This window comes from Lachnospira sp. CLA-JM-H23, from assembly GCF_040096425.1.
Classification (GTDB): Bacteria; Bacillota; Clostridia; order Lachnospirales; family Lachnospiraceae; genus Lachnospira; species Lachnospira rogosae.
On record NZ_JBBMET010000007.1, the window covers coordinates 115343 to 173013 of the forward strand.

The 57671-nt window shown below is 36.7% G+C and carries 50 protein-coding genes and 2 pseudogenes (2 of these 52 running past the window's edge); 48 read left to right on the forward strand and 4 right to left on the reverse strand.

Annotated elements, in window-relative coordinates:
• The 11 genes and pseudogenes from pth to WMO42_RS10225 form a co-directional block, all read left to right on the forward strand.
• Positions 1-73 carry the 3' portion of an aminoacyl-tRNA hydrolase gene (gene pth, locus WMO42_RS10175; RefSeq protein ID WP_022502512.1) on the forward strand. The gene continues 488 nt to the left of window position 1, outside the view, so the window shows 73 of its 561 coding nt (coding positions 489-561); its start codon lies off the left edge, out of view; it ends in the stop codon at positions 71-73.
• A gap of 12 nt (positions 74-85) precedes the next feature.
• On the forward strand, positions 86-3667 hold the full coding sequence (gene mfd / locus WMO42_RS10180; protein WP_349192206.1) for a transcription-repair coupling factor: 3582 nt from the start codon (positions 86-88) through the stop codon (positions 3665-3667).
• A 181-nt stretch (positions 3668-3848) separates the two neighbouring features.
• A complete protein-coding gene (locus WMO42_RS10185) occupies positions 3849-4826 on the forward strand; it encodes an aldolase catalytic domain-containing protein (protein ID WP_022502510.1) in 978 nt (325 codons plus the stop codon).
• 425 nt (positions 4827-5251) lie between these two features.
• Positions 5252-6283: pseudogene (locus WMO42_RS10190) on the forward strand (branched-chain amino acid aminotransferase); the annotation flags it as partial.
• A gap of 98 nt (positions 6284-6381) precedes the next feature.
• The gene (locus WMO42_RS10195; RefSeq protein WP_349192208.1) at positions 6382-7713 is read left to right on the forward strand and encodes an MATE family efflux transporter; all 1332 of its coding nucleotides are present in this window, start codon (positions 6382-6384) and stop codon (positions 7711-7713) included.
• Positions 7714-8123: 410 nt separating this feature from the next.
• Positions 8124-9113 (forward strand): hypothetical protein, encoded by a 990-nt coding sequence (locus tag WMO42_RS10200; RefSeq protein ID WP_055177443.1) that lies wholly within the window; start codon positions 8124-8126, stop codon positions 9111-9113.
• A gap of 29 nt (positions 9114-9142) precedes the next feature.
• On the forward strand, positions 9143-9496 hold the full coding sequence (locus tag WMO42_RS10205; protein ID WP_055177448.1) for a helix-turn-helix transcriptional regulator: 354 nt from the start codon (positions 9143-9145) through the stop codon (positions 9494-9496).
• 92 nt (positions 9497-9588) lie between these two features.
• Entirely contained in the window at positions 9589-10287 is a 699-nt protein-coding gene (locus tag WMO42_RS10210; RefSeq protein ID WP_055177451.1) for a hypothetical protein, read from the forward strand.
• Positions 10288-10534: 247 nt separating this feature from the next.
• A complete protein-coding gene (locus WMO42_RS10215) occupies positions 10535-15712 on the forward strand; it encodes a hypothetical protein (RefSeq protein ID WP_349192209.1) in 5178 nt (1725 codons plus the stop codon).
• 193 nt (positions 15713-15905) lie between these two features.
• Entirely contained in the window at positions 15906-16190 is a 285-nt protein-coding gene (locus tag WMO42_RS10220; RefSeq protein WP_022502504.1) for a hypothetical protein, read from the forward strand.
• A 131-nt stretch (positions 16191-16321) separates the two neighbouring features.
• A complete protein-coding gene (locus WMO42_RS10225) occupies positions 16322-17473 on the forward strand; it encodes a CapA family protein (protein WP_349192211.1) in 1152 nt (383 codons plus the stop codon).
• A gap of 324 nt (positions 17474-17797) precedes the next feature.
• Here WMO42_RS10225 and WMO42_RS10230 read toward each other — a convergent pair whose 3' ends face one another.
• Together WMO42_RS10230 and WMO42_RS10235 are read right to left on the reverse strand one after the other, a co-directional pair.
• A complete protein-coding gene (locus WMO42_RS10230) occupies positions 17798-19033 on the reverse strand; it encodes an NAD(P)-dependent oxidoreductase (RefSeq protein ID WP_022502502.1) in 1236 nt (411 codons plus the stop codon).
• A 142-nt stretch (positions 19034-19175) separates the two neighbouring features.
• Positions 19176-19682: a DUF2752 domain-containing protein gene (locus WMO42_RS10235; RefSeq protein ID WP_022502501.1), complete on the reverse strand. Its 507-nt coding sequence runs from the start codon at positions 19680-19682 to the stop codon at positions 19176-19178.
• Positions 19683-20300: 618 nt separating this feature from the next.
• Here WMO42_RS10235 and WMO42_RS10240 point away from each other — a divergent pair.
• From WMO42_RS10240 to WMO42_RS10395, 32 genes and pseudogenes are all read left to right on the forward strand, one after another.
• The gene (locus WMO42_RS10240; protein ID WP_022502500.1) at positions 20301-20987 is read left to right on the forward strand and encodes a F0F1 ATP synthase subunit A; all 687 of its coding nucleotides are present in this window, start codon (positions 20301-20303) and stop codon (positions 20985-20987) included.
• 73 nt (positions 20988-21060) lie between these two features.
• Positions 21061-21288 carry an ATP synthase F0 subunit C gene (atpE, locus tag WMO42_RS10245; protein WP_022502499.1) on the forward strand — a complete coding sequence of 76 codons (228 nt, stop codon included), beginning with the start codon at positions 21061-21063 and terminating at the stop codon, positions 21286-21288.
• Positions 21289-21362: 74 nt separating this feature from the next.
• The gene (locus tag WMO42_RS10250; RefSeq protein WP_022502498.1) at positions 21363-21845 is read left to right on the forward strand and encodes an ATP synthase F0 subunit B; all 483 of its coding nucleotides are present in this window, start codon (positions 21363-21365) and stop codon (positions 21843-21845) included.
• Entirely contained in the window at positions 21845-23863 is a 2019-nt protein-coding gene (atpA, locus tag WMO42_RS10255) for a F0F1 ATP synthase subunit alpha (protein WP_022502497.1), read from the forward strand. Before WMO42_RS10250 ends, atpA begins: the two co-directional genes overlap by 1 nt.
• A gap of 35 nt (positions 23864-23898) precedes the next feature.
• Positions 23899-24858 carry an ATP synthase F1 subunit gamma gene (gene atpG / locus WMO42_RS10260; RefSeq protein WP_022502496.1) on the forward strand — a complete coding sequence of 320 codons (960 nt, stop codon included), beginning with the start codon at positions 23899-23901 and terminating at the stop codon, positions 24856-24858.
• A gap of 41 nt (positions 24859-24899) precedes the next feature.
• Complete coding sequence (gene atpD / locus WMO42_RS10265) at positions 24900-26285, forward strand: F0F1 ATP synthase subunit beta (RefSeq protein ID WP_022502495.1); 1386 nt, start codon at positions 24900-24902, stop codon at positions 26283-26285.
• A 95-nt stretch (positions 26286-26380) separates the two neighbouring features.
• Entirely contained in the window at positions 26381-26794 is a 414-nt protein-coding gene (gene atpC, locus WMO42_RS10270) for an ATP synthase F1 subunit epsilon (protein WP_022502494.1), read from the forward strand.
• A 187-nt stretch (positions 26795-26981) separates the two neighbouring features.
• The gene (locus WMO42_RS10275) at positions 26982-27266 is read left to right on the forward strand and encodes a helix-turn-helix transcriptional regulator (RefSeq protein WP_022502493.1); all 285 of its coding nucleotides are present in this window, start codon (positions 26982-26984) and stop codon (positions 27264-27266) included.
• Positions 27253-27603 (forward strand): annotated as a pseudogene (locus WMO42_RS10280) (HipA N-terminal domain-containing protein); the annotation flags it as partial. The gene WMO42_RS10275 and the pseudogene WMO42_RS10280, both read left to right, overlap by 14 nt.
• A gap of 188 nt (positions 27604-27791) precedes the next feature.
• Positions 27792-28223: a DUF2500 family protein gene (locus WMO42_RS10285; RefSeq protein WP_055306963.1), complete on the forward strand. Its 432-nt coding sequence runs from the start codon at positions 27792-27794 to the stop codon at positions 28221-28223.
• Positions 28224-28302: 79 nt separating this feature from the next.
• Positions 28303-28779, forward strand: a complete 477-nt coding sequence (locus tag WMO42_RS10290) for a hypothetical protein (RefSeq protein ID WP_055306962.1) — start codon at positions 28303-28305, stop codon at positions 28777-28779.
• 196 nt (positions 28780-28975) lie between these two features.
• Positions 28976-29704, forward strand: coding sequence for a LytTR family DNA-binding domain-containing protein (locus WMO42_RS10295; RefSeq protein WP_055177477.1), 729 nt, complete (start codon positions 28976-28978; stop codon positions 29702-29704).
• Positions 29705-30011: 307 nt separating this feature from the next.
• Complete coding sequence (locus WMO42_RS10300; RefSeq protein WP_156333771.1) at positions 30012-31139, forward strand: hypothetical protein; 1128 nt, start codon at positions 30012-30014, stop codon at positions 31137-31139.
• Positions 31140-31425: 286 nt separating this feature from the next.
• A complete protein-coding gene (locus tag WMO42_RS10305) occupies positions 31426-31800 on the forward strand; it encodes a hypothetical protein (RefSeq protein ID WP_055177484.1) in 375 nt (124 codons plus the stop codon).
• 80 nt (positions 31801-31880) lie between these two features.
• Positions 31881-32828: a hypothetical protein gene (locus WMO42_RS10310; RefSeq protein WP_055177486.1), complete on the forward strand. Its 948-nt coding sequence runs from the start codon at positions 31881-31883 to the stop codon at positions 32826-32828.
• Positions 32829-32833: 5 nt separating this feature from the next.
• Positions 32834-34066 carry an ABC transporter permease gene (locus tag WMO42_RS10315; protein ID WP_055177489.1) on the forward strand — a complete coding sequence of 411 codons (1233 nt, stop codon included), beginning with the start codon at positions 32834-32836 and terminating at the stop codon, positions 34064-34066.
• Between the two features lie 129 nt (positions 34067-34195).
• On the forward strand, positions 34196-35299 hold the full coding sequence (locus WMO42_RS10320; protein WP_349192214.1) for an ABC transporter permease: 1104 nt from the start codon (positions 34196-34198) through the stop codon (positions 35297-35299).
• Positions 35283-35957 carry an ABC transporter ATP-binding protein gene (locus WMO42_RS10325; RefSeq protein ID WP_055177496.1) on the forward strand — a complete coding sequence of 225 codons (675 nt, stop codon included), beginning with the start codon at positions 35283-35285 and terminating at the stop codon, positions 35955-35957. The genes WMO42_RS10320 and WMO42_RS10325 overlap by 17 nt, the downstream gene beginning before the upstream one ends.
• A 169-nt stretch (positions 35958-36126) precedes the next feature.
• Positions 36127-37761 carry a class I adenylate-forming enzyme family protein gene (locus WMO42_RS10330; protein WP_349192216.1) on the forward strand — a complete coding sequence of 545 codons (1635 nt, stop codon included), beginning with the start codon at positions 36127-36129 and terminating at the stop codon, positions 37759-37761.
• 59 nt (positions 37762-37820) lie between these two features.
• Positions 37821-39542, forward strand: coding sequence for an indolepyruvate ferredoxin oxidoreductase subunit alpha (iorA, locus tag WMO42_RS10335; protein WP_055177499.1), 1722 nt, complete (start codon positions 37821-37823; stop codon positions 39540-39542).
• Between the two features lie 131 nt (positions 39543-39673).
• Positions 39674-40252 (forward strand): indolepyruvate oxidoreductase subunit beta, encoded by a 579-nt coding sequence (locus WMO42_RS10340; RefSeq protein WP_055177500.1) that lies wholly within the window; start codon positions 39674-39676, stop codon positions 40250-40252.
• Positions 40253-40370: 118 nt separating this feature from the next.
• On the forward strand, positions 40371-42209 hold the full coding sequence (gene uvrC, locus WMO42_RS10345; RefSeq protein ID WP_055177502.1) for an excinuclease ABC subunit UvrC: 1839 nt from the start codon (positions 40371-40373) through the stop codon (positions 42207-42209).
• Between the two features lie 134 nt (positions 42210-42343).
• Positions 42344-43297 (forward strand): HPr(Ser) kinase/phosphatase, encoded by a 954-nt coding sequence (gene hprK / locus WMO42_RS10350; RefSeq protein ID WP_022502479.1) that lies wholly within the window; start codon positions 42344-42346, stop codon positions 43295-43297.
• Positions 43284-44231, forward strand: a complete 948-nt coding sequence (locus WMO42_RS10355; protein WP_349192218.1) for an ROK family glucokinase — start codon at positions 43284-43286, stop codon at positions 44229-44231. The genes hprK and WMO42_RS10355 overlap by 14 nt, the downstream gene beginning before the upstream one ends.
• A 27-nt stretch (positions 44232-44258) precedes the next feature.
• A complete protein-coding gene (murB, locus tag WMO42_RS10360; protein WP_055306959.1) occupies positions 44259-45179 on the forward strand; it encodes a UDP-N-acetylmuramate dehydrogenase in 921 nt (306 codons plus the stop codon).
• A gap of 17 nt (positions 45180-45196) precedes the next feature.
• Complete coding sequence (gene rapZ, locus WMO42_RS10365) at positions 45197-46081, forward strand: RNase adapter RapZ (protein ID WP_022502476.1); 885 nt, start codon at positions 45197-45199, stop codon at positions 46079-46081.
• Entirely contained in the window at positions 46081-47025 is a 945-nt protein-coding gene (gene whiA / locus WMO42_RS10370) for a DNA-binding protein WhiA (RefSeq protein WP_022502475.1), read from the forward strand. Before rapZ ends, whiA begins: the two co-directional genes overlap by 1 nt.
• Positions 47026-47095: 70 nt before the next feature.
• Complete coding sequence (locus WMO42_RS10375) at positions 47096-48274, forward strand: CobW family GTP-binding protein (RefSeq protein WP_022502474.1); 1179 nt, start codon at positions 47096-47098, stop codon at positions 48272-48274.
• Positions 48275-48371: 97 nt separating this feature from the next.
• Positions 48372-49319: a GTP-binding protein gene (locus WMO42_RS10380; protein WP_055177505.1), complete on the forward strand. Its 948-nt coding sequence runs from the start codon at positions 48372-48374 to the stop codon at positions 49317-49319.
• A gap of 91 nt (positions 49320-49410) precedes the next feature.
• Positions 49411-50346: an NAD(+) diphosphatase gene (gene nudC / locus WMO42_RS10385; RefSeq protein ID WP_349192220.1), complete on the forward strand. Its 936-nt coding sequence runs from the start codon at positions 49411-49413 to the stop codon at positions 50344-50346.
• A 55-nt stretch (positions 50347-50401) separates the two neighbouring features.
• A complete protein-coding gene (locus WMO42_RS10390) occupies positions 50402-50980 on the forward strand; it encodes a nucleoside recognition domain-containing protein (protein ID WP_349153863.1) in 579 nt (192 codons plus the stop codon).
• The gene (locus WMO42_RS10395; RefSeq protein WP_349153864.1) at positions 50977-51495 is read left to right on the forward strand and encodes a nucleoside recognition domain-containing protein; all 519 of its coding nucleotides are present in this window, start codon (positions 50977-50979) and stop codon (positions 51493-51495) included. Before WMO42_RS10390 ends, WMO42_RS10395 begins: the two co-directional genes overlap by 4 nt.
• 3 nt (positions 51496-51498) lie before the next feature.
• Here WMO42_RS10395 and WMO42_RS10400 read toward each other — a convergent pair whose 3' ends face one another.
• Positions 51499-52575 carry a glycoside hydrolase family 25 protein gene (locus WMO42_RS10400; RefSeq protein ID WP_349192222.1) on the reverse strand — a complete coding sequence of 359 codons (1077 nt, stop codon included), beginning with the start codon at positions 52573-52575 and terminating at the stop codon, positions 51499-51501.
• Positions 52576-52785: 210 nt separating this feature from the next.
• Positions 52786-53037 (reverse strand): YaaL family protein, encoded by a 252-nt coding sequence (locus WMO42_RS10405; RefSeq protein WP_090140389.1) that lies wholly within the window; start codon positions 53035-53037, stop codon positions 52786-52788.
• A 157-nt stretch (positions 53038-53194) separates the two neighbouring features.
• Here WMO42_RS10405 and WMO42_RS10410 point away from each other — a divergent pair, with 157 nt between their 5' ends.
• The 5 genes from WMO42_RS10410 to WMO42_RS10430 all read left to right on the forward strand — a co-directional run.
• Entirely contained in the window at positions 53195-53689 is a 495-nt protein-coding gene (locus tag WMO42_RS10410) for an A24 family peptidase (protein ID WP_055177515.1), read from the forward strand.
• 50 nt (positions 53690-53739) lie between these two features.
• The gene (locus WMO42_RS10415) at positions 53740-54750 is read left to right on the forward strand and encodes a hypothetical protein (protein ID WP_022502466.1); all 1011 of its coding nucleotides are present in this window, start codon (positions 53740-53742) and stop codon (positions 54748-54750) included.
• Between the two features lie 57 nt (positions 54751-54807).
• Positions 54808-56043, forward strand: a complete 1236-nt coding sequence (locus WMO42_RS10420; RefSeq protein ID WP_349192224.1) for a CpaF family protein — start codon at positions 54808-54810, stop codon at positions 56041-56043.
• Between the two features lie 64 nt (positions 56044-56107).
• The gene (locus tag WMO42_RS10425) at positions 56108-56782 is read left to right on the forward strand and encodes a type II secretion system F family protein (protein ID WP_022502464.1); all 675 of its coding nucleotides are present in this window, start codon (positions 56108-56110) and stop codon (positions 56780-56782) included.
• 67 nt (positions 56783-56849) lie between these two features.
• Positions 56850-57671: the 5' portion of a hypothetical protein gene (locus WMO42_RS10430; RefSeq protein ID WP_349192226.1), read on the forward strand. 324 nt of this gene lie beyond the right edge of the window; the window shows 822 of its 1146 coding nt (coding positions 1-822); it begins with the start codon at positions 56850-56852; its stop codon lies beyond the right edge, outside the window.

Here is a 57671-nt window from a genome sequence, read left to right on the forward strand (position 1 = left end):
GAGAGCCTGTGAGGCAGTAGAGTGCATAATGACAGAAGGTATTGAAAGTGGAATGAATAAATTCAATGGATAAGGAGCAGATATTTTGAACACATTTTTTGACCCTGTAAATAATACGGCGGCAGTTGAACAATTAAATAAAGAGCTTGGCAAAGACGGCGGAAGAACTGTGCTTATAAGCGGCTGTATTGATACACAGAAGGTGCACATATCAAGTGCAATAGCATCAGGATATAAGTATATGCTTATTGTTACAAGTGATGAAGCAAAAGCAAGAAAAATGTGTGATGATGCTTCATTTTTTAATAAAGAAGCAATATACTATCCAGCCAAGGATGCCATATTCTATAGTGCGGACGTACACGGCAACCAGATTACAGGCGAGAGATTAAGATGTATAAGCCGTATAATCAACCATAGCAGTACGGGCGAGGGAGTGCTTACAGTTGTTACAACTATGGACGGAATTGCAGACAGGCTCATACCTGTCGAAAGATTTAAGGAGGCAGTTATAACCCTTGATTATTCCAGCGAAATAGAACCAGAGAAGCTGGCAAAGAAGCTGGTGGCTATGGGCTTTGTGCGTACTGGAATGGTGGAGGACAAGGGACAGTTTGCAATACGTGGTGGAATTATAGATATTTTCTCATACACAGATGAAGCACCGGTTAGAATTGAGCTGTGGGATACGGAAGTTGATTCTATAAGAATGTTCGATGTTGAGAGCCAGAGGTCGATTGAAAGGCTCCAAAGCTACAGCATTTTCCCGGCTACTGAATATATATTTACAGAAGATGAGTTAAAAAATGGTCTGTACAATATTAAGAAAGAGTGCGACAGGCAGCTAGAGTGTTTTGATTATGGTAAGAGAAAGCGTACAAAGGAGCAGATTGAGGCCGGTAATAATCTTAACAAGCTTGTTGCAGATGTCGAGCGTACCGGTAATTATGAGAAGTTCACAGATACAATTGTGGCAGATACAGTTGGACTGGCAGAGTATTTTCCAGAGGAGAATACTCTTGTTGTGTTAGACGAGCCTAACAGGCTGAAAGAATGTAATGAGCTGACATTGTATGAATACAACGAGAGTATGAAGAACCGTCTTGCTGCAGGTTATGTGCTTCCAAGCCAGACTAATAAGGTCAAGGCTATGAATGAGATTATCAGTGATTTAAGGAATAATAAAAAGCTTATATTAACGACACTTGATTATAAGCCTGAGGGCTTTGAGATAGATTATTCTATGTACATCACGGCAAGAAGCATAAGCTCATATAATAACAGTTTTGAGTATCTGGCTAAGGATTTGGAAAAGTACAAGAAAAATGGATATACAACAATACTTGTATGCAGTTCAAGAACGAGGGCATTAAGAATAGTTGATGATCTGGGAAAGCTTGGAATTGCCAGCTTTTACAGCGAGGATTTTAATAAGGATTACGGAAGCGGGCTTATTATAGTGACATATGGGAGCCTGCATAAAGGCTTTGAGTATCCTGTTCTTTCATTTGTTGTTATTGCAGAGAATGATATATTCAGTGCAAGAAAGATGAAGAAGCTTAAGAAGAAAAAGCACGATGGAAAGAACATTGCCAGCTTTAACGAACTTAATATAGGTGATTATGTTGTGCACGAGAGCCACGGACTTGGTGTATACAAGGGAATAGAAAAGATACAGGTAGAAGGTGTTGAGAAGGATTATATTAAGATTGCGTATGCGAATAACGGCAATCTATATGTGCTTGCAACACAGCTTGACCGTCTGCAGAAGTACGCTAATCAGGATACGGAGAAAAAGCCTAAGCTTAACAGTCTTGGTGGTGTTGAGTGGAAGAAGACAAAAGCCAAGGTTACAGGGGCAGTTGAGGAAGTGGCTAAAGAGCTTGTAAGGCTTTATGCGATAAGGCAGAAGGTTGAGGGCTACAGATTTTCACAGGATACTGTATGGCAGAAGGAATTTGAGGAAATGTTTCCTTATGAGGAGACGGATGATCAGCTTAATGCCATTGAGGATACCAAGAAGGATATGGAAAGCGGCAGGGTTATGGACAGACTTATATGCGGCGATGTCGGCTATGGAAAGACAGAAGTTGCAATACGAGCTGCATTTAAGGCTGTTCAGGACGGCAAGCAGGTGGCTTACCTTGTTCCTACAACGGTGCTTGCAAGCCAGCATTTTTCAACATTTGAGGAGAGAATGAAAGGCTTTCCTGTTAATGTCGGTCAGTTGTCAAGCTTCAGGACAAGTGCACAGAATAAAAAGACGATTGAAGGGCTTAAGAATGGCACGATAGATGTTGTTATAGGAACGCACCGTGTATTGTCAAAGGATGTGCAGTTTAAGGATCTGGGACTGCTTATTATTGATGAGGAACAGCGTTTTGGTGTTGCACATAAAGAAAAGATTAAAGAATTAAAGAACAACATAGACGTTCTTACATTAAGTGCAACTCCTATTCCAAGAACACTTCATATGAGCCTTGTCGGTATTAGGGATATGAGTGTTCTTGAAGAGCCGCCGGTGGACAGACATCCGATACAGACATTTGTTACAGAACATAATGATGAGATGATAAGAGAGGCGGTTACAAGAGAACTTGCACGAAATGGACAGGTGTATTATGTATACAACAAGGTAAGGGACATTGAGGAACGTGCTGAGTATATACAAAATCTTGTTCCTGATGCGGTTGTTGCGTATGCACATGGACAGATGGATAAGCGTATGCTTGAAAAGATTATGTATGAGTTCGTCAATGGAGAGATAGATGTTCTTGTATCTACGACAATTATAGAAACAGGTATGGATATACCTAACTGTAACACTATGATTATAGAAAATGCTGACCAGTTCGGGCTTTCCCAGCTTTACCAGTTAAGGGGAAGAGTTGGACGAAGTACAAGAACGTCATATGCTTTTCTTATGTACAAAAGGGATAAGATGATATCCGAGGTTGCAGAGAAGAGATTAAGTGCTATAAAGGAATTCTCTGACCTTGGTTCGGGCTTTAAGATTGCTATGAAAGACCTTGAGATAAGAGGTGCAGGAAATGTGCTTGGAAAGAGCCAGCACGGGCATATGGCGGCAGTAGGTTATGACTTGTATTGTAAAATGCTTAATCAGGCAGTCAATAACTTAAAGGGCATAAAGAACGAATACAGTTTTGAGACTACTGTTGATCTGGAAGTTGATGCATATATTCCAGCTTCATATATTAAGAGCGAATACCAGAAATTAGATATCTATAAAAGGATTGCAGCACTTGAAACGAGGGAAGAATTGTCAGATATGAAAGATGAACTCTCAGACAGATATGGAAGTATTCCTTCGTGTGCTTCTAATCTTTTGATGGTAGCACTTATAAAGAGCAAGGCACATAAGATAGGAATTATGGAGATTAAGGGCGAAACTGCCGCTAATCCGGCAGGAGGTGCATCTAACTGGAGAACAGTTATGAATATATATCCTAAGGCTGATATAGATTCTGATGCAATTCCTAAACTTCTTGAAAGCTTCGGTGGGGCTTTGGATTTTAAAGTAAATGGAGTGCCACATTTTATATGGACAGTTACTAAAAGAAAATTTACAAGCCAGAAAGAATACCTTAACGGACTTTTAGATATGATGGATATTATGGAAGATGCAATTAGTACTTTACAAAATTAAATATAGTGGTATAATAATGACAATTTAGCACTTTAAAGTGTAACGCTTTAAAGTATAATAAAGCGTGTGCAGAAGCATATCAGGCATATGCAATCTTTTCCTGCACACTGATACTAGATTGAGAACACCCGGTGCGCGAATTATTTTCTTAGCTTTTACCGGGAAAGAATGGAGGATTACTATGGAACAGAAAGGCGAGTTAGTATCATTCAGACCAGATATTAAGGTCGTTGATTGTACACTTAGAGATGGAGGTCTTGTTAACAATTTTGAATTCAGCGAAGATTTTGTGCGCGATTTGTATAAGGCAAATGTAGCCGCAGGCGTTGATTATATGGAATTTGGATATAAGGCATCAAAGGAAGTCTTTAAGGTTGAGGATTACGGCAAGTGGAAGTTCTGCGATGAGAAAGATATAAGAGCTATCGTTGGTGATAATGATACAGACTTAAAGATTTCTGTTATGGCAGACGTAGGAAGAACTGATTACAAGAAGGATATAATTCCTAAGTCTGAAAGTGTTATAGATATGGTAAGGGTAGCTACATATATTAATACTATACCTGCGGCTATAGAGATGATTAATTACTGTGCAGATATGGGATATGAAGTTACTATTAATATTATGGCTATCTCTACAGCAAGTGAGAATGAGTTAGACCTTGCACTTGAACTTCTTGCTGCACAGAGCAAGGCAAGCGTAATCTACCTTGTAGACAGCTACGGTTCACTTTATCCTGAACAGATAAGAAGACTTGCAGATAAATATATCAGGATTGCTGAGAAATACGGAAAGAGAGTTGGTATACATGCACACAATAACCAGCAGCTTGCATTTGCCAATACTATTGAGGCGTGCACAATAGGTGTAAGCTATCTTGATGTTACAATGAGCGGAATGGGCAGAGGTGCAGGCAACTGTTATACAGAGCTTCTTATGGGCTTCTTAAGAAATCCAAAGTACAGAATTTCACCAGTTCTTAAGTTCATTGAAAATCATATGGTTCCACTTAAGAAAGCCGGAGTTGTATGGGGGTGTGACGTCCAGTATATGATTACAGGAAATGCTAACCAGCACCCAAGAACAGCAATCGCATTCACAGGAGAAGGCAGAACAGACTACGACAACTTCTACACACAGATTACAAGCTATGAATGATCGCGAAAGCAATGAGCCGTGCCAGACATAATGTAAAGACACAGTTGTGCTTGCACAAAATTGTGGCTTTGCATTATGTCTGATAGGGCGAACGCCCGCGTGTCCAGTGCGGCGAAGCGGCGCTGGACTAATAGCGCGGCTCAAAAAGCTGTAAAATACATAAAAAATATACTTGTGAAATTATTAGATAGGCAAAATTTATTGACTTATATAAAATGTGGGTATAAAATATCCCTAATTTAATTAATCGATGGGATCCATTATAGTAAACACCAAAGAAAGAGTGTTATGCCAAGGGGTCAGCGTATTTACTGGTTGTCAGCGGTGTTGTAAGGACATTTTACAGCAAAGCAGACATTTATGGCTGGTATTGTAGAAGCTCCTGACAGTAAGGTGAGTAGACTGTCGAATACGAAAGGAAGTATAAAGTTATGGCAAAGAAAGATATTGATTGGTCTAATTTAGGATTTGGCTATGTAAAGACTGATAAGAGATTCGTAGCTAATTATAAGAATGGAGCATGGGATAATGGTGTTATCACAGATGATGATAAAGTCGTTATCAGCGAATGTGCTGGTGTATTACAGTATTCACAGTCATGTTTTGAAGGTATGAAGGCATACACAACAGAGAATGGTCACACAGTTATTTTCAGACCAGATATGAACGCAAGCAGAATGGCAGATTCTTGTAGAAGACTTGAAATGCCAGTATTCCCAGAAGATAAGTTCGTAGAAGCTATTGCTGAAACAGTAAGAGCTAATGAGGACTGGGTACCACCTTATGGTTCAGGTGCATCACTTTATATCCGTCCATATATGTTCGGAAGCAATCCAGTTATAGGTGTTAAGCCTGCTGATGAATATCAGTTCAGAGTATTTACAACACCTGTTGGACCATACTTCAAGGGCGGTGCTAAGCCACTTACAATCAAGGTTTCAGATTTTGATAGAGCAGCACCACACGGAACAGGTCATATCAAGGCTGGTCTTAACTATGCAATGAGCCTTCACGCAATCGTAACAGCTCACGCAGAAGGATATGCTGAGAATATGTATCTTGACCCAGCTACAAGAACTAAGGTTGAAGAGACAGGCGGAGCTAACTTCCTCTTTGTTACTAAGGACGGCAAGGTTGTAACACCTAAGTCAGATAGTATCTTACCATCTATCACAAGACGTTCATTAGTACACGTTGCTAAGGAATACCTTGGACTTGAAGTTGAAGAAAGAGAAGTTCTCTTTGATGAAGTTAAGGACTTTGCTGAATGTGGTCTTTGCGGTACAGCAGCAGTTATCTCTCCTGTAGGAAAGATAGTTGATCACGGCAAGGAAATCTGCTTACCAAGTGGTATGGACGAGATGGGACCAGTAACTAAGAAGTTATACGAAACACTCACAGGTATCCAGATGGGCAGAATCGAAGCTCCTAAGGGCTGGATTTATACAGTAGATTAATATAACAGATTATATTAAAGTATTAAGAAATTATTTTATTCGGTCAGAATGTACAATATGCGTTCTGACCGAATTTGTTGGTTATGGAGTAATGATTTATGTTGTTTAGTGGTAAAGATTTAAGAAAATTGATAGTACCCCTTATGTTTGAACAGCTTCTTGCAGTGCTTGTCGGACTTGTTGATACGCTTATGGTATCCCAGTCAGGAGAAGCGGCAGTTGCAGGGGTAGCTCTTGTAGATAATATTAACAGGCTCATAATTCAGGTTATGTCAGCCCTTGCGACTGGCGGCGCAGTTGTGTGCAGCCAGTATGTTGGAAAAGGAAAAGATGACGAATCAAAAAAATCAGGTGCACAGCTTGAAATGGTTCTGCTTATATTTTCTATAATAATGACACTTATTTCAGTTACCTGCACAAGGCCGCTTCTTAAGGTGATATTCGGTTCCGTTGAACAGTCAGTTATGGACTGTGCGGTGCTTTATTTTGTTATAACTGCCCTTTCGTATCCATTTCTTGGACTTTATAACGCCGGTGCGGCAATATTCAGAAGTGTCGGTAACAGCAAGGTTAGTATGAATATAAGTATTCTTATGAACGTGATAAATGTCGCAGGCAACGCAATATTTGTATTTGTGTTCAAATGGAGTGTTGCGGGAGTTGCACTTTCAACAGCGTTAAGCCGTGTTGCGGCAGGCGTTGTAATGTCGGTGCTTGTATGCGGACAGACCAATCCGATAAGGATAGCGCATATCAAAGATTTTATTCCAGATTGGAAATATATAAGCAAAATACTTACAATCGGAATTCCATCAGGCATAGAAAATGGTATGTTCCAGATAGGAAAGCTTATGGTTGTAAGTATGGTTGCAACATTTGGAACAGCATCTACAGCCGCTAATTCGGTTGGCTATACAGTTATCGATTTTGCAAATATTCCGGCTTCATCTATGGGACTTGCGCTTATCACAGTTGTTGGACAGTGCATAGGTGCAGGGGAAAAAGAGCAGGCAAAAATGTATACTAAAAAGGTACTTAAATATGCGTATTTCGGCGACTGGATATGTAATATTCCATTATTCTTCTTAGCACCAATTATTGCTTCGTGGTTTAACTTATCAGGTGAGGCAACACAGATTACAGTAATGATTTTAAGGTGCTTTAATGTGGTTTCATTATTTATATGGCCGCTTTCATTTACATTATCCAACCCATTAAGAGCGGCGGGAGATGTAAAATTTACAATGACAGCAAGTATTATCTCGATGTGGCTGTTCAGGGTCGGAAGCAGCTACGTCCTTGGCGTAATGCTTGGAATGGGAGTTCTTGGCGTATGGATAGGAATGTTCATTGACTGGGCAGCAAGGTCTGTGTGTTTTGTTGTAAGATTTGTCAGTGGAAAATGGCTTAAGAGAGGGTCACTGGCGTAATTATGTAATTAATAGGCGTTTGCGAAACTCAGCAAAATTGATTGTTATTTGTACTGTGAACACAAGTAACCGCAATCACCTAATGTAATTAATAAAGAGAGGTATTATCGGGCCTATGGTATGGGCTTTCTTGACTGGCCAGGTGTGCACGGAAGGAAAGTCCATTTAAGTGGTCTGGCAATGCCTTTTTGTTTTCTAAATATTCTATTGCAATACATAGTGATATGTGGTATTCTATTTATATAGTATCTAATCTAAAAATAATAATATTTAATAGTAATATGTGGCAACCATATCGGAACTATATATGAAATCTAATGGCAATTCGCCAATATAATTCCAATATTTAAAATTTTAGTGCGAATAACTGACTATGGTGGATAAATGATAACCAATGAAAAGGAGGTTTAATGAAGTATCAGAGAGTAACCACACATCTTGCAGAAACAATGTCAAAGCTTGATGTAGATAAAGCAATGAGAGACGACTATGCTAAATGTATATTGGCAGACCCGCAGATATTAGCCAATATAGTAAAAGTAATAGTGCCAGAATTCAGGGAATACAGCATAAAAGACATAATTCCCTGCATAGGAGAGACAATAGTATCACTTACAGTTCCGGAAAAGCTGTGCATTAAAATTGAAAGTGACGGAACCGAAGACGTAGATATAGAAGATGGAAAAATTATTTACGACATAAGATTTCCATTGTATTATAATAATAGAACAATTAAAATACTTGTAAATGTAGAGGCACAGAAAAGCATTTCATATACAAAGCTTGGTTATCATATTGAATCAAGAATGGTGTATTATATGGCAAGACTAGTGTCTTCACAGAAAAATGTAGAATTCATAAAATCAAACTATGATGACATCAAAGATGTATACAGCATATGGATATGTATGGATACAGAAGCCGATGAAGACTCTATAATAGAACTAGGCTTGCAGCCAAGAGTAATCTATGGCAATACAAGCTGGCTTCCACAGCGAAGCATAATGAATGGAGCGGTTATAAGAATAAGAAGCAGGGCAGATGTCGAAGAATCAAAAAATAAGCTTATAGCAATGCTGGAAGTATTATTTTCTTGCAGGGCAAGACAGGATAAGATGAACCGGTTAGAAGAATACGGACTTGAGATGACAACAGAATTAGAAGGGTGTGTGAATGATATGTGTAATATAAGTGATTTGCTGGTAGAAGAAAGCGAGGAACGCGGAGAAAGACGAGGAATGGAACGTGGAATGGCACGAGGGGAGAAACAGGCGCGTCTTGACAGCATAAGAACATTAATGAGAAAGTTGAATCAGACAGCAGAAGAGGCAATGGATACGCTGGATATAGAGGAAAAAGATAGGGAGGAATATCGAAAGATATTAAATAAGCAGAAGTAGAGTATTATAACACAGACAGGAGAGAAGATTTGTTAATTAGTGAAAAAATATATAAGTATATGGAACAGAAAGGTATGACACAGAAAGAATTCTCACAGTGCACGGGGATTTCACAAAGCACAATAAGTGATTGGAGAAGAAAAAAGACCAATCCGTCAGCAGATAAAATCTTAAAAATATGCGAGGTGCTAAATATTACACCATACGAGCTGCTTTCAGAGAGCTGGATTAAAGGTGATAAAAATCGTAAGGAAAGTATGGACTACACAATTGTATTGAACAAAGATGAAGAATTGTTACTTAGGGGATTTAGAAATCTTAAGAACAAGCAAAAGGAAAGATTACTTGGATATCTGGAAGCTTTGCAGGAAAGTGATAATTAGAATAATATAGGAAAAACGTATGTTGATATATTGACATACGTTTTATTATGTAATATATATCGTATATACGATACTGAAAGGAGAAATGCAAGATGGCAGATATAAGTATAATAGCAAGAAGACTTAAGAATGGAAATGTGGAATATGGCTGGAGCGGTAATGGTGGATATTATAGTTCAGTAGGAATTCGTTTGTTAGCCTGGTATGATAACCCAGCAGATGTTGATTATCTTTTCGGATTGGGACAGACAAGATTAATAGGTAAAAAAGGTAGCGAAAATGGAGGGTTTCCTGCATATTTGACACACTCACCTATAGGAAAAGAGTTTTGGATTGGAGAAACTGAGCAGGATATATTTAATGAAATAATGACGGATTATACATATTTTTATGATTTAGATAACGAATGGTATTATATTACGAGAGGACCATTTCAGATTAAAATTCCATTAGGATTGATAAATAATAACCTTGATGAAAATAATGATGAATTTAAATATATTTTAACAGTAGGGGATAAAGTGCTTAGGTATATAATGGAAGAATATAGAGTTACACATCCAGAGTTTAATGATTTTATTATAAATGAAGGTTATGATTGGAAAACAGTTGTAGAAGATATTATTGAAGATGATAAATTATTGATTATGAATTTATACAGTAAATATAAGGCAATATATCAGTATTTTGATGATTGGATTGTTATAAAAACTGATGAGAATTACGAGGACATTACTGAAATTATTGCAAAGAAAAAAGAAAAGCATCATATTGAAACTAATGTGTGGTAATTAAATTGTTAATATCAGGATTACGGTTGTACCGGTATACAATTAAAATTTAAGAGGTTTTTCATACAATCTTCATTAATTTTGTACAAAATATCTAAAATGTAATTATATATTTCGCTGAAAATATAAAAAATGTCCAAAATAAAGTTGATTTTTATACACGAAAATGAGATACTTAGAGAAACGTTCGTTAAGGTGAGCCTGACGAATACAACGGCTAAGCCGTAATATTATAAGGAGGTATGTTATGAAGAAGAACAGAAAAAGACTTATGGCAGCATTTATGGCAGTTCTTATGGTGTTGACATTAGTCCCAACATGGCTGTTGGGTGGTATATTTGCTACAACAGCTAAGGCAGATGATGATGTGACATTAGGCTACACATTTAAAGAAGCTGATCTTAGTAAAGATAAATCATCATCGTCAGCAGAAATAAAAGATGGAGATGGTATAGTTTATGAAGTGACAGCTGTTAAAGGAAAAGGGGAAGAATTTTCAATAGCAGGAAATACTTTAAAGCTTAAGGGTGTTAAATCACAGGCAAATGGAGATGTTCCTACTGAAGATTATGGATATGTCAAAATATCTGTAAAAAAAGACTGTACAAAGATAAGTATAGATTATTATATAGAAAGTACAGGTGATTATGCAAATTGCGTAAAAGTCAGTAAAGATGGAACAGTGACTGTAATTGCAAGTAATAAAGCTGTAACAAATAAAGTGTTAGCAAATGAAGAAATTACAGATGTTAAAGCCGGTGATGTAATATATTTATATGCTAATAAAGCTAAAAGATTAAAAATAACTGGTGAAGATGCAATTAAAGTAACAGGTGCTTTTAAATATATTGCAGCACCAGATGCAACAAAGTCAGTTGTAACTGCGACAAATAGTGCAGAAGATGCAACAAAGGTAACAGTTGATGTAAAGGATTTAGCTGTTAATGAAAAAGGGCCAGATGTATATTATTTATTACAGAGAGCTAAGGTTGCATATGGTTCAGATGCTACTCCAGATTGGACTAAGGCAGAAGAAGTAAGCACATATACAGGTAAGGAAACATCATTTACATATGAAGATACATTAAGCAAGTCTGGTACATATTATTACAGAGTTGTTGGTAAAGGTGTAGCTGCTAATGATTCAGAAGGTACAGCAACAACAGCAGGTGTATCATATGAAGCTGATGTTAAGGTTAGTGTAACAGGTGATGTTAATAAGTTAACTGCAACATGGGCAGATATCGAGACAGCAACATCTTATAATGTATATGTTTATAAGAATACAGAGGCGTGTCCAAGCACACCAACAAAGACTATTTCAACAGAAGAGATAGCAGCATTTAAAGAAGCTAAGACAGATATATCTTATACAGCAGAAGGACTTACAGCAGGTGTTAAGTATAATGTAAAGGTAGATGCTGTAAGAGAAGCAGGTGTAAAGAGTGGTGAAGTAGTTACAGTAAGAGTATTAGAGGACATTGATACATCTAAGGCTATTACAGGTATGAAGCTTGTTAATCAGGAGTCAACACTTCCTGTAACAGTAATTAGAGATAAGAGTGAAATTACAGCATTCCAGCCAGCAACAACTGGTGGCGTTTCATCAAAAGGTTTTGCTAATACATCATATGTTATATTAAATGACCAGATTGCAGCAGATAAAGATTTTACACTTACAGCAGATGTAACAGTAAAGGCTAATCCGGCATCATCAGGAAGTGGTGTGTATGTTGGTGCATTTACAGACATTGAAAAAGCTGCAGCTAAGCTTTATGCGGTTGGATTTAGAGGAGCTAATAGCGGTGTTTATGATATGGTATACTATAGAAATAAAGCTGATAATAGCTACTCTGGCGGTAAGTATAATAGTACTGTTAATGCTTATACACTTGATACAACATATTCTGTAACAGTAACAAGAGAAAATGGCAGTTATACTACAGCAGTAAAATCAGCAGATGGTAAGGTCGATTTAAAGAGCGTTAGTGAAGAACCATCAGCAGACCTTAAGGGTGCTGTTAATGTAGGTTTTGCTATAATAGGAACTACAGCAGTTGTTAATAACTTAAAGGTAGTATCTGGTTCTGATACATTAATTGATGCTTCTACATTTGAAGGTTCGTTCTCACCATTTAGTAACAATTGGGATTCGTATGAAGGAACATCAGTTACAGAAGCAGTAAATGATAATGAAAATGGTAAAGTTAAGGTAACAGTTGCAGGTGAAATTGGTACATATGGTGCTGGTTCAATAGATGTTAATATGTACAATGAAGCTGGTGAACTTAAGGATACAAAGACAGTAACAGCTTGGAACACAACTTCTAATACAGTTGAATTCGAGCCAGAGGCAAGTGGAACATATTATTTTGAAGCAGTTGCTAAGAGAACAGGTGTTGCGAAGACATATGCATCAAGCAAGTATAAGTCAGAGGGATATATGCTTCCTCTTAAGGCAGCTGTATTACAGTTAAGAACAGCTGAACAGAGTAAGATTGAAGTCACATGGGATGCAGTTCCAGAAGCTACAGCTTATAAGGTTGAGTACAAAAAAGAAGGTGCAGCTGAATTTACATTCTTAGAAGAAACAACTAACCTTTCAGCAAAGACACCATCATTAACAGTAGGCGATGTTTATATATTCAGAGTAACTGCTGTTAGAAGTGTAGATGGACAGACAAAAATGTCTAACGAAGCACAGTTAAAGGTTGCAGAGCATGAACAGTTTACATGGAAGTTCTCTGCATTTGGACAGGGTGTTTCAGTAAGCAATGACAATCTTTCAGATAAAGATAAATCAAAGAATGGCTACTCAGGTGGCGTTAATACAGATGAAGGTATAGTAAATGTATGGTCGCTTGATAGTAAGGGTAAGTTAGTACCAGCTTCTACAGATGGTGTTGCATTCTACTATGCTACAATACCAACTAATAAGAACTTTACACTTACAGCAACAGCTAAGGTTAATAACTGGAAGTATACTAATGGACAGGAAGGTTTCGGCCTTATGGCTGCGGATGCAGTAGGCAATAATGGAGATTCATCAGTATTCTGGAATAACTCATATATGGCATCAGTTACAAAGGTAGAATACTATAGTAATGTTGATGAAGAGACAGGTGAAGCTACAGTAAGTAAGACTTCTGGCGAAAAGATATCTATGAAACTTGGTATTGGTTCACAGGAAAAGATTGGTGTTAATAAGAATAATCTTAGCAAGTTATTAGATAATGACTCAGATACAGTTAATAATGAATTTAAGACAACAATGTCAACACTTGAAACTTCTAAGTTAGGTTCTGCAGCAGGAACATTTAACCTTATTGGAAACTATTCTAATACAGATGCAACATTTGAAGGAACAACAGTAGAAAATCCAATAACAGAAGTTAAGTTAACAATTCAGAAGAATAATACAGGTTACTTTGTAAGCTATACAGATGCTGAAGGTAACACAACAACAAAGAAGTATTACGATACAGAAGCATTAAGCCAGATTGATTCTGATAATGTTTATGTAGGTATGTTCGCTTCAAGAACATTTGATGTTACATATAGTGATATTTCACTTACAACAATTGATCCAGCAGACGATGCTCCAGCAGAAGAAAGACCTGTTGAATATAAGGATATTCAGGTGAGTGTTACATCTTCTTCAACAGCTAGTTCAGAAGATTATACATTTAAGGGAATGTCTAATGCTGATGGACACGTTGTAGTAACAAAGGGTGATGATGTTATAGGGGAAACAGATGTTACAGCTAATGAATCATTTACAATTGATACAAAGCTTGTAGCAGGTGATAATAAGTTCGTTGCAACATTTACACCAGATGAAAACTTTAAGTTCGGTGAATATGAGCTTCCAACATCATATGATCCAATTGAAGTTTCAAAGACAGTAACATATGCTTACTTTACAGGAGATCTTATATATGTAAGTGCAGATGCTACTAAAGCAGTTGATGAAGCAAAAGCTAATGAAACATATTCAGCAAAGGCTCAGATTAACTCAGGTAAAGGAACTAAAGATAATCCAATTGATATTTACAATGCGGTAGCATATGCAAGACCAGGTCAGAAGATTCTTCTTCTTGATGGAGATTATAAGGTAGCTAATAATTTATTAATACCATTTGGTATTGATGGTACAGATGAGAAGCCTATATATCTTATGTCAGAGTCATCAGATTCAAGAGTTGTTCTTGATTTTGAAGGAACTACAGGAGAAGGTATTACACTTTGTGGTAATTATTGGTATATTCAGAATGTAGATGTTACTAATTCAGCGAATGGTAAAGATGGTATTCACGTATGTGGTAGTCACAATGTACTTGATACTGTTAATACATATAAGAATGGTAACACAGGTATTCAGATTAGTAGATATTCATCAGCTCAGGATAAGGCTGATTGGCCAGCATATAATACAATTAAGAATTGTACATCTCATAATAATGCAGATGCTGGTTATGAAGATGCTGATGGATTTGCAGCTAAGTTAACAATCGGTAAGGGAAATGTATTCGTTGGTTGTATTGCACATCATAATGCAGATGATGGTTGGGATTTCTTCGCTAAGGTTGAAACAGGAAATATTCCATCTGTAGTAATTATGAATTGTGTAGCATATGGCAATGGTTATATTGAGAGCGAAAATGGTTTAATCGATGCAGGTAATGGTAATGGATTTAAGATAGGTGGTTCAAGCCTTCCAGGAAGCCACGTTATTATTAACAGTGTAGCATTTGATAATAAGGCAAAAGGTATTGATAGTAACTCTTGTCCAGATAATGTAGTTGTTGGTTGTACATCATTCAACAATGAAAACAGCAATGTAGCATTATATACTAATGATGCTAAGAATACTAATTATAGAACAAATGGTATAATTTCATACAGAAATGCTTATGTTAAGGTTGCTGATAATTTAAAGGCTAGAGGAACTCAGGATACAGCTAAATTATACGATGCTACAGATTACTATTGGTTATCAGCATCAGGTGATGCTAAAGAAGCAAGTACATTATTAACAGATGCTAATTTTGTAACTCTTAATACAAATGATGTTAAGGTAACAAGAAACGCTAATGGCACAATAAATATGAATGGTTTGGGAATGTTAACAGCAGATACTAGAAAAGCTCTTGGTGTTGGTATTGGAGCAGATAGTCTTGATAAAGCACCACAGCTTACATCAGAAGGATATGCATTAGTAATTGATGCATTAGGATATGATGAAGCGAACAGAGTTTTAGGTTTATCATTAGAATCAGCATTTATCCTTAGAGATGGTGCAGAAGGTGCGTTAACAGGAGATTCTAATAATATTGCAGTAATGGTTGTGCTTCTTTTAGCAAGTATGGCTGTAGCAGGAGGTGCTATAGTATATAGTAAGAAAAGAAAAGTTGTAAGCAAGTAATTATTGTAGATTATTTCTTATAACACATCTTAAAAAGATATGTTTCTAAAACCTAATATATAGTAACAAAAACTGCCACTTTATGATTAACATAAAGTGGCAGTTTTATTTTTTTATAGATTTTTTGATTCTTATGTGATAAAATTTAGTCTGAAAAAGTGAATTGAAACTATAATAAAAGAGGTGTTATGCGATGAGTGAAGTTTCAACAATGGAAAGAGTAATTCGTTCTGATGTATCAATGGAAGAATGTAAGAAGATAGAGAAGGTTCTTAGAAAGAACAATATTTCATATTTTGAAAGATGGAAGTTACATACAGGACTTCTTAGATTTCTTAATAATGATAAGAATGCCAAATGTGATATTTTAGTTCATATGGATTCCTTTGAGAGAGCTAAAGCGCTGCTTGCGGCAGGAGGCGTTATGGACGAATCAGTCAGTGAACATAAGGATTCAAAGAACTCTAAGAATAAATAATTGTTAAGAATAAATGATTGATAGTAATAAGTAATTGTGAATAATAAATAATTGATAATAATAAATAATTATTTATGAATGATTGAACGAGAACAGAATACATACAGGTCAGGAATGGAGAATACTATATAATGAGAAAGAGCATAGTGAAAAATGCTTTAAAGAAGAAATCAGCTGTTATTATAGCTGTCATTATAAGTGTGTTGTTTGTATCGGGGTGTGGGAAATCATCAGGTGTAAGCAATAATGATATATTAGATACAAGCGAGGTTTCAACACAGGAAGAAACAACAGTTGATACACACCCATTTGACATAACAATGACATTTACAGGTGATATTAACATTGCGGAGGGTGAGCCGACAACTAAAGAACTTGATAAGAATAACGGAGATATTACTAAATGTATATCGCCAGAGCTTATAAAGTATATGAAAGATGCAGATATTACATTGGTTAATAATGAATTCTGCTACAGTGACAGAGGTGCACCTCTTGCTAATAAAATGTGGACATTCAGAGCTGGTCCAGAGAGAGCAAAGGTGCTTAATGCACTTGGAGTAGATGTTGCACAGCTTGCTAATAATCATGTATATGATTATGGACAGGAGGCAATGTATGATACATTTTCTGCTTTAGAAGCAGTTGGGATTCCGTATGTTGGAGCTGGAAGAACGCTTGAAGAAGCAATGAAACCATATTATACAGAAGTTGACGGAAAGAAGATAGCTATCGTGGCAGCTTCAAGAGCTGAAAAGTATAAGATGACACCACAGGCTACAGATACTACGCCGGGAATACTCAGATGTTATGATACAGAGTTATTTGTCCAGACAATTAAAGAGGCCAGAGCTAATGCAGATTATGTAGTTGCTGTTGTCCACTGGGGTACTGAGCATACAACTGTGCTTGAGGACGTTCAGAGGTCTAGTGCAAGGGAATATATAGATGCAGGAGCAGATGTTATCATCGGCGGTCACAGCCATTGCCTTCAGGGTATAGAGTATTATGAGGATAAGCCTATATTCTATAGTCTTGGTAATTTCTGGTTCGATGAATATAATGTTGATACAATGCTCGTTAATATCAGAATAAGCGGCAATGATGATGGTGATAAAATTGATGTATCAGTAGTGCCAGCTGTTCAGGACGGCACATTACAGGGCTGTGTGACACGTATATGCACACAGGAAGAAGATAAAAGCAGAATATTCAGCCTTCTTAATAAGGTGAGTATTAATGCAAATGTGGCAGATGACGGAACGGTTACGCAGGTTAAGTAAGTGTGGTGGCATAACGGACGGTATATGGCTTAGGTGGCGGCTGGTATCAGGGGCTTACGCCAGAATATTTAATTGGATATTGTTATAAAACAGATTGCAAAGAAAATCGCGGTTATTATCAAAAGTCAGGTACTTTGAGCACGCCGGTACTTAGGTGCTGTATTTTAGCACCTTAGTATCCGCTACGTGCGAGAGTAGCGAGAGCGTGCCTGACGTTGATGATAACCGCGATTTTATTTACTGTCGTCTGTTAGTTATTACTGTTATTTAGCTAAAGCATTTATTAGTGTCATATATTGAATGACTATCGTGAAGCAATGTGTATTAGTCTGTAGTATCTTTAAGCGACTGCATATATTCATGCATAGATTCTGCAACAATCTTACTATGTGCCACAGCCTCTACAACAGTTCTTGCCCCATTAACGACATCACCAGATGCGAATATTCCCGGGCGTGATGTATGACCTGTTTCGTCAGCTTCAAGAAGACCACGTTTATTGGCATTTAAGCCTTTAGTGCTGTTGACAAGTCTTGTCATTGGTCCCTGGCTTATTGAGATAATAACGCTGTCTGATTCATATAATGTGTCGCTTCCATCTACATCAGTGAATGAGCCATCTTCATTTTCTATTACATCTCTGAATATTACGCCGTTATCTTTAATCTCAACTGGTCGTTTGTTATATTCAAATTCAACACCTTCAAGAGTGGCGTAGCTGAATTCGTACTGGCTGGCAGCTACTTCTTTAGTGATAGAGAAGCAGGTTAGCCTGCGGACACCTTTTCTTATCGCTGTTCTTGCAACGTCCATAGCAGCATTACCAGCACCGATTACGATTACACGTTCTCCAAGCTTATAGCTGTCGGGGTTGTTAAGATAGTTAATTCCAAAGTGGACATTTCCAAATGTCTCGCCCTTTATGTGAAGTGTGTTAGGATTCCATACGCCAGTTCCTACGAATATAGACTTATAACCATCACGGAATAAATCTTCAATAGTTATTGCACTTCCTATAAGAGTATTAGGACGTACCTTGATACCCTTTAATTCAAGATGGCGGTATTCGATATCGTCAAGAACTGATTTGGGAAGACGAAATTCAGGAATACCATATCTTAAGACACCGCCAATTTTGTCCTTGCCCTCAAATATAGTTACCTGATAGCCATATCTTGCCAGGATAATAGCGATTGTAATTCCAGCAGGACCTGAACCGATAATAGCTACACGCATACCATTAGATGGCTTAGGACCTTCTGTCATTTTGTTAGCATATGTAGTTGAGATATAATTCTCTATTGTTGAAAAATGTACAGGTGCTCCCTTACGTCCAAGAACACAATGCCCCTCGCATTGGTTTTCGTGGTTACAGACAAGACTGCATACAGTTGTAAGAGGATTATTTTCAAAAAGCATTTTACCTGCTTCATCAAGCTTGTTCTCTTTGAGTAACTTAATTGCCAGTGGAATGTTGGTGCTTATAGGGCAGCCTTTCTGACACTGTGGAACTTTGCATTGAAGACAACGATTGGCTTCATCCATAACATGTAATGCCATATATACCTGCTTTCTGCGCTAGTGCGCCATATAATAATAACCAGAATATATAGTCAGCAGGAAATGTTAGTGCCAACTAATATTCTGGTTATATTCTAGCATATGTGATTGCTTATTAAAAGAATAGATAATCTTTTCACAATTATTTGAAGATATTTCTGAATAATCTAACCAATATTGATTGTGAAGGTGCTAATGTGACTATAGTATCTGTGGTATTTAACATTCGTAGTACATACACGGCGATAAATAGCACCGCAGATAATATAAAGATACAATTCAACAGGCGGCTTAACCTGACGGAAGGCTTAATACGTCTGGTATTAACTATATATACGATAACACTTATTAATAGCACTGGAAGTGTAAGGACAAGAGGGTGATAATTAAGTGCAGCGTGTGTATCACCGTGAAGAATTGCAAGCACAGCTCTCGTCATACCGCAGGCTGGGCAGGAAATGCCTGTTATGAATTTAATAGGACAGCCAATATGGGTAAAATAGAGTAGTATAATAATAAGGAAGAAACAGGCTGATAATTTGAAAATGTTCCAGTAAGAAGATGTTCTGATGTTATGCCAGCGTATTGATGATTTAACAGGGTGTGAGCCGGCAGTTGTATTGTGCTGTGGGTTCAATGAATGTTTCATATTCTTAATAAAATCCTTAATATTAATAAAATTCTTAATATAATAAGTTACATTGTTAGAAATTATAATTGCCAATTATAGGTGCAAGTTAATTAATAAATATATAACAAATAGTGAAAAATATTACATATACACCTTGATAATAACGATAAGTTATATATTTTAATAAATTTTTAATTTTTGTGCATTTTACTCTATACAATTGTATTTTTAATGTATTTTCTTCTTATTATATAACATAATGGTATGTGTGCATACATTTTTTATATATGTTATAAATGATAAAACATAAAGAATTCTATGTAAAATATTAAAAAATAAATAAATGACCGATGGTCAGTATTGCTTGATATTCCTTAATTGTACTAACTTTTATACATAATAAATGCTGTATCATAAAGTCAGATAATACATATATTTTTATGTAATATTAGAAAATTATCATATCCATAATTAATTGAGATAACAAGTTAATGTACTAATATACATACATAGATTTGTATAATATGTTAAGATTAAAAAGTTAAGATTGTTAAAAATTAATTTATTTGCTTTACATTTCCATAAAATGGGTATAAACTTCGCAGTGAGAAAAAGAAAGGATAAGGAGATGGTTTTTTGAATGATTTAGCACAGAATCTTATTGAAGAGCTTCAATGTGAGACCGTCTTTACGATTCCTATTTTGGGTGGAATACCAGTATCTGAGGCAGTTGTGGTCACATGGATCATTATGGCAGTCCTGGTTGTAGTTTCATTTATACTGACCCGAAATCTTAAGGTGGATCATATAAGTAAAAGACAGGCTGTTGCGGAAAGCATAGTTACAGGTCTTATGAAGATGGTTCAAGGAATGGTTGGCGAGAAGGGTAAGGCTTATGTGCCGTATCTTACAACAGTTATGTTATATATTGGTGTTTCCAATATTATCGGACTGTTTGGATTTAAGTCCCCAACAAAGGACTTAAGAGTAACGGTAGCACTGGCACTTATGAGTATTATTCTTATTGAAGCTGCTGGTATCTATCACAAGGGTGTTAAGCGTTGGTTACACGGCTTTGTTGAGCCAGTTGCAATCGTAACACCAATTAACATTCTCGAAGTAGTTACAAAGCCACTTTCACTTTGTATGCGACTTTTCGGTAATGTATTAGGAGCTTTCGTTATTATGGAGCTTCTGAAAATGATACTTCCGGTAGGACTTCCGGTTGTGTTCAGTCTGTACTTCGATATATTTGATGGTTTACTTCAGGCATACGTATTTGTATTCCTTACATCATTATATATTGATGAGATTACAGAATAATTAATTAAGAAAGCTTGTTGTGTAGGCAGATAGCCTATATATGAGTATATGTTAAGAAAAAGGAGATAAGATTATGAGTGGAACAATTATAGCTATTGGCGCAGGTATCGCCGTATTAGGTTCATTTGGTGCAGGTATTGGTATTGGTATAGCAACTGGTAGAGCTTCAGAAGCTGTTGCAAGACAGCCAGAGGCAGAAGGTAAGATTACAAAGACACTTATTCTTGGTAGTGCGTTGGCAGAGGCTACTGCTATTTACGGTTTCGTTATCGCCCTTATGATTATCGTTATGCTTGCTTAAGCATAATAAAAGCCTGCTTTGGCAGACAAATATAAAGATAACAAGAAAAGATTAAAGGAAAGGCAGGGAATAAGATGCTCCAGTTAGATGTTTGGAATGTTTTATTTACAGTTATTAACCTTTTAATTCTCTTTGTGCTTATGAGAATATTCTTATATAAGCCAGTTCAGAAGATTATTGCAGCAAGACAGGCAGAGGCCGATAAGCAGTTTGACGAGGCTGCGGCTAAGCAGAGCGAAGCAGAAGAACTTAAGACTAAGTATGAAGCAGTTTTAAGTGATGCTGAAAATGAGAAGAAAAAGGTTGTTGCTGAGGCGAGAAAGACTGCTGATGAAGAATATCAGCGTATCGTAACAGATGCACACAAGACAGCTTCACAGATTAAAGATGACGCCGAGGCTGAGGCAATAAGCCAGAAAGAACAGATATTAAAGAAAGCAGAAAAAGAAATTGCAGATATGGTTGTAGATGCAGCAGCTAAGGTTGTCGGAAGCAATAGTGCCGATACTAATGCAGCACTTTATGACACATTTTTGAATAAAGCAGGTGATAAATAGTGATACAGACAGCAATTGATTATGCAAAAGAATTACATAAAGCTGGAATGACACACGAAGAATTATCTTCGGTGAAAGATATATTTGATGTTGTACCACAGGTTAAGGAAGAACTTAATGATCCTACGGTATCACTTGAAAAGAAGCATCTTGTGATTCAGAAAGTATTTTCTAAAAATGTAAGAAACTTCTTACAGCTTTTATGTGATAATAATGATGTTAATTTATTTGAAGAAGTATATAAAGCTTTAACAGAACTTGAAAAGACACCAGAACAGAAGGAAAGTTCAGCAGTCCTTACATATGTTGAAGCGCCATCTGATGAGCAGCTTGCAGGTATTAAGAAGTTCATTGAGAAAGAATTCCATAATCCTGATATTAAGCTTGAGATGGTTAAAGATCCATCTCTTAAGAGTGGATTTGTATTAAAGGTTGGCTCTAAAGAGTATGACTGGAGTGAGAAAGCACGTATTGACCAGTTAAAGAGCAGTATTGCCAAGGCGGTTGGCACAGGCTCGGCTACAGCAAGTGAGAAAGGTATTCTTTCAATCCTTGAAGCTAATATCGAAGATTTCCAGCTTGAAGTTAAGGATAAAGAGATTGGTGTAGTTAACTGGGTTGGTGATGGTATTGCCAATGTTGATGGAATTGACCACGCTTTTTATGGTGAAATCGTTATATTCGACAGCGGTGTAAAAGGTATGGTTCAGGATGTCAGACGTGATGAAGTCGGCGTTATTCTTTTTGGTAGTGATATTGAAGTTAAAGAGGGCAGTAAGGTTGTCCGTACAGGAAAGATGGCTGGTGTTCCAGTTGGTGAAGGTTTCCTTGGAAGAATTGTTGATGCACTTGGTTCACCTATTGATGACAAGGGTGATATCCAGGCAGATGGCTACAGACCAGTAGAGTGTGAAGCACCTGGTATTACAGAGCGTAAGTCAGTATCAGTACCTATGGAGACTGGACTTCTTTCTATTGATTCAATGTTCCCTATAGGACGTGGACAAAGAGAGCTTATTATTGGTGACCGTCAGACAGGTAAGACAGCTATCGCAACAGATACAATTATTAACCAGAAGGGTAAAGGCGTTATCTGTATATATGTCGCTATTGGACAGAAAGCTTCTACAATAGCCAAGCTTGTTAATACATTAAAGACAGCAGGTGCTATGGATTATACAACTATTGTATCAGCTACAGCAGCAGATCCAGCACCATTACAGTATATTGCCCCATATGCAGGTACAGCTATGGCTGAATACTTTATGCACAATGGCAAAGATGTACTTATTATATATGATGATCTTTCAAAGCACGCGGTTGCATATAGAGCAATATCACTTCTGCTTGAGCGTTCACCAGGACGTGAAGCTTACCCAGGTGATGTATTCTATCTTCATTCAAGACTTCTTGAAAGATCAAGCCGTCTTTCACCAGAAGCAGGTGGTGGTTCAATAACAGCACTTCCTATTATAGAGACACAGGCAGGCGACCTTTCAGCATATATACCAACCAATGTAATATCTATTACAGATGGTCAGATATTCCTTGAAAGTGAGTTATTCTTCTCAGGCCAAAGACCAGCCGTTAACGTAGGTCTTTCTGTATCCCGTGTTGGTGGTGCAGCACAGACTAAGGCTATGAAGAAGGCAGCAGGAAGTATACGTATTGATCTGGCACAGTACAGAGAGATGGAAGTGTTCACACAGTTCTCATCAGATCTTGATGAAAGTACTAAGAATCAGTTACAGCACGGACGTGCACTTATGGAACTTCTTAAACAGCCGGTTAGCCACCCATTCAGTATGGCTGAACAGGTTATTATATTAGTTTCAGCTAATGCACATATTTTTAGTGATGTTGAACTTGCGGATATTAAGACATTTAGAAAAGAAATGCTTACATTCTTTAAAGAACAACATTCAGATATTATTAATACAATTGAGTCCACTAAAGATCTCACAGATGAGACTAAGGAAGCAATTATAGAGGCTGCTAAGGAATTTAAGAATAAGTAATATTAATAAAAATGTGTGGAAATGGAGGATAAGCTATGGCGAATACTAAAGAAATTCAAAGCAGAATAAATAGTATTCATGATACAATGAAAATCACCAAAGCTATGTATATGATGTCCTCAGTTAAACTTAGAAAAGCCAGACAGAAGCTTGAGGATACAGAGCCTTACTTCTATGGATTGCAGGATCAGATAAAGAGTATTTTGTATCATTTTCCTACTATGCAGCATCTTTTCTTTGATAATAGAAATAGTGATATGCACGAGCAGATAAAGAAAAAAGCATTTATCGTCATAAGTGGTGATAAAGGAATGGCTGGTGCATATAACCATAATGTATTAAAGGAAGCCAAGAGATTGTGCGATGAGTCACAGGAATACAAGATATTTGCAATAGGAGAAACTGGCAGACAGTATTTTACTTCACTTGGTTATAATGTTGAGGAGTCATTCAGATTTTCAGCTAATAATCCATCAGTTCACAGAGCCAGAGTTATAACAGAAGACATAGTTGAGCGTTATAAAGAGGAAGAAATGGACGAGGTGTATATTGTGTATACACGAATGGAACGAGGAATGAAAGAAGAGGTCGAGGTTGAACAGTTACTTCCTCTTAAGACCAATCAGTTCATTAAGGAAGAGTTAGTTGATAATGTAAAAAAGGGTAAAAGTAATGGTACTCTTGAAGATTTTGAAGGCTCAGATGATTATTTTGTAATATATCCGTCACCAAAGGTTGTTCTTAATGATCTTGCATACAATTATGTAACAGGATTCATATATGGAGCACTTGTTGAGGGCTTTGCGACAGAAGAAAATGCACGAATGGTTGCTATGCAGGCAGCTACAGATAATGCAGAAGCTATGCTTAAGGAATTATCAATTGAGTATAACAGACTTCGTCAGGCAGCTATAACACAGGAGATTACTGAGGTTATAGGTGGTGCTAAGGCTCTTAAGAAGAAAAAGATGAAGAAAGCAAAGGCGGGAAAATAGCCGCAAGATATAGCAGAAAGAGGTGAATTCAGGTGGAAGAGATGAAAGGAAAGATAGTACAGGTTTCAGGACCTGTAGTCGATGTCGAATTTGAGGGCAGTTATCTTCCAGCAATCAAGGATGCACTTTATGTAATACAGGATGGAAAAAAGAAGACAATGGAGGTATCACAGCATATAGGTAATAACGTTGTAAGATGTATTATGCTTGCAGCTAGTGAGGGCCTTTGTAAAGATATGGAGGTAACAGCTACAGGAAGCGGTATATCTGTACCTGTGGGTGAGAAGACTCTGGGAAGACTTTTTAACGTCCTTGGAGATACCCTTGATAATGGAGAAAAATTAGATGAAGAAGAACACTGGTGTATACACAGAAATCCACCAACATTTGCAGAGCAGAGCCCTGTTGTAGAAATGTTACAGACAGGTATCAAGGTTATTGATCTGCTTGCACCATACGCTAAAGGTGGTAAGATTGGTCTTTTCGGTGGTGCTGGTGTTGGTAAGACAGTTCTTATTCAGGAGCTTATCAGAAATATAGCTGCTGAGAGTGGTGGTTATTCAATATTTACAGGTGTAGGAGAGCGAAGCCGTGAAGGTAATGACTTATGGACAGAGATGAAAGAGTCCGGAGTTATTGATAAGACAGCTTTGGTATTTGGTCAGATGAATGAACCACCTGGAGCAAGAATGAGAGTTGCAGAGACAGGTCTTACAATGGCTGAATATTTCAGAGATGTTAAGAAGCAGGATGTGTTGTTATTCATTGATAACATTTTCCGTTTCGTTCAGGCTGGTTCAGAGGTTTCAGCACTTCTTGGACGTATGCCATCAGCCGTTGGTTACCAGCCAACTCTTGCAACTGACTTAGGTGAATTACAGGAGAGAATTGCTTCAACAACAAGAGGTTCTATCACATCAGTTCAGGCTGTATATGTACCAGCCGATGACCTTACTGACCCAGCTCCTGCAACAACATTCTCACATTTGGACGCAACTACAGTTCTTTCAAGAAAGATTGTTGAACAGGGTATATATCCTGCCGTTGACCCACTTGAGTCAACATCAAGAATTCTTGAACCAGATGTTGTTGGTGAGGAACATTACAACGTAGCAAGACGTGTTCAGGAAGTTTTACAGAAGTATAAGGAATTGCAGGATATCATTGCTATCCTTGGTATGGAAGAACTTTCAGAAGATGATAAGCTTACTGTATACAGAGCAAGAAAAATCCAGAGATTCTTATCACAGCCTTTCCATGTAGCTGAGAACTTCACAGGTACACCAGGTAAATACGTTCCAGTTGAAGATACTGTTAAGGGCTTCAAGGCAATACTTGATGGTGAAATGGACGAATATCCAGAAGCTGCATTCTTTAATGTAGGTACTATTGAAGATGTTAAGGCTAAGGCTGAAACATTAAAGTAGCTAAAGCTGGATCTGCTTCACAAGACAGGAAAGCAGACAGCTTTCTATGTCGTAGAAGTGTAGTTTTTGCTTTGTAATAAACAAGGAGGTATGAGTTGAATACATTTTCATTGAAATTAATAGCCTGCGATAAGGTATTCTACGATGGACCTTGTGAAATTCTTATATTTGATGGTTTCGATGGAGAGATGGCTATTATGGCTAATCACGAGCCTATGACCTGTAGTGTTGAAACAGGAGAATTAAGATTCAGAGTTCCAGGAGAAACTGTATGGCAGGAAGCTATAGTTTCGACAGGACTTCTTAAAGTTGAACACAACAAAGTTGATATAATAGTGTATTCGGCTGAAAGACCTGAAGAAATAGATAAGTTCAGAGCTGAGGCGGCGCTTGAAAGAGCGAGGGAACAGCTTGCACAGAAACAGAGCATTATGGAATATCACGTATCGACAGCCTCTATGGCGCGAGCTATGGCACGACTTCGTGGTGTTAAGAACCATGATGTATAGAAAGTTAATATATTATAATATGTACAGGGCTTGCAGGGCAGAAAATGTACCAGCAGGCGGTGTATGTAGATATTAATAAAATGTAAAGACACCATTCATTAGCGTGAAGTTAATGGGTGGTGTTTTTAAATGACTAATATATTAGCTATTATTGACAAAAATTAACTAAATAGCTAATATATTAGCTATGAATAATATATTAGATTTAATGAAAACTCCAAAAGATGTTAATAATGATATTGTAAAGAGAATGAGAGCAAGAAGAAAAGAACAGAAGCTTACGCAGGCAGAGCTTAGCAGGCGTGCAGGTGTAAGTTTAGGTTCTTTAAAAAGATTTGAACAGACGGGAAATATATCACTTGACTCCCTTATTAAGATTGCTTTTGTTCTGAATTGTCAGGAAGATTTTGAAAGTCTTTTTGCTAAAAAAGGATATTCGTCTATTCAGGAGGTTATTGATGGTCAGCGTTAAGAAGCTTGATGTGTGTATTGCTGGTGTTAAGGTGGGCACTTTGGCAGTGACAGATAATTATTTGTGTGCATTTGAGTATAGTGATGAATGGCTTATGAATGGATATTCAATAAGTCCTTTTTCACTGCCATTAGAAAAGAAAGTATTTATTCCTAAATCATATACTCCATTTGATGGACTTTTTGGAATATTTGCAGACAGCCTGCCTGACGGCTGGGGCAGACTTCTGGTTGACAGACTTCTTATGAAAAATAAAATCAATCCATATGAGGTAGACTCAATTAACAGACTTGCCATAGTGGGTAAAAGTGGAATGGGAGCACTTGAGTATTATCCGTAAAATATATATGAAATAGTTGCAAATGATTTAAAAGACTATATAAATCAATCTTACAAATAAGTATTAATTCCTATTGCACAAATATAAATACAATGTTATATTAGTATTAGAAAATATTGTAAAGCGTGAGTTATATACAAATGATAAACTATACTACTGTATATAGTGAATAGGAGGTGCAGCGTATGCCAGTTATACAAAGTCCGGGACAAAGAATTAATAATATGAGAGTTATAGAATTTCCATTATGGCTTAGAATTGTATGCTATATTACAGCGATAATATTTGTATTATGGATACTTCGTTCGGTATATAAGTACATTGTATATCAGAAGCTTATAGCTAAGAGAAAGAATGAAAATGCAGTTCTGATATCCAAAGTCAAAGAAGCATACCGAGAAGTAAAGGCATATAACACATCGTTAGGCTCTAACAGACCAGCACCGGGGTATGGAAGCACATCTAATAAGGGAATAGCTTATAGATTGTACTTTGATGTCAATGGGAAAGATGTTGAACTTGATGTAGATGAGAAGACATTTGATAATATTAAAGAAGGAGATAAAGGAGTACTAGATTATAAAGGCTGTGAGTTTTATTCATTTACAAAAGAATAGGACGGTTATTAATAGAACGGTTATTGAAGAATAGAACTTTCAGGAGATGTTGATGTCATCAATGAAAAGGAGGATTTTTATGGGGAAAGCTAAGAGCGGTAATAGCAATGTTTTAAAGGTTGTATCGATTGTGGCAGCGATAGTAGTGGCAGTCGGCATAATAGCTGTATTTGTAGCACCATTGATACCTGTAAGGAAGGTAGATGAAAGTGCGTACAAGAAGCTGGATAACAACGATGTATATGAGCGTGCATACAATATATATGGCGTACAGATATATAAGGACAGGGATAAGGCACTTGCGCAGTTTAAGGCAGATTATAATGCTGCTTTAGTGTATTTGGACGAAAAGCTTGGTCTGGGTGAGTTTAACACAAGCTATGATATGCTTTCACAGTATGGCGAGAATGGATGGCAGTATACATTTTCAGCTGATGAGAGGAGAGAGCTTGGGGAAGAAAAGGTCAATGAACTTAAGCAGAAGATGGCAGGAATTTCAGCATTTTGTGATATGTATGAGAATACAAACTGGCGTTATTATGTCGGACTGCAATAAGCAAAACTTAAGCTATAGATATTTTAGATGTAAATAGTCTTTTTTTGTTTCTTATAGTCTTTTTTTGTAAGGTATATTGTTATTGAATTAATGACGTGATAAATTATACCTATATAATTAAATATTCGTATTGTTATGAACATAATTTCACACAATATAAAAGCAGAGTAGAATAGATAGACAGGGGTAGATTGTGATGAATATAGCTATATGTGATAATGAGGAGATGTTCGTAAAGAATATAAGTGGGCTTTTAGAAGAATATCTTAATGAGAATAAATTGCAATATAGTATAGATATGTACAGTTCGGGCAGTGAGCTGATTGGTTTAAAAGATAAGATAGTGAATTACGACATAGTATTTCTGGATATTAATATGACGGGAATAGATAATATTAAAGTAGCTGAATGGATAAGAATGTATTCGGATAGAGTTATAATAATATCTATAACCTTAATGTCAGATTATAATATACAGGGTTATAAGTATGATGTGTTCAGATGTGTATTGAAGGATAGTATGGATTTAAAGGGTTCAATCTATGAATGTATGAATGCAGTATTATATAAGCTGAATTACATTAATTCTGATAAGAGAATTATCAGTTGTGACTCTGGCAGTAAAGAGGTTGATGTCAGTAAGATTATCTATATAGAAAGCAGTGGTCATAAAGTTACATATCATATACACGGTAAGGAATTTGGTGATTATGTTGTCAAGAGCAAGCTTGATGACATAGAGAATGAATTAAAGGAATATAAGTATCTTTTAAGGGTACATCAAAGCTATATAGTTAATATGATGTATGTTAATAACATCAGCAGTTATCGTGTGTACCTAAAGAATGGCATAGATTTGGGAGTTCCGAAATCACGATATAAAGAAGTTAAGAAGAGAATACTGGAATTTAAAGAAAATAATTAGCGGTTAAAAGTTTAAGCGAGAATATTACTTGATAATGAAATAGTGGTATTTAATATCAGATATATATTGGTCATTATAGATGACTATATATATCTGATTTTTTTGTGGTTAAATTATTCTAATAAAATGTAATAGTAAATATAGTCGTTTTTTGTCTGCTATAGTCGTTTTTTGCAAATAGGGTTGTATGAAGTAAAATAATGTGATAATTTTGGGACATAGAAGCAATGTGTGTGAGAAACGGAAGATAATAGATTAGTTGAGAGATAATAACAAGACGGAAGATGAGTCGGAAAAGGAGCAGCTTATGAAGAAATTAACATTAATAGCAGATGTATTATTAATAAGTTTATCAGCAGGTTTATTTTTGCCAAATTCTACAATCAATATGGCAAAGTATCAAAGTGATAATAATAAGAGCTTGATAACAGAGAAAGATAATATTACACCAGAGGAAGTTATGGATAATCAGATACCTGATGAGCTTTATGATGTAGGTAACGAAGACCAATGGTATATAAGTCAGGCTGTTCGCAGAGCAGTTGATAAAGAAGAAGCAGATAATAATGCAGAATTATTTAGAAAAGATGATACATCAATAGTAAATTGCAGAGAGATAAAAGACAAAGAAGACAATATATTAAGATACATATATAAATACAGTGATGGTGGATACTGTATTAGCGGCAGTGATATAGGGTACAGGAGTGCATCATATACGCAGCTTAAATATGAATATTATATTCCAACACAATATGGAATTAAGATGAGTGATGAAAGCTGGTATCAGTTAGATGAACTTGATGATTTATCAAAGGAAGATTGTTTGGCAGATGTTAGTAATATTCTTGCAGAATTAGAAATTGAAGTATGCGATGAGCCAGATATATATGTTATAGATGTTGATAGTCAAAAGAAAGTTAAAGCTAAATTACAATTGACAAGTGAATTAGACGATTGGACTAAAGATGATGAATGTTATTGTATGATATTTAAAAGAAAGCTTGATAACCAGACAATGTCAGATGTGGCATTTGATAATATTTTAAAGAGTGGTGTACCAACACAGGTTAAAGTTATATATGGAAAGCAGGGACTTATCTATCTTGATACATCTTATCAATATGATTTTATTACAAAGGAAGATGTTAAGGATAAAGTTATAAGTTATGATACTGCTGTAAATATTGCAATGACAAAGTATGATTATGTGTCAGAACAGAATATTATTCGGGCAGAATTACAATATATACCTCAGGTAACAGGTGGCGATGGCATAGATTACAATACCAGATATGAGATAGCTCCATATTGGGTGATTGTTATTGAAATACCATCTGTTATAGGAGAAAATGCATCAAAGAACGAAATTATATTTGTTAATGCGATAGATAAAACTGTGTATAAGGATACATTTTCAAATGTTATAAGGTGATGTATTAGGGGTGAAATGTTTATACCGTATTGTCATATCTAGTTAGAGGCTAGTGATAGTATATTGGGAATTGTATTCTTTTATACGAGATACAGATATAATGCAATTAATGGGGAATTCCTAAATATTGCTATTATATATCAAAATGCTATGAGAGGGGTGAATAAAGAAATAGAAATGTAGAAGGGTATTGCACAATTGCATGTGCAATCAATTGTAACTTGCCTATTTTAGGTTATGATGAGGGATAGGTGTAACTAAATTTATAGAAATTGGAGGTATTAGAATGGTTAAGAACAAGTTAGTTAGAAATGCAGTTGCAGTTGTAGTTGCATTAGGGGTAATTGGAACAATTCCAGTATTTGCAGAAAGTTATGATATGGAAGATGGACACGCTTATAATAATGCGACAAGTTCAGGAGGCATAAAGTGTTGCGATGCCGGAACTATTAATGATAGGAGTGGGGAATATGCTTCTTTGTATTTGCGTACAACATATCAGGATGGACAAGAGTCCGATTATTGGTCAGGAGTGGTACAGGGGTCGGTACACGAAAATACTGGCTGGGATTGGGCAGAAGATTATTATAGTATACATCGTTTGCACAGAACAAGTTCAGGGGAAGCAAGAGATAGAGTCGAATTATCTTCTTGCTGGTAATTAAATGAAAATATGACTTAGCTTCAATAAATAATGTATTGAAGCTAAGTTATACCTATATAAGGGAGGGGGTGGAGCTTATGAAAAAAGTATATATTATATTACTGCTTCTGGTAATGACGATAAGTGCTGGTTGTGGAACAGGAACAACATCATCTCATAATACAGAGGCAGATATAGAATTAGATAAGCCAAGTGTAACAATAACGGAAAATAATACATTGGGTAAAGATGTATCTGATATTGAGAGCGAAAAGAATTCATCAGACAACAGTGACGATAGGATTATAGATAGTGGATTTTGGGTAAATGAGTTAAAGACAGATAATGGAATGGTGTGGAAATATACTCCATTAATTAGTCCCAAAGTTGCTGGGGTATTTGATTGTGAAGATGACGCTAAATTTGTATTTTCATATGAATATTCTGGATATAATCGTCCAGATGGCACAAAGACAGCAACATTAAAGAGTTATGGATGTCAATTTATATATGTGAGCAATCCAATGTTGGGATATAATGCTGATGAAGAGGTATATCCAACACAGGAAAAGCAGATTAAAGAAACCTTTTCATTAACAGCTAATAATGGAATTAACAAATTGGGTATATATGATGTGGGATGTATAACTTTTGCGTTGTATAAAGATTTATATCCCGAATATCCAGAGATGAAACTGCAAGTGTACGGAATACCTAATAATCTGATAGAGCAGAGGTTTGGCGATATAACTAAATGCGATGGAAGAGCATATAAGGATTTTTTGGTGAAAGACTGTCCAAATGAAGATTTTGTAAGTTGTGTATATTTAGGAGAAAAATATATAACAGATACAAGTATATTTTATATAGATTATAAGAAGATGGCAGAGGAGAATGATTGTGGTCAGTTTTTACTTGTGTTAAAAGTATCTAAAACAACAGGGTTTGCTTACCTTATGAATGGTGATAATTGCTACAATATATCTGATAATGAAAAGTATCAGGTGTGGAAACAGGAACATATAGGGCAGTTCATAGGGGAGTGAGAAATATGAGAATTAGATATATATTAAAGCTTATGCTTGATGATATTTTTCAAAAAAAGATAATGATTATACTGCTTCTTGCTATGAGTTCAATATCTATATATATGACTGATGTTATAGCAACAAGATATTTTTCTAATCAGTATAGAATTAATTCAATGAGTTCGATGTTTGCGGTAAATCCGGATAAGGTTAACTATGTAAAATATCTTAATCTAATGAGTCCTGAATATACTCCTCAGATAGGTGATGAGCTTATACAATATATTCGTAATTATCAAGGTGTTGTTGCTTGTGGAAGATTTAATAACAATAAAATGATACTTAATGGTGAACTTGTAAAGACACTTGTTATAGAAAAAGATATTGCTAATATGGGTAATCTGCTGTTGGATAACGATAATCTGAAAAGCAAAAAAAATGGTAGTGAGAATATGGCATATGTGGGCTATAGTTATAGGAATGAGTATAAAACAGGAATTCAATTTAATTATTATGAGGAAAATGAGAAATCAAGTTGCGAGATTGCAGGTTATTTAAAAAAGGGAGCATCGTGGCCTTTAAAGGGAAAGTTATTTGGCGGTGTTAGTGATATAGACTCATATAATCTTGATAATACGATTGTTGTGATAACTCCCAATTATGAATATTTTGATAATATAGGAGGTATGCCGGATACACCATATTATATAGTTGATGATGAGGCAGTGGCAGATAAACTTAAGATGGACATTGTTGAATGGGCGGCAGAGCGTAATCTTGGAGTAAGTGTGATTAATGAGGCAGAGGAAATAGCAAATGAAAAAGAATTAAGAAATATAACAGCGGACAGCTCATTTAGTGCAGAAGTTTTGCTGTTTCTGCTTGCATTAATATCAATGTCTTCTGCGGCAATAGTTTCGTGTATTTTGAATAGACAACATATGGGAATTATGGTTGCTTGTGGAGTTAGCAAGCGAAGTATTATGGCAATTAATTATATGGAAAATGTCTTTGTAGTGTTAATTCCAGAAATAATTATATGGCTTATATGTCAGAAAAATATATTTGGAAAAGTATTTATGAATAACATTTCAGAGCTGGATATGATTAAATATGGTGACTGGTTTAGTCATTGTGTCGCTGTTCCAATAATGTATCTGGCAGAACTTGTGATTGTTACTGTTATAGCTGGTATTGTGCCTATGTTTATAATATCACGAATGAAAGTGGCAGAAGTTATCAAACCAGTAGATTAATTATAGAAAATACCGGGTGTGCAGATTGATGGTGAAAGCTGTTAAATCAGTAGGTTAGTGACAGAGGTTTTCAAAATATAAGATTAGCGGTGGAGAAGTTATTGAACAGCATATTCAGGGGGCATTTGAATGAGAAAAATATTTAATAAAATATTCAGATACAGGCTTGTTTCGATATATTTCATATTAAGTCAGCTTGTTATTTTAACAGCAATATTTGGAGTGCTTAATACGATTAATAAAGCTTATGCAAAAGAAAATGACAGGCTTAAGGCTCTGGCTAAGAATAGGATAGAGCTGAATATAGATACATTTGCAAAGAAAGATATATTATCATATGCGGCAGTAAATGTAGATGTAGGAAATGTGTTAGCACAAGGACGTATGTCGGTAGAAGTGGCACAAATTGGAAGTACGAACCGTTGTGAAGTGCTTTTGGCAGTTAATGAGTCAACCCCTTATCCTATGATTAGAGGACATATACCCGATAAAGAAACGGATAATGGCAGAAATTGTGTGGCATTAGGACGTGATAAATACAGATATGTATATAATAGGGATGGCAAGGATTATATAACACTTGGTCAGGAGGAATATGAGGTTGTAGGTGTTATAGGAAGTCCGGTATCTGATTATTGGGACTATAAGATTGTACTTAATATAGATTGTATGAGTGATAGTCTTAAGCAGTCATTTAGTTCACTGTCTAATATATCTTTGACAGTATATAGTAATAAGGAAGATATTATGGAAATTTATAATAAAGTATATTCAAATGTAGTCAATGTTGATAATACCTGTAATATAGTGTCATATAGCAAGAAAGATACGGGCGAAAGCACAGTGAGTGAAACTCTTCAGAAAGAAAATATTAAAACTAATGTTATGGTATATACTTTTTGCCTTATTAACAGCATAATTATATCAATATTCTGGACGGTACAGAGAAAGAAAGAGCTTGCAATAAAACGTGTATTTGGATTTAGTAATATAAGAATGATAGCCGATATCGCAGTTAATCTGTTACTGCTAATGATAATTACTGTAATAATGTATTTTGCAGGATATGTGTTATATAGCTTTATAAGGTATTCAACAATTCAGGGTATGGGATTGTGGAGTGTCAAATTAATATTATTAGCAGTTGGTTTATTTCTGATAACACTTGTTATTGCGATGATATATCCAGTTGTAGATATATATAGGGGGCAGGCATATGATAAGATTAGATAAAATAACAAAAATATATGATGCAAAGGTTGAAAATAAAAAAGCGTTAGATGAGGTATCATTAACTATAGATAATGGGGAGTTTGTAGCTATTATGGGACCATCAGGGAGTGGTAAAAGTACACTTCTTAACATAATAGGCTGTATGGATAGTGTTACAGACGGAAGTTATTATGTTGATGACATAGAAGTGTCACGATTGAATAAATTGGACATACATAGATTTAGAAAGAAGAATATAGGATTTGTATTTCAACATTTTGCATTAATGGATTATTATACAGCTTATGAGAATATTGAGCTGCCGTTGCTGGCTAACAATATAAGACGAAAAGATAGAAAAAGAATAATTAATGAACAATTGAAAAAGTTGAATATTGTGGAAGAAAAAGATAAATTGCCAAAGAAAATGTCGGGAGGACAGCAACAGCGCGTGGCAATAGCACGCGCACTTGTAACTAATGCAGATATTATTCTTGCTGATGAACCGACTGGTGCATTAGACCAGAGCACCGGACAAGAAGTCATTAATATTTTAAGAGAAATTAATAATCAGGGTAAAACGGTTGTTCTTGTTACGCACGATATCAATATCGCCAGCAGCACTAACAGAATTATTAATATATGTGACGGAAAGATTATAAGTGATGAAATGGTATAATTGACTAAAGAGTTGCCTTGCAACTCTTTTTTATTTGTGTAAAATGTGGTATTCTATTATTTATTAAGATAATTTATCAAATAAAATATGAATTTTAGCCGTAGAACATATGTAGTATTTTAAAGAAAGCTAGTACATATATTTATTCAATAATGGAAGGGAAAATGCTATGCCAGTAACAGAATATTTAATAAGAAATGCCGAGTTATACCCCGATGAAGTTGCCTTGGTTGAACTAAATCCAGATGAGAAAGATACAAGGAGAACAACTTGGAAAGAATTTGATTTAATACAGCCAAGTGCCAATATGCCATATAGGCGTGAGATTACATGGAGCGTATTTAATGAGAAAGCCAATAGGTTTGTCAATATGCTTATAAGCCGTGGAGTTAAGAAAGGGGATAAGGTTGCTATTCTTATGTATAACTGCCTGGAATGGCTGCCAATATATTTTGGTGTATTAAAGACAGGTGCAATAGCAGTGCCATTTAATTTCAGATATGACTCAGATGAGATATACTATTGCGCTGAACTTGCACAGGTAGATGTCATTGTATTTGGCTTTGCATTCATTGGAAGAATAGAGGTTAATGCTGAGAGATTATTAAGAGGAAGACTTCTTATATATGTAGGAGACAACTGTCCAAGCTTTGCAGAAAGCTATCACGAGCTTGTTGCTGATTGTTCAAGTAAAGAGCCAGATGTTAAGATAACGGAAGATGATTATGGTGCGATATATTTTTCATCAGGAACAACAGGATTTCCTAAAGCAATACTTCATAAGCACCAAAGCCTTACACAGGCGGCTGTTATGGAACAGAAGCACCATTCTACTGGCAGAGATGATACATTTTTATGTATACCACCACTTTATCATACAGGAGCAAAGTTCCACTGGATGGGAAGCCTTGTTGCAGGAAGTAAGGCGGTTCTTCTTAAAGGAACGAAGCCGGAACAGATATTGTCAGCAGTATCAAGTGAACACTGCACTATAGTATGGCTGTTAGTGCCTTGGGCACAGGATATTCTTGATGCATTGGATTCAGGAAAGATTAAGTTATCAGATTACAATTTATCGCAGTGGCGTCTTATGCATATAGGTGCTCAGCCAGTTCCACCATCACTTATTAAGAGGTGGAGGAAATATTTTCCTAATCATCAATATGATACTAACTATGGTTTGTCAGAGTCAACTGGACCGGGCTGTGTTCATCTTGGAGTTGAGAATATAGATAAAGTTGGTGCAATTGGAATTCCGGGTTATGGCTGGGAATGTAAGATTGTTGATGAGAATGATAATGAAGTCTGTCAGGGTGAAGTCGGTGAGCTATGTGTTAAAGGACCCGGAGTTATGACTTGTTATTATAGAAATGAAGCTGCTACAAAGGAAGTATTAAAAGACGGCTGGCTGTATACAGGTGATATGGCTATGCAGGATAAAGATGGCTTTTATTTTCTTGTGGACAGGAAGAAAGATGTTATTGTATCAGGTGGAGAGAATATATATCCTGTGCAGATAGAGGATTTCTTAAGAAGATTTCACAAGATAAAGGATGCGGCGGTAATTGGTCTTCCTGACAGGCGTCTAGGCGAGAAGACAGCAGCAATTATAGAGATTAAAGACGGAGTCAGTTGTACAGAGGAAGAAATCGAAAAGTTCTGTCTTGAGCTTCCACGTTATAAAAGACCTAAGCAGATAATATTTGCGGATATACCAAGAAATGCAACAGGTAAGATAGAGAAACCAAAGCTTCGTAAAATATATGGAGCAGATAAGCTTGTTGCGATGGAGAACAAAGCATAATTGTGATTATAGATTAATATGCAATACAGATATTATTATAGATGATGGAAGGAAAAGGTATGAAAGAGTTAATGTTAGGCAACAAAGCGGTTGCCAGAGGGTTATATGAAGCTGGTTGTAAGGTTATATCAAGTTATCCGGGAACTCCTAGTACAGAGATTACAGAGGAGGCAGCAGCTTACAATGAGATATATTGTGAATGGGCACCTAATGAAAAGGTTGCATTAGAGGTGGCTCATGGAGCAACACTTGGTGGTGTAAGAGCGGCGTGTGCTATGAAGCACGTAGGCTTAAATGTTGCGGCAGACCCATTATTTACAATATCTTATCAGGGGCTTAATGCAGGACTTGTAGTGTGTGTTGCAGATGACCCGGGTATGCATTCATCACAGAATGAGCAGGATTCAAGGCATTATGCAATTGCGGCGAAGCTTCCAATGCTTGAGCCATCAGACTCAGAGGAGTCGAGAGTATTTGTTAAGAAAGCATTTGAAATGTCCGAAAAGTTCAATACACCAGTCCTTTTAAAAATGGTCACGAGAGTAGCCCATTCACAGAGCATAGTTGATACAGAGGAAAGAGTTGAGCCAGATAGAGTTCCTTATGTAAAAGACCCAGCTAAAGTAATGATGACACTTAACTCAAGAAATGCACATATAAGGGTTGAGGAGAGAACTAAGGCATTGATAGAATATGCTGAAAGCACAGAACTTAACAGAGTTGAGATGGGTGAGGATACAAGTGTGGGAATTATCACAGACTCTACTTCATACCAGTATGCAAGGGAAGTATTAGGTGATAAAGTTAGCATATTAAAGCTTGGAATGATTAATCCACTCCCAGAAAAGCTTATAAAAGACTTTGCACAGAAGGTAGATAAGGTTATTGTTCTTGAAGAGTTAGACCCTATAATTGAAAATCACTGCAAACAGCTTGGAATTAAGGTGGCTGGTAAGGATACATTTCCTATATGCGGCGAGTTCTCCCAGAACCTTGTAAGAAAATGTCTTGGTATGAAAGAACCAGAGCATATTACTATAGAAGAAAATGTTCCAGCACGTCCTCCAGTTATGTGTGCAGGCTGTCCACATAGAGGAATATTCTACATTTTAAAGAAGAAAAAATGTATGGTATATGGTGATATTGGCTGTTATACATTGGGCGCAGTTGCACCGCTTAATGCAATGGATTTGAATGTCTGTATGGGAGCTTCCTGTTCAGGACTTCACGGCTTTAATAAAGCTATAGGTGAGGAAGCAGAGAGTAACAGCGTAGGTGTTATCGGAGATTCAACATTTATTCATTCAGGAATGACAGGTATAACAGACATTTCTTATAATATGAGTAATTCGACAGTGATTATCCTTGATAATTCTATTACAGGAATGACAGGACACCAGCAAAATCCAACTACAGGAAAGAACCTTCGTGGTGAACCAGCAGGAAAGGTTGATCTTGAAGCATTATGCAGGGCATTGGGCTTTAACAGAGTAAGGGTTGTAGACCCATATGACCTTAAGGCAGTTGAGGAAGCTGTTACAGAGGAGCTTGCAGCTAAAGAACCATCTATTATTATAAGCCGCAGACCTTGCGTTATGATTAAAGGAACAGTACATAAACCACCAATCAGTGTAGATGAAAGCAAATGTGTTGGCTGTAAACAGTGTATGAGCATAGGCTGTCCAGCAATTGCAGTTAAAGATAAGAAAGCACATATTGACCCTACACTCTGCATAGGCTGTAAAGTATGTTCACAGATGTGTAAGTTCGAGGCAATATAATGTTGTAAGGCGATGTATATTAGGTGTTAATGGAATAGAAAAAAGTATTAGATGTCCGATTTGTTCAAATTAGATTTGCTTGATGTGAAATTAGGCAGGGCATCTGATAATGTCGGAAATGAGGAATATGTATGAGTAATTCAGTTAAGAATATTATGATTGTTGGTGTTGGCGGACAGGGAACACTTCTGGCAAGTAAACTGCTTGGTTATGTTCTTATGCAGCAGGGATATGATGTTAAAGTGTCAGAGGTACACGGAATGAGCCAGCGAGGCGGAAGTGTTGTTACTTATGTAAGATTTGGAGATAAGGTATATTCTCCAGTTATTGATAAAGGTGAGGCTGATTATATTCTTTCATTTGAGAAGCTTGAAGCGTTAAGATGGATTGAATATTTAAAGATTGGCGGACAGATAATAACTAACACGCAGGAAGTTGACCCAATGCCGGTAATTACAGGTGCTATGCAGTATCCAGATAATATTATTGAAAAGCTTGAGAGTGCAGGTGCAAAGGTCGATGCTAAAGATTTCTTATCAATAGCAGAAGAAGCAGGGTCGGCCAAAGCGGTTAATATTGTACTTATGGGAAGATTATCAGATTATTTCAAAGACATTCCATATGAGGTGTGGGATAAAGCAATAGATGAGATAGTCCCAGAGAAATACAGAGAGCTTAATCATAAGGCATTGAAGCTTGGCAGAGGCTGAGTAAATGTAAAATAATAAAGGTAAAATGGATATACATTTGTGATATTATGGTATCATATGTATATCCATTTTGTAATATTAGTGGCAGGAGTTATTATATAGAATTAAAGAGGCTTATATGTTTAATCTAGAAGAAGAATTAAAGAAGCTCCCAGATAAGCCGGGAGTGTATATTATGCACGATAAACACGACACAATTATATATGTCGGCAAGGCTAAGATATTAAAAAATCGTGTAAGACAATATTTTCAGAGTAATAAAAATCATTCGGCAAAAGTTGTCCAGATGGTTTCACATATTGCATATTTTGAGTATATCGTGACAGATTCTGAGCTTGAAGCACTGGTGCTTGAATGTAATCTTATAAAGGAACACAGACCAAAATATAACACGATGTTAAAGGACGACAAGAGTTATCCTTTTATTAAGGTTACTATTGGAGAGGAATTTCCAAGAGTGTTATTCTCAAGAACAATGAAGCACGGAACTGGCAAATTCTTTGGACCGTACACATCAGCAGGTGCTGTCAAGGAGACAATTGAACTGCTCTGTAAGCTTTACAAGGTAAGAACGTGCAACAGGAGACTTCCTAAAGATATAGGCAAGGACAGACCATGCCTTAATTACCATATCGGACAGTGCAATGCACCTTGTCAGGGTTATGTGAACAAAGATGAATATAAAAAAAATATAGATAAAGTAATAAGCTTCCTTAATGGTAATTATTCTGAGATTATTAATGAGCTGACGAATAAAATGCAGGATTGTTCCGAGCGTATGGAATATGAGGAAGCCGCTAGATACAGGGATTTGTTAATCAGCGTTAAGCAGATCGCACAGAAGCAGAAGATAACAGCAGATGATGCAACAGACAGAGATGTAATTGCGTGCGCTATGGACGCGGAAGATGCAGTTGTACAGGTATTCTTTATAAGACAGGGCAAGCTTCTTGGACGTGAGCATTTCCATATGAAGGTTGCAACGAATGACAGCAGAAGCGGCATTTTGTCAGAATTTATGAAGCAGTATTATGGTGGAACACCATATATTCCCAATGTGATAATGACACAGGAGGAGATTGAGGATGCTGGTACAATCGCCGACTGGCTTTCAAGCAGGAAGAAGCGGAAAGTTACAATTATCACGCCAAAGAAGGGCGATAAGGAGAAAATGGTTGAACTTGCCCATAAGAATGCACTTATGGTATTAACTAAAGATGCAGAGAAGATTAAGCTTGAGGAGAAAAGGACAACAGGTGCTATGAAGCAGATAGCAGACTGGCTTGGGCTTGCTTCGATAAGGCGTGCAGAGGCTTATGATATATCTAATACAAGTGGTGTTGAGTCAGTTGGTTCAATGGTTGTATTTGAGGACGGAAGACCTAAGAAAAATGATTATAGAAAGTTCAAGATTAAGACGGTCAAAGGGCCTGATGATTATAAGAGTATGAGAGAAGTACTTACAAGACGTTTTACAAGAGGAATGAGAGAGCGTGCAGGTGAGGAAGAGACAAGGGGGTTTGCTGTGTACCCGGACCTTATAATGATGGATGGTGGACGAGGACAGGTGAACATTGCACTGGAGGTTCTTGATGAGCTTCATATTAATATTCCTGTATGCGGTATGGTTAAGGACGACAATCATAACACAAGGGGACTTTACTATAATAATGTAGAAATTCCAATAGACAGGCATAGTGAGGGCTTTAAGCTTATAACAAGGGTTCAGGATGAGGCACATAGATTTGCGATAGAATACCACAGGTCATTAAGAAGCAAGAAGCAGGTAAGCTCAGTTCTTGATGAGATTGAAGGAATCGGACCTGCAAGAAGAAAAGCGTTGATGAAACATTTTCTTGATATTGACAAAATCCGTAATGCCAATGTAAGTGAGCTTATGGAGGCAGAAGGAATTACAGAAAATGTAGCGCAGAACATATACAAATATTTTCATTGATGTGTTATTTTAATGTCTTTCAATATTAATTGCACTGTGTTAAACTATTAATAATAGATAGTCAGAAGATATATAGTCTTAAGTAAGGCAATGAAATATAAAATGTGGCATAATTGCGCAGGATTGGAGTAGATATGAACGGAAAAGAAAGAGTTAATTTATTCAAGGTAATCGAGAAGATGAATCTTGTTAATCTTACACCTGATATTGATGTTAAGGGAATATGGATTCACGTTCCAGAATTTAACAGGCCAGCGTTACAGCTCACCGGATTTTATGACCAGTTCGATAATGACAGAATACAGATTATAGGTAATGTAGAATATGCTTATCTTAAGAGCCTTTCAGAAACAGAGCGTTATGAAAGATATATGCAGTTGTTATCAAGCAATATTCCCTGCCTTATCTTCTGTAGGAATTTAGAGCCGGAGGCAGAGATTATAGAGCTTGCAAAGAAATATCAGATTCCAATATTAAAGTCTGCTGAGTCAACATCTTCATTTTCAGCAGAAGTTATAAGATGGCTTAAAGTACAGCTTGCACCTTGTATAGTAATACACGGTGTATTAGTTGATGTATATGGCGAAGGTGTGCTTATTACAGGTGAGAGTGGTATAGGTAAGAGTGAAGCAGCACTTGAGCTTATAAAGAGAGGCCACCGTCTTGTAACAGATGATGCTGTCGAGATTAGAAAAGTAAGTGATGAAACATTAGTTGGTTCAGCACCCGGAGTTACTAAGTATTTCATAGAGTTAAGAGGTATTGGTATTATTGATGTAAAGACACTTTTCGGTGTAGAGAGTGTTAAGGAAACTCAGGAGATTGATATGGTTATCAAGCTTGAGGACTGGAATAAGGACAAGGAGTATGACAGACTTGGACTCGAAGAAGAATACACAGAATATCTTGGCAATAAAGTAGTGTGTCATTCGCTTCCAATAAGACCAGGACGTAATCTTGCAGTAATAGTTGAGGCTGCGGCTGTAAACCACAGACAGAAGAAGATGGGTTACAATGCGGCTAAGGAGTTATATAGAAGAGTACAAGAGAACCTTATGAGGGGTGATGATGAAGATGAGTTTATTTAAGGATATAGTTCTTGGCATTGATATAGGTGGAACAACTTGCAAATGCGGTGTGTTCACAACAGATGGCACGCTTGTATACAAGGATGAGATACCAACAAGGAAAGATGATGGCGGAAGTCTTATTTTATCAGACATTAAAGAACATATTCCAGAGCTTGTGAAAGCGGCAGGACGAAGCTGTGATGAGATTAAAGGTGTTGGAATAGGTGTTCCAGGTGCAGTAAGAGAAGATGGAACAGTCAACAAATGTGTTAATCTTGGCTGGGGTGTATTTAACGTTGCACAGACTTTTAAAGATATGACAGGCTATGAAGTTAAAGTTGGCAATGATGCCAATATGGCGGCACTTGGTGAATACTGGATGGGAAGTGCGAAAGCATATTCAAGCGTTGTATTAGTTACAATAGGAACAGGTGTTGGCGGCGGAGTTATAATTGACGGTAAGCCAATATGCGGATACAATGGTGCTGCGGCAGAGATAGGACATCTGCCTATAGTAGAGGAGGAGACAGAATACTGTAACTGCGGTAATAAGGGCTGCCTTGAGCAGGTGGCATCAGCAACAGGCATAGTCAGAACAGCGACAAGAATGTTAAATGCAACCGATGAGCCATCGGCACTTAGAGCACTTCCTTATATATCTGCTAAGGCAGTATTTGATGAAGCTAAATCAGGAGATTCGTGTGCCATAAAGATTGTTGATTATGTATGCAGATATTTAGGAAAAGGCATTGCCTGTGCTTCTGCTATGACTGATACAGAGGTTATATGTATTGGCGGCGGAGTATCAGCGGCAGGTGATTATCTTATAGAAAGAGTTGCTAAGTATTACAAAGAATACGCATTTCACGCGTGCAAGAATACTAAGATAGTCAGGGCTGAACTTGGTAATGATGCAGGTATGTATGGAGCTGCCAAGCTGGCATTAGGTTAATATAAAAGATTGGAGAGTAAGAAGCTTATGGATAATAATGAGCTGTTAGATAATCTTAAATTAATTGTGGGTGACACACAGGTAAGAACTGGTGAACCTATGAATATTCATACTACATTTAGAATTGGAGGCTGTGCAGATTATTATGTACAGCCATCTTCTATTGAGGAGTTACAATCATTAATTCGATTTTTGAATAAATCGGACATAGAATGCTGCGTTATAGGTAACGGAAGCAACCTTTTAGTATCAGATAAAGGAATAAGAGGAGTTGTAATACAGCTTTCAGATACATTTGACGAGGTAGAATATATTGATGATGTTACTGTAAAGGTTATGTCAGGAATGATGTTGTCAAGACTCGGTAACAAGCTGGCAGATAAGGGACTTGCAGGCTTTGAATTCGCAACGGGAATACCGGGAAGCGTAGGCGGTGCAGTTAGAATGAATGCAGGTGCATATGGTGGAGAGATTAAAGACATAATAGTTAGTGCCGATGTACTCGACCGAAGCGGCAGGCTTATAAGCCTTAGCAGGGACGAACTTGAGTTAGGTTATAGAACAAGCTGTATAGCGGCTATGGATTATATAGTTGTCAGTGCTGTGTTCAGATTACAGAAAGGTGATACTGACACAATCAAGGCACTTATAAAGGAACTTGCTGTTAAGAGAAGAGCTAAGCAGCCTTTGGAATATCCTAGTGCAGGAAGTACATTTAAACGTCCACAAGGCTTCTTTGCAGCTAAGCTTATAGAAGATGCAGGACTTAAAGGAGTGTCAGTTGGCGGAGCAATGGTTTCAGAGAAACATTCTGGTTTTGTTGTTAATACAGGCAATGCAACAGCAAAGGATGTGTGTATGCTTACTGATATGGTTAAGGATAAAGTTAAACAGCAGTCAGGTGTAGATCTTGAACTGGAGGTTATAAAGCTCGGAGATTTTAGTTAAATGCCGTGGAGGAACTTATGAAGATAGTTATTGTAACGGGAATGTCAGGTGCAGGTAAATCAACAGCATTAAATATGCTTGAAGATGAGGGATATTATTGTGTTGATAATATGCCTATATCGCTTATACCTAAATTTGCGGAGCTGGCAGACTGTCAGGAACAGGATAACGGATATAATAATATAGCATTAGGCGTTGATATAAGAAGCGGACATTCTCTTGCAGAGTTCGAGTCCGTACTTGATTATATGAAAAAACGCCAGTATAACTATAAAATATTATTCCTTGAATCTAGTGACGAAGTGCTTGTAAAGCGTTATAAAGAAACGAGAAGGACACATCCGCTTGCGAAGGACGGACGAGTTGACAGAGGTATTGAGCTTGAGAGGAAACAGTTAAAGTTCCTTAAGCAGAGGGCAGATTATATTGTTGATACAAGTACGCTTCTTACAAGAGAATTAAAGCAGGAGTTACAGAAGATAATTCTTGAACGTAAGGAGTATAACAATTTATTTGTAACTGTGCTGTCATTTGGCTTTAAATACGGAATACCAGTAGATGCAGATATTGTATTTGATGTAAGATTTCTGCCTAATCCATATTATGTTGAAGAATTAAGGCCGCTTACAGGCAATGACAAACCAATACAGTCATTTGTAATGAAAGCACCAGAGGCGAAAGAATTTCTTAATAAGGTAGATGATCTTATACAATTTCTTCTTCCTAACTATGTAAAAGAGGGCAAGTCAAGCCTTGTTATAGCTGTTGGCTGTACAGGAGGAAAGCACCGTTCAGTAACACTTGCCAATGAGCTGGCGGCAAGAATAGCAAGTACACCATATGGCTGTAAAGCTGAACATCGTGATATAGACAAAGATGCTAAGAGAAAGGGAGATAAGTAATGTCGTTTTCTTCAGATGTTAAAGAAGAATTAAGCACCAGAATTGATATGGCAAGACACTGCCAGATAGCTGAATTTGCTGCGATTATGGGAATGTCAGGACGTATCAGGAGAGCATCGGGCAAAAGAATGCAGATAGAGATGTCTACTGAGAACGAGATTGCAAGATACAAGTTTATAGTATTATTAGAGCAGATATTTGATATTGATACAGGCGATATAATATATGTTTCAAAGAGCAGTCGTGACACAACAATCAGAATAGAAAATCAGGAATATGTCGCTAAAATATTGCAGACACTTAAATGGGCTGATGAAACATTTGATAATATTGAACCTGTATTTGTTGACCCAAGAATAGTGCAGAAGGACTGCTGTAAGAAAGCATTTATAAGAGGTGCATTTATAGCGGCAGGTTCTATAAGCGATCCTAATAAGTTCTATCATTATGAAATAGTATGCGACTATGAAGAAGATGCACAGTGCCTGTGTGATATGCTTATATTCTTCGGGCTTGATGCTAAGATTACAGTCCGCAAGAATGATTATATAGTATATATGAAGGAAGGCAGTAATATAACAGATGTGCTTAATCTTATGGGAGCATATGTTTCGCAGATGAATCTCTACAATGTTATGATTCTTAAAGAAATGCGTAATGACGTGAACCGTAAGGTTAACTGCGAAACTGCGAACCTTAACAAGACGGTTGCCGCTGCGGTAAAGCAGACTAAGGACATAATATATATAAGGGATACAGTTGGTCTTGGAAGCCTTAAGGACAGCTTAAGACAGGTTGCCGAGGTAAGGCTTGAACACGAGGATATGAACCTTAAAGATATAGGTGCATTGTTAGACCCGCCTGTTGGCAAGTCGGGTGTCAATCACAGACTCAGAAAGATAAGCGAATACGCAGAACAGTTAAGACTTGAAAGAGGGGATTGACAACAAGCGTATAATAAAAATTAGGTAAGGTAAATTATTAGTTAAATGTATAGACAGAATGGAGGATAATATGACAAAAGTAGATATTATATCAGGATTTTTGGGAGCAGGTAAGACTACTCTTATTGCAAAGCTTTTAAAAGAAGGACTTGCTGGTGAGCAGGTTGTGCTTATAGAAAATGAATTTGGCGAGATAGGTATTGATGGCGGTTTCTTAAAGGAGTCAGGCGTTGAAATCAGAGAGATGAATTCAGGCTGCATATGCTGTTCTTTAGTTGGTGATTTCGGAACATCTTTAAAGGAAGTTGTTGAGAAGTACCACCCAGACAGAATTATTATCGAACCATCAGGTGTTGGAAAGCTTTCAGACGTTATTAAGGCTGTAAAGGATCTTCATATTGAGAATGAAATCCGTTTAAACAGTGCTTCAACAGTAGCCGATGCTTCTAAGGTAAAGGTATATATGAAGAACTTTGGTGAGTTCTTTAACAACCAGATTGAGCACGCTGGAACTATTATTCTTAGTAGAACACAGAATGTGTCAGAAGCCAAGTTAAAGACAGATATTGAACTTATCAGATCACTTAATAAGGATGCTCATATTATAACAACTCCTTGGGATGATATTGATGGCAAGCAGATACTTGATGCTATGGAAAATGTTACTAATCTTGAACTTGAAATGCTTGCAGAGGCAGCAGCAAAGGTTGCAGAGGAACACGAACATCACCATCATCACGATGGCGAGTGTGGCTGCGGACACGACCACCACGATGAAGAGCATGAACATCACCATCACGATGGCGAGTGTGGCTGCGGACACGACCACCACGATGAAGAACACGAACATCACCATCATCACGATGATGAATGTGGCTGCGGACATGACCACCACGATGAAGAGCATGAACATCATCATCACGATGGCGAGTGTGGCTGTGGACATCATCACGAGCATGGTCATCACCACGCCGATGAAGTATTTACAAGCTGGGGCGTAGAAACTCCTAACAAGTATGACAAGGAAGAACTTTCAGAGATATTAAGAAAGCTTTCTGAGACAGATGATTATGGTAACATCTTAAGAGCTAAGGGTATGCTTCCTTGCACAGATGGTAAGTGGATGTTCTTTGACCTTGTACCAGAAGAATATGAAATCAGGGAAGGTAAGCCTGATTTTACAGGAAGAATATGTGTAATAGGAGCAGAATTAAAAGAAGCTGCTCTTAAAGAATTATTTAATGTATAATTGCGGAAGTTAAAGTACTGGACAATCCGCAGACATCACAGACTGGGGGCATAAGCCCCCAGTGTTATATATAGTTAGAATAGATGGAGGACATATAATGGCACAGGAAGAGTATCAGATTCCTATATTTTTAATAAATGGCCAGTTAGATAGTGGCAAGACCAGATTTATCTCAGATACTATAGCAATGGGACAGTTTGCAGAGGCAAAGAATAAGCTCCTTATCGTATGTGAGGAAGGCGAAGAAGAATACAGCGAGAAGCTTTTAAAAGATAATGGTGTGGATATGGTAGTTCTTGAAAAAGAAGAATTAACAGAAGCCAAGCTTAATGAACTTGATAAAGAGTATGACCCTTGGATAGTAATTGTTGAGTATAATGGTATGTGGGATCCAGCCCTTCTTATGGGAACAGCTAAGCCAAGAGGCTGGGAGATATACCAGTCAATAACACTTATTGATGCTACAGCATTCAATCTTCAGTGGAACAATATGAGATCAATAATTGCAGAGACTGTTAAGTATACAGATATGGTTATATTTAACAGATGTAAGTCAGGTATGGATCTTGGAAGCTACAGAAGAAGTATGAGAGCACTTAATAACACACTTCAGATTGTATTTGAGGACGATAAGGGAGAGATGATGTCAATTGCAGAACAGCTTCCTTATGATGTTAATGCGGATATTATCGAGGTTGATGATGCTGATTATGGAATATGGTATATGGATGTATCAGAAAGACCAGATGTATATGTTGGCAAGAAAGTAAGATTTAAGGGTCAGGTATTAAAGAATAAATATTTCAAAGATAAGAACTTTGTACCAGGACGAAAGGTTATGACATGCTGTGCTGAGGATACACAGTTTATTGGCTATATAAGCTTTTATAATAACATTGCTTCTTTAGAGAATAGACAGTGGATAATGGTTACAGCAACAATCAAGAATGAATTCCAGATGGCATACAAGAAGAAAGGACCTGTTCTTTATGTAGAAAAGGTTGAAAATGCAGAGCCACCAGTGGAAGAGATGGTTTATTTCTAGGATTGCAGTGTAGAGAAAATGGAATGTTCTATTATACATTTTTGAATAAATCGGACATATATAACAATTAGTAATACGGCTGGAGAGAACAATGATACAGGATATATTTCCTAATAGACTTGATAACCAATATGTAGAATGCAGTCCGCAGGATAATGATGTAATCTTCTTCTTTGAGGGTTCATCACTTCTTGCGAAGTATATTAAAGAAGATACATTAACTTATCCACTGTACAAGCAGTTCATACAGGGGATAAAGACAGGCATATTAAAAGATTCTGTTGATAATTATTCATTTACATACCTTTTATCTGTAGATGATACGAAATATTTTCTTGCACAGAGAAAAGGCGAATTATTAAGAGGTCAATATGCTGGTGAAATGGCAGATTCCAAAGTGCATAAAGAGTATACATCGGTAGTGGAAGGATTTTCATTTGTCGGGGTAGATTCATTTAGGAAAGCTAAACCGAAAGCTACAGCATTTGCTGCGATAACAGCATATCATCTATATGGCTGGTACAGGGACAATCATTATTGTGGAAGATGTGGCAGACCTACAATACACGATAATAAAGAGCGTATGGTAAAGTGTCCGGTATGTGGCAATATGGTATTCCCAAAGATAAGTCCTGCGGTTATCGTGGCAGTTACAGATAACGACAGAGTACTGCTTACAAAGTATGCAGGAAGAACATATAAGAATTATGCTTTAGTCGCGGGCTTTAATGAGGCTGGAGAGACGATAGAGCAGACAGTCAGGCGTGAGGTAATGGAAGAAGTAGGACTTAAGGTCAAGAACCTTAAATATTACAAGAGCCAGCCTTGGGGACTTAGCGGTTCACTGCTTTCAGGGTTTTTCTGTGAGCTTGATGGTGATGATAAAATCACATTGCAGGAAGATGAATTATCACTTGGAACCTGGGTTAAGGCAGACGACCTTGACTTAGAAGATGATGGAATAAGTCTTACAAGAGAGATGATATTAAAATTCAAAAAAGAGCATACAATTATTCAGTCTAATTAGAATAATACATAATTATTAAGCATAGAATTATCCCAAACATATGTGGGGTGGTTCTATGCTTAATTGGTTATGGGGCTTTATGATTATCATAGGAATAGTATACGCCCTTATCACAGGTAATATAGAAAGTGTCACGCAGGGGGCATTTGCCTCCGCCAAGGAAGCTGTCACATTATGTATAACTATGTTCGGTATTATGTCATTCTGGTGCGGTCTTATGGAAATAGCAGAAAAATCAGGACTTATAGACAAGTGCAGATACATGATAGAGCCTCTTATAAAATGGCTGTTTCCGGGGGTTCCAAGCAGCTCCAAAGCATTTGGCTATATAGTTACCAATATGATATCTAATTTTCTTGGACTTGGCTGGGCGGCTACACCGGCAGGAATAAAGGCTATGAAAGAGATGGCAGTGCTTAATGAGAATAAGAATATAGCAAGCTGTGATATGTGTACATTTCTTGTGATTAACATTTCTTCAATTCAGTTAATTCCAGTAAATATAATAGCATACAGAAGCCAGTACAAAAGTCCTGACCCGACTGCAATACTATTTCCCTCAATAATAGCAACAACTATAAGCACGCTTGCGGCTGTTATATTTTGCAGGGTTATGACAAGGAGGGAGCGATGATGACTAAGATTTCAGCGTATATAATGCCGCTTGTCATATTGATTATTGTTGGATATGGAATGTACAAAAAGAGTGATAATTACGATAACTTTGTAAATGGTGCAGAGGATGGAATGAGGACAGTGGTTTCAATAGCACCTACACTGATTGGGCTTATGGTTGCGGTCGGAGTATTAAGAGCTTCTGGATTTCTTGATTTTATAGCTGAACTTTTAAGCGGTGTGTGTGGAAAGCTTGGAATACCGGCAAGCATAGTGCCGCTTATTATAGTAAGGCTGTTCAGTTCGTCAGCTGCAACCGGACTTAGCCTTGATATATTCAAGCAGTACGGAACAGACTCATATACAGGACTTATAACATCTATACTTATGGGGTGTACAGAAACAGTATTTTACACAATGTCAGTATATTATATGGCGGCTCGCATTAAAAAAACGCGCTGGACACTTGCTGGTGCATTAATTGCAACAGCGGCAGGCATAGCTGCGAGTGTCATTCTTGCGCGTTATTGTTAATTATTATTTTTTCAGATTTTTCATAGCAATATTGATGTCTACATTGCCTGATACACCATTTATTGAACCTGTGCTTGTATACTGCCACATAGCGTATTTGTAGGGATAATATGGAGAGGCAGTCTGATAACCGGCGAACCATTTATCATAACCTTCAAGTCTTTCAAGTTCAACATTATCCATAAAATACAAAAGATTACTGTAGATTAATGGAGTATATCCAGCAGCTTTAATTGTGTCGCAAAATGCGATTATTACGTCAGTTAATTCACTAGCCGAAAGATTTTCCTGACGGAAGCTGTCATTTTCTATAGCTTCTACGTCAATAGCGATTGGGTATGTAATATTATAAGGCTTTACAAGAGTAAGTACATAGTTGGCTTCTTCGATAGCTTCCTCTTTGTTAAGAGCCTGTGAATAGAAGTATACACCGACATCTATATTATTCTTGATAGCATTAGTTGTGTAAGTATTAAATGAACTATCTTCCACAAGAAGTCCTGAGCCATAAGCCCTGTAGCCACATCTAATCATAGCAAAATCCACACCGGCGGCTTTAACCTTGGCAAAATCCACATCAGAATTGTGCTTTGATAAATCAATTCCTGTATATGTCTTGGCATTAGTTCCTGAATAAGTCATCAATCCCTTATCATTGCGGGCAAAGGCTGATTTATCATATTCGCTTGCGGCAAGCTTAGGGTTAATATCGGCAAATACATAATTACCACTTCTATTGACATATACTATGTTGTCAGGATAAAGTTCTTTTAATAATGAGAGTGTAGATGAACCGCTCTCAAATCTGCTTCGGATAAGGTTAAGCATATCGTCTTTCTCAGTATTGCGTGCAGTTTCAATGTCCTTGTCCTCAATTCTTGCTACAGTATCAGCAGTTCTCTTGGAGTCGGTAACAAGCAGGACAATATTGGCTATTATTGAAGCGATGGCAGTAACAAGCAGAACAATTGTCAATACAGATAATTTGCTTTTGCCGCCAGTCCTGCTTTTATTCTTCTGTCTGGAATTAGCTTTCCAATCTGAACTGTTATCAGATTGGCTGTTGAAATTATTATCCATAGGTATCCCTCTTTTCTTTATAGTACATTAATGTGTAACCGCATATAAATAAATGATAACTACAGTGTAAACGAGCTGTATTTAAAAGTCAAATAGTAAAATGTAGTAATTGTATTAGAAAAATATAAAAAATATAAGAAAACATATTGACAATATACTAAATAAATAGTATATATAATGTACACCATATTTTTAATATACATCACATATTTAGAGTATATCAGATGCCTGCATAAGATATATGTTGGGTGCATATATTTCTGATTCTTTAGCCTTTTGAAGAAGGTATTTATAGCGTTTCTGCTCAGAATTCAATTGATATATATAACAATCTATAAGGTCTGGGTCAGTTGCGTTATCAAAGTTGGCATATGCGGCACTAAGCGCAGCCTTTGTCATATTAATTTCCTCAACAAGATATTTTTCATCATATGTAGCAGGATTTTTTTTCTTGCTGAACATTTTCAATAGAATTACCTCGTTTCCTCTTTTTTTATAAGTATAGTCAGTAATTGGTAATTCTATACATTAAATAGAATAATAGAGTTAAGACAACTGTATTGTGGTGGCAATTTATATATAAAGTTGTCTGATAAGATATGGGAGAATTAAAGAGAATATGACAGAGCAGTACATAAGATACGCCGCTATGTTTATTATCATAATGATGGCGGTGATTGATGATTACAGACGTTTTAAGGTGTCGAATAGAATTATAATTGCAGGAATGGTTATTGGTGTTGTTATTAATATGGGAAGCCTGATGTATGGAGGTGATGTGAGAGGGTATATATATGGCGGTATGGCAGGTTTTGCAATTATGTATATGGTGTATATATTTGGCGGCGTAGGTGCAGGAGATGTTAAGCTTCTTGCTGTGTGCGGACTGCTGATTGGTGTTACATATATTGTGAGGTTGATATGTGCGGCTATGGTATGTGGTGTATTAACAGGTGTATTAGAGAATGTTGGCGTAATTAAAGGCAGACAGGGTGTATGTATAAGAGATAATGTTTTAATAAAGCAGGGAAGACATACAATACATAGATTTCATTATACATATGCCTTGTGTCTTGGAGCGGCAATTATGGTGGTATTAAATATTAAAGCATAAAGCTGTAGATACTGTAATTAAGATTATATAGTGTATGGAGGAAAGTGTATTTGGCAAAAGATAATATATGCGTGATATATGACGATGATGAGAGTTATGCCAAAAGGCTTATGGGAATAATTAACGACAGTAAGGATATTCCCTACAGGGCTAAAGTGTTTACCAAAGAGGAGGAGTTTAACAGATACATTTTAGCTAATAAGACAGATGTGTTAATGGTTAATGAAGAACAATACACATATGGCATTAATCATGAGGATATTAAGACAGATGATAACAGCGTTATTGTTCTGTGTGAAGATGAGAAAGAAGCAGGAATTATTAATGATAAGAAAGAGAAAGGGCTTATCGGTGTGTGCAAATACCAGCCAGCTTACCAGCTTTTAGGGTCAATTACAAGACAAAGACCAGATAGAACGCAGAGGGTTGAGGATATTACCAGATATATCGGAGTGTATGGCTTTAATTCGACTTTAAGAGTGACTTTGGCAATGGTTATTGCGGCGGCATATTCTAAAAAGGGACGGACACTTTTTATCAATCTTGATGAATTCTCAGGCATTGAGCATATTATGATGTCTGACGGGTGTAGTAATCTGTCAGATGTATTCTATATGTTTAAGCAGGCAGGAGAGCATTTTACACAGCAGATTAGAGAATGTATAAAGGCGAATGAGTTATTTGACTATATACCGGCTGTGGTATGTGCTGATGATATATCGTATGTTAATGACAGGCTTATAAGTGGTCTGCTGGATGAGCTGGCACATAATTTAAAATATGATTATATTGTTGTTAATATATCAGAGGGAATTAACAAGCCTTGGAGCATTATGGGAAGATGCAGTAATGTATATATATCTGACAGTGGAGATTATATAGAGAATTGCAGATTTAATAATCTGAAAAGATATTTTATTGAAAGCGGGAAGGAAGCTATTGTTGACAGAATGATGAGAATTAATCTTAAGATGAAGGATACAATGGATGAGGGTTTTCTTAAAAGAATTATGTATACAGATGCGTATGGTTATGTAAGTTCTTTATTAGATATGGTGTAGAAATGACATAGAAGAAGTTAAGCATAGCATAGGGAGTAAGTATGAATAGCAGGCATTATGGAAGAATTATTCTTTGAATTAAAACAAAAAGTCTATGAAAAGCTTGATATTAATCTGGACGTGTCCGATGAGGATTTGTATAAGGTAATAGATGTATGTATATATGAGATTTCACAGCATAGGGCTATATCTGTCCATAACAGGGAACTTTTAAGGCAGCAGCTTTATAATTCAATTAAACGTCTTGATATATTACAGGAGTTACTGGAAGATGATGATATAACAGAGATAATGATTAATGGGTATAAAGATATATTTATTGAGAAGAAAGGCAGGATAACTAAATGGAATAAACAATTTGAAAGCAGAGAGAAGCTTGAAGATATAGCACAGAGAATAGCGGCGATGTCGAATAAGACAATTAATGAAGCGATACCTATTGTAGATACAAGGCTGGCTGATGGTTCAAGAGTGAATATGGTATTATCGCCGATAGCCATAGATGGACCAGTCATAACGATAAGAAAATTCTATGATACGCCAATAGATATTGACAGATTAATTGAGTTAGGTTCTATAACTAAGGAAGCGGCAGATTTTCTTGAATTACTTGTAAAATGCCGTTACAACATATTTGTTTCTGGTGGCACAGGAAGTGGTAAAACAACATTTCTTAATGCACTGTCTAATTTTATTCCCAAAGATGAGCGGGTTATTACAATTGAAGATTCGGCTGAATTGCAGATACAGGGGGTTGGCAATCTTGTAAGACTTGAAGTAAGAAAGTCCAATATGGAATGTGATAATGAAGTCTCAATAAGAGATCTTATAAGGTCAAGCCTAAGAATGAGACCTGACAGAATAATTGTAGGTGAAACAAGAGGTGAGGAGGCTCTTGATATGTTACAGGCAATGGGAACAGGACACGATGGCAGCCTGTCAACAGGACACAGTAATAGTTCTAAGGATATGCTTACAAGATTAAGGACAATGGTTCTTATGGGAATAGATATGCCAGCAGAAGCTATTGACAGGCAGATTGCTTCTGCAATAGACATAATTGTCCATTTAAAAAGAATGAGGGATAAGACAAGAAAGGTATGGGAGATTACAGAAGTATGTGGTTATAAGAATAATGAATTTGAACTTGTTCCATTATATAAGTACGTTGAGGAGGGCGAAGATAAAAATGGAAATATTATTGGCACACTTAAAAGACAGAATAACAGCCTTAAGAATACTGAAAAGCTTGAGTGGTCAAAAGACACAGGAACAATGCAATGTAAATCTTAATAAATTTATTAAACGGGCACATCTATCTGGTAGGAATGATTACATTTATCTTTTGCAGGCAGTATTGATAGTAACTGCTGTTTCTTATGTATTTTATGATAGTTTAATTCCAGTAATAATATTCAGCCCTTATGTTATTTATCATATTAAAAAGCAGAGGTTTAATGAAAGGTATCAGAAGGATAATGAGCTTATAAGACAGTTCAGAGATGGGATGCAGGCAGTCTCATTTGCGTTGAATACGGGTTACTCAATTGAGAATTCATTTGCAGAGGCATTGCAGGAACTGGTTATGCTGTATGGACAAAATGCAGTAATTGTTGCAGATTTTAATATGATTGTGAACAGAATAAGAAGAAATGAAAATCTTGAAGATATATTAGACGATTATGCAGCAAGTACCAATCTGGATGACATAAAATATTTTGCTGAAATATTCAGATATGCGAAAAGGAGCGGAGGTGATGTAATAGGAATTATAAAGCAGACCTCGCATATAATTCACGAAAAGGCAGAAGTCCAGCAGCAGATAGATACAATAATTACAGGAAAGAGGCTTGAGCAAAGAGTTATGGTATGTATGCCGCTGGTGATTACATTATATCTTAGATTAACATCTCCTGAATATATTGATGTTCTTTACGGCAATGTTATGGGAATTATAGTTATGACAATATGCCTTCTGATATATGCCGCCGCAGTTATGCTGGCACAGAAAATAACAGACATAAATATATGATACATATGATACGGCAGGTGGATAATATGAGGAGTGATTTAATATATAAGATAAGTGGAGTGTACAAATGGAAATAAAAAGACCAGAGCCGGGTGAAGAACCTGAACAGATAACGCTTGACGTTAAAGATGAGAATAGTGGAACTACTATAAGCATAGATACAGTTATTAGTCCAAGAAAGATGACTTATGAGGAAACGATGTCCTGCTTTGACAGGGCATATGATGAATTGCTGGATATTTTGCAAAAAGATAATGATTCACTGGATAATATTGTTATGTCAATTCAGTTCCCTGACAGCTTATGTAATGGGATTGTCAATATACATATATATCCGGAAGATTACCGGATTATAGATTATGACGGAACGGTATATAACGAAAATATTGGTGCAGGTGAAAGTGTAGAAACAGCATTGAATTATGTAATGTCGTATGAAGATTATACAAGAAACGGAGTAATAGATATTAATGTTAAATCATTAGGGGAAAATCCGCATAGTATGCTAACGACAGATAAGCAGACACTTAAAAGAATTATAGACAACGCATTAAATGAAAATGAGGATAAAGCTGTTATAGAACTGCCGGATACAATAAACAACACCAGTGTTACATATGCCTATGTGCAATCACAGACAGGAAGTAAGAATAATCTTTTATTTGCAGCTATGATTGTAATTTCTGTTATAGTGCTTATTTATTACAAGAAGAAAACCAAAGCTAAAGAGGAACAAAAGCTTAGGCAGAAGCAGTTACAGTATGACTATTCAGAGGTTATATCCAAGCTTACGCTTCTGCTTGGTGCAGGAATGACAGTACGCAGGGCGTGGGAGAAGATGATAGAAGATTATATGAGGAAAAAGAAAAGTGCTAAAGATGAGAGAATT

Bases quoted from the DNA above. Each gene is read 5' to 3' on its own strand.
- WMO42_RS10325 (WP_055177496.1), top strand. From the start codon at position 35,283: ATGATAAGATTAGATAAAATAACAAAAATATATGATGCAAAGGTTGAA.
- WMO42_RS10410 (WP_055177515.1), top strand. From the start codon at position 53,195: ATGACAGAGCAGTACATAAGATACGCCGCTATGTTTATTATCATAATG.
- WMO42_RS10290 (WP_055306962.1), top strand. From the start codon at position 28,303: ATGGGGAAAGCTAAGAGCGGTAATAGCAATGTTTTAAAGGTTGTATCG.
- whiA (WP_022502475.1), top strand. From the start codon at position 46,081: ATGTCGTTTTCTTCAGATGTTAAAGAAGAATTAAGCACCAGAATTGAT.
- WMO42_RS10220 (WP_022502504.1), top strand. From the start codon at position 15,906: ATGAGTGAAGTTTCAACAATGGAAAGAGTAATTCGTTCTGATGTATCA.
- WMO42_RS10300 (WP_156333771.1), top strand. From the start codon at position 30,012: ATGAAGAAATTAACATTAATAGCAGATGTATTATTAATAAGTTTATCA.
- WMO42_RS10185 (WP_022502510.1), top strand. From the start codon at position 3,849: ATGGAACAGAAAGGCGAGTTAGTATCATTCAGACCAGATATTAAGGTC.
- WMO42_RS10250 (WP_022502498.1), top strand. From the start codon at position 21,363: ATGCTCCAGTTAGATGTTTGGAATGTTTTATTTACAGTTATTAACCTT.
- WMO42_RS10210 (WP_055177451.1), top strand. From the start codon at position 9,589: ATGGCAGATATAAGTATAATAGCAAGAAGACTTAAGAATGGAAATGTG.
- WMO42_RS10405 (WP_090140389.1), bottom strand. From the start codon at position 53,037: ATGTTCAGCAAGAAAAAAAATCCTGCTACATATGATGAAAAATATCTT.
- WMO42_RS10305 (WP_055177484.1), top strand. From the start codon at position 31,426: ATGGTTAAGAACAAGTTAGTTAGAAATGCAGTTGCAGTTGTAGTTGCA.
- WMO42_RS10355 (WP_349192218.1), top strand. From the start codon at position 43,284: ATGAGTTTATTTAAGGATATAGTTCTTGGCATTGATATAGGTGGAACA.
- WMO42_RS10225 (WP_349192211.1), top strand. From the start codon at position 16,322: ATGAGAAAGAGCATAGTGAAAAATGCTTTAAAGAAGAAATCAGCTGTT.
- WMO42_RS10275 (WP_022502493.1), top strand. From the start codon at position 26,982: ATGAATAATATATTAGATTTAATGAAAACTCCAAAAGATGTTAATAAT.
- hprK (WP_022502479.1), top strand. From the start codon at position 42,344: ATGAACGGAAAAGAAAGAGTTAATTTATTCAAGGTAATCGAGAAGATG.
- uvrC (WP_055177502.1), top strand. From the start codon at position 40,371: ATGTTTAATCTAGAAGAAGAATTAAAGAAGCTCCCAGATAAGCCGGGA.
- WMO42_RS10230 (WP_022502502.1), bottom strand. From the start codon at position 19,033: ATGGCATTACATGTTATGGATGAAGCCAATCGTTGTCTTCAATGCAAA.
- WMO42_RS10215 (WP_349192209.1), top strand. From the start codon at position 10,535: ATGAAGAAGAACAGAAAAAGACTTATGGCAGCATTTATGGCAGTTCTT.
- WMO42_RS10395 (WP_349153864.1), top strand. From the start codon at position 50,977: ATGATGACTAAGATTTCAGCGTATATAATGCCGCTTGTCATATTGATT.
- WMO42_RS10390 (WP_349153863.1), top strand. From the start codon at position 50,402: ATGCTTAATTGGTTATGGGGCTTTATGATTATCATAGGAATAGTATAC.
- WMO42_RS10295 (WP_055177477.1), top strand. From the start codon at position 28,976: ATGAATATAGCTATATGTGATAATGAGGAGATGTTCGTAAAGAATATA.
- WMO42_RS10310 (WP_055177486.1), top strand. From the start codon at position 31,881: ATGAAAAAAGTATATATTATATTACTGCTTCTGGTAATGACGATAAGT.
- WMO42_RS10315 (WP_055177489.1), top strand. From the start codon at position 32,834: ATGAGAATTAGATATATATTAAAGCTTATGCTTGATGATATTTTTCAA.
- iorA (WP_055177499.1), top strand. From the start codon at position 37,821: ATGAAAGAGTTAATGTTAGGCAACAAAGCGGTTGCCAGAGGGTTATAT.
- WMO42_RS10320 (WP_349192214.1), top strand. From the start codon at position 34,196: ATGAGAAAAATATTTAATAAAATATTCAGATACAGGCTTGTTTCGATA.
- WMO42_RS10420 (WP_349192224.1), top strand. From the start codon at position 54,808: ATGGAAGAATTATTCTTTGAATTAAAACAAAAAGTCTATGAAAAGCTT.
- WMO42_RS10200 (WP_055177443.1), top strand. From the start codon at position 8,124: ATGAAGTATCAGAGAGTAACCACACATCTTGCAGAAACAATGTCAAAG.
- WMO42_RS10330 (WP_349192216.1), top strand. From the start codon at position 36,127: ATGCCAGTAACAGAATATTTAATAAGAAATGCCGAGTTATACCCCGAT.
- WMO42_RS10285 (WP_055306963.1), top strand. From the start codon at position 27,792: ATGCCAGTTATACAAAGTCCGGGACAAAGAATTAATAATATGAGAGTT.
- atpE (WP_022502499.1), top strand. From the start codon at position 21,061: ATGAGTGGAACAATTATAGCTATTGGCGCAGGTATCGCCGTATTAGGT.
- WMO42_RS10375 (WP_022502474.1), top strand. From the start codon at position 47,096: ATGACAAAAGTAGATATTATATCAGGATTTTTGGGAGCAGGTAAGACT.
- WMO42_RS10235 (WP_022502501.1), bottom strand. From the start codon at position 19,682: ATGAAACATTCATTGAACCCACAGCACAATACAACTGCCGGCTCACAC.
- atpG (WP_022502496.1), top strand. From the start codon at position 23,899: ATGGCGAATACTAAAGAAATTCAAAGCAGAATAAATAGTATTCATGAT.
- WMO42_RS10400 (WP_349192222.1), bottom strand. From the start codon at position 52,575: ATGGATAATAATTTCAACAGCCAATCTGATAACAGTTCAGATTGGAAA.
- WMO42_RS10195 (WP_349192208.1), top strand. From the start codon at position 6,382: ATGTTGTTTAGTGGTAAAGATTTAAGAAAATTGATAGTACCCCTTATG.
- WMO42_RS10380 (WP_055177505.1), top strand. From the start codon at position 48,372: ATGGCACAGGAAGAGTATCAGATTCCTATATTTTTAATAAATGGCCAG.
- WMO42_RS10340 (WP_055177500.1), top strand. From the start codon at position 39,674: ATGAGTAATTCAGTTAAGAATATTATGATTGTTGGTGTTGGCGGACAG.
- murB (WP_055306959.1), top strand. From the start codon at position 44,259: ATGGATAATAATGAGCTGTTAGATAATCTTAAATTAATTGTGGGTGAC.
- rapZ (WP_022502476.1), top strand. From the start codon at position 45,197: ATGAAGATAGTTATTGTAACGGGAATGTCAGGTGCAGGTAAATCAACA.
- nudC (WP_349192220.1), top strand. From the start codon at position 49,411: ATGATACAGGATATATTTCCTAATAGACTTGATAACCAATATGTAGAA.
- atpD (WP_022502495.1), top strand. From the start codon at position 24,900: ATGAAAGGAAAGATAGTACAGGTTTCAGGACCTGTAGTCGATGTCGAA.